The organism is Porphyromonas pasteri, from assembly GCF_014647755.1.
In the GTDB taxonomy this organism is placed as follows: domain Bacteria; phylum Bacteroidota; class Bacteroidia; order Bacteroidales; family Porphyromonadaceae; genus Porphyromonas; species Porphyromonas pasteri.
Genome location: NZ_BMPU01000004.1, coordinates 115,343 through 173,013, shown reverse-complemented (window position 1 = coordinate 173,013; position 57,671 = coordinate 115,343). Strand labels below are relative to the sequence as shown.

48 protein-coding genes and 2 pseudogenes (2 of these 50 running past the window's edge) are annotated in these 57,671 nt (G+C 53.4%); 21 read left to right on the top strand and 29 right to left on the bottom strand.

Annotated features, from left to right (window positions below):
• The 8 genes from IEX77_RS06985 to IEX77_RS06950 form a co-directional block, all read right to left on the bottom strand.
• Window positions 1–1,522 carry the 5' portion of a S41 family peptidase gene (locus tag IEX77_RS06985; RefSeq protein ID WP_188808297.1) on the bottom strand. Its footprint begins 128 nt before the window's first position, so only the first 1,522 of its 1,650 coding nucleotides appear in the window; the start codon lies at window positions 1,520–1,522; its stop codon lies beyond the left edge, outside the window.
• A 45-nt stretch (window positions 1,523–1,567) separates the two neighbouring features.
• Window positions 1,568–1,993, bottom strand: coding sequence for a deoxycytidylate deaminase (locus tag IEX77_RS06980; protein ID WP_009433799.1), 426 nt, complete (start codon window positions 1,991–1,993; stop codon window positions 1,568–1,570).
• A gap of 453 nt (window positions 1,994–2,446) precedes the next feature.
• Window positions 2,447–2,911, bottom strand: coding sequence for a hypothetical protein (locus tag IEX77_RS06975; protein ID WP_188808296.1), 465 nt, complete (start codon window positions 2,909–2,911; stop codon window positions 2,447–2,449).
• Between the two features lie 168 nt (window positions 2,912–3,079).
• Window positions 3,080–3,529 carry a hypothetical protein gene (locus tag IEX77_RS06970; RefSeq protein WP_188808295.1) on the bottom strand — a complete coding sequence of 150 codons (450 nt, stop codon included), beginning with the start codon at window positions 3,527–3,529 and terminating at the stop codon, window positions 3,080–3,082.
• Between the two features lie 175 nt (window positions 3,530–3,704).
• Entirely contained in the window at window positions 3,705–4,148 is a 444-nt protein-coding gene (locus IEX77_RS06965) for a hypothetical protein (RefSeq protein WP_188808294.1), read from the bottom strand.
• Between the two features lie 808 nt (window positions 4,149–4,956).
• Entirely contained in the window at window positions 4,957–5,409 is a 453-nt protein-coding gene (locus IEX77_RS06960) for a hypothetical protein (RefSeq protein ID WP_188808293.1), read from the bottom strand.
• Window positions 5,410–5,585: 176 nt separating this feature from the next.
• A complete protein-coding gene (locus IEX77_RS06955) occupies window positions 5,586–6,029 on the bottom strand; it encodes a hypothetical protein (RefSeq protein WP_188808292.1) in 444 nt (147 codons plus the stop codon).
• A gap of 175 nt (window positions 6,030–6,204) precedes the next feature.
• The gene (locus IEX77_RS06950; protein WP_188808291.1) at window positions 6,205–6,654 is read right to left on the bottom strand and encodes a hypothetical protein; all 450 of its coding nucleotides are present in this window, start codon (window positions 6,652–6,654) and stop codon (window positions 6,205–6,207) included.
• Between the two features lie 162 nt (window positions 6,655–6,816).
• On the opposite strand from IEX77_RS06950, the gene IEX77_RS06945 reads away from it, so the two are divergent.
• Window positions 6,817–7,461: an NAD(P)H-binding protein gene (locus IEX77_RS06945; RefSeq protein WP_188808290.1), complete on the top strand. Its 645-nt coding sequence runs from the start codon at window positions 6,817–6,819 to the stop codon at window positions 7,459–7,461.
• Window positions 7,462–7,906: 445 nt separating this feature from the next.
• Window positions 7,907–9,265 carry an alanine/glycine:cation symporter family protein gene (locus tag IEX77_RS06940; protein WP_188808289.1) on the top strand — a complete coding sequence of 453 codons (1,359 nt, stop codon included), beginning with the start codon at window positions 7,907–7,909 and terminating at the stop codon, window positions 9,263–9,265.
• Window positions 9,266–9,360: 95 nt separating this feature from the next.
• On the opposite strand, the gene lipA is transcribed toward IEX77_RS06940, so the two are convergent.
• From lipA to IEX77_RS06895, 9 genes are all read right to left on the bottom strand, one after another.
• Entirely contained in the window at window positions 9,361–10,254 is an 894-nt protein-coding gene (gene lipA / locus IEX77_RS06935) for a lipoyl synthase (RefSeq protein WP_188808288.1), read from the bottom strand.
• 70 nt (window positions 10,255–10,324) lie between these two features.
• Window positions 10,325–12,499 (bottom strand): S9 family peptidase, encoded by a 2,175-nt coding sequence (locus IEX77_RS06930; RefSeq protein ID WP_188808287.1) that lies wholly within the window; start codon window positions 12,497–12,499, stop codon window positions 10,325–10,327.
• Between the two features lie 202 nt (window positions 12,500–12,701).
• Window positions 12,702–13,898 carry an MFS transporter gene (locus IEX77_RS06925; protein WP_188808286.1) on the bottom strand — a complete coding sequence of 399 codons (1,197 nt, stop codon included), beginning with the start codon at window positions 13,896–13,898 and terminating at the stop codon, window positions 12,702–12,704.
• 610 nt (window positions 13,899–14,508) lie between these two features.
• Window positions 14,509–15,924, bottom strand: a complete 1,416-nt coding sequence (cobJ, locus tag IEX77_RS06920; RefSeq protein ID WP_009433740.1) for a precorrin-3B C(17)-methyltransferase — start codon at window positions 15,922–15,924, stop codon at window positions 14,509–14,511.
• Window positions 15,925–16,003: 79 nt separating this feature from the next.
• Window positions 16,004–17,365: an MATE family efflux transporter gene (locus tag IEX77_RS06915; RefSeq protein ID WP_188808285.1), complete on the bottom strand. Its 1,362-nt coding sequence runs from the start codon at window positions 17,363–17,365 to the stop codon at window positions 16,004–16,006.
• 1 nt (window position 17,366) lies between these two features.
• Entirely contained in the window at window positions 17,367–18,836 is a 1,470-nt protein-coding gene (locus IEX77_RS06910) for a potassium/proton antiporter (RefSeq protein WP_188808284.1), read from the bottom strand.
• A gap of 288 nt (window positions 18,837–19,124) precedes the next feature.
• Window positions 19,125–20,507 carry an alpha/beta hydrolase family protein gene (locus IEX77_RS06905; RefSeq protein WP_188808283.1) on the bottom strand — a complete coding sequence of 461 codons (1,383 nt, stop codon included), beginning with the start codon at window positions 20,505–20,507 and terminating at the stop codon, window positions 19,125–19,127.
• Window positions 20,508–20,522: 15 nt separating this feature from the next.
• Complete coding sequence (locus IEX77_RS06900) at window positions 20,523–21,500, bottom strand: leucine-rich repeat domain-containing protein (RefSeq protein WP_188808282.1); 978 nt, start codon at window positions 21,498–21,500, stop codon at window positions 20,523–20,525.
• Window positions 21,501–21,620: 120 nt separating this feature from the next.
• Entirely contained in the window at window positions 21,621–22,517 is an 897-nt protein-coding gene (locus IEX77_RS06895; RefSeq protein ID WP_188808281.1) for a leucine-rich repeat domain-containing protein, read from the bottom strand.
• A 1,118-nt stretch (window positions 22,518–23,635) separates the two neighbouring features.
• Between IEX77_RS06895 and IEX77_RS06890 the strand changes: the two genes are divergently transcribed.
• The 7 genes from IEX77_RS06890 (at window position 23,636) to IEX77_RS06860 (ending at window position 30,004) form a co-directional block, all read left to right on the top strand.
• Window positions 23,636–24,988, top strand: coding sequence for a Na(+)-translocating NADH-quinone reductase subunit A (locus tag IEX77_RS06890; RefSeq protein WP_188808280.1), 1,353 nt, complete (start codon window positions 23,636–23,638; stop codon window positions 24,986–24,988).
• A gap of 33 nt (window positions 24,989–25,021) precedes the next feature.
• Entirely contained in the window at window positions 25,022–26,233 is a 1,212-nt protein-coding gene (locus tag IEX77_RS06885) for an NADH:ubiquinone reductase (Na(+)-transporting) subunit B (protein ID WP_188808279.1), read from the top strand.
• Window positions 26,234–26,251: 18 nt separating this feature from the next.
• Window positions 26,252–26,986 carry an NADH:ubiquinone reductase (Na(+)-transporting) subunit C gene (nqrC, locus tag IEX77_RS06880; protein ID WP_009433759.1) on the top strand — a complete coding sequence of 245 codons (735 nt, stop codon included), beginning with the start codon at window positions 26,252–26,254 and terminating at the stop codon, window positions 26,984–26,986.
• Between the two features lie 2 nt (window positions 26,987–26,988).
• Entirely contained in the window at window positions 26,989–27,630 is a 642-nt protein-coding gene (nqrD, locus tag IEX77_RS06875; protein WP_009433758.1) for an NADH:ubiquinone reductase (Na(+)-transporting) subunit D, read from the top strand.
• Window positions 27,631–27,662: 32 nt separating this feature from the next.
• A complete protein-coding gene (nqrE, locus tag IEX77_RS06870) occupies window positions 27,663–28,280 on the top strand; it encodes an NADH:ubiquinone reductase (Na(+)-transporting) subunit E (RefSeq protein WP_044115525.1) in 618 nt (205 codons plus the stop codon).
• Between the two features lie 21 nt (window positions 28,281–28,301).
• Window positions 28,302–29,543 carry an NADH:ubiquinone reductase (Na(+)-transporting) subunit F gene (gene nqrF, locus IEX77_RS06865; protein ID WP_044124277.1) on the top strand — a complete coding sequence of 414 codons (1,242 nt, stop codon included), beginning with the start codon at window positions 28,302–28,304 and terminating at the stop codon, window positions 29,541–29,543.
• Window positions 29,544–29,755: 212 nt separating this feature from the next.
• Entirely contained in the window at window positions 29,756–30,004 is a 249-nt protein-coding gene (locus IEX77_RS06860; RefSeq protein WP_188808278.1) for a GlsB/YeaQ/YmgE family stress response membrane protein, read from the top strand.
• 251 nt (window positions 30,005–30,255) lie between these two features.
• On the opposite strand, the gene IEX77_RS06855 is transcribed toward IEX77_RS06860, so the two are convergent.
• On the bottom strand, window positions 30,256–32,496 hold the full coding sequence (locus tag IEX77_RS06855; RefSeq protein ID WP_229770833.1) for a glycyl radical enzyme family protein: 2,241 nt from the start codon (window positions 32,494–32,496) through the stop codon (window positions 30,256–30,258).
• Window positions 32,497–33,393: 897 nt separating this feature from the next.
• On the opposite strand from IEX77_RS06855, the gene IEX77_RS06850 reads away from it, so the two are divergent.
• From IEX77_RS06850 to IEX77_RS06840, 3 genes are all read left to right on the top strand, one after another.
• The gene (locus tag IEX77_RS06850; RefSeq protein ID WP_188808276.1) at window positions 33,394–34,647 is read left to right on the top strand and encodes a hypothetical protein; all 1,254 of its coding nucleotides are present in this window, start codon (window positions 33,394–33,396) and stop codon (window positions 34,645–34,647) included.
• A 279-nt stretch (window positions 34,648–34,926) separates the two neighbouring features.
• Window positions 34,927–36,498: a Na+/H+ antiporter gene (locus IEX77_RS06845; protein ID WP_229770832.1), complete on the top strand. Its 1,572-nt coding sequence runs from the start codon at window positions 34,927–34,929 to the stop codon at window positions 36,496–36,498.
• A gap of 378 nt (window positions 36,499–36,876) precedes the next feature.
• Window positions 36,877–37,554: a hypothetical protein gene (locus IEX77_RS06840; RefSeq protein WP_188808274.1), complete on the top strand. Its 678-nt coding sequence runs from the start codon at window positions 36,877–36,879 to the stop codon at window positions 37,552–37,554.
• Window positions 37,555–37,689: 135 nt separating this feature from the next.
• Here IEX77_RS06840 and ccsA read toward each other — a convergent pair.
• The 5 genes and pseudogenes from ccsA to IEX77_RS06815 all read right to left on the bottom strand — a co-directional run bounded on the left by ccsA (window position 37,690) and on the right by IEX77_RS06815 (window position 42,745).
• A pseudogene (gene ccsA / locus IEX77_RS06835) lies at window positions 37,690–38,478 on the bottom strand (cytochrome c biogenesis protein CcsA).
• 119 nt (window positions 38,479–38,597) lie between these two features.
• Entirely contained in the window at window positions 38,598–39,809 is a 1,212-nt protein-coding gene (locus IEX77_RS06830) for a cytochrome c biogenesis ResB family protein (RefSeq protein ID WP_229770831.1), read from the bottom strand.
• A 131-nt stretch (window positions 39,810–39,940) separates the two neighbouring features.
• Complete coding sequence (gene nrfA / locus IEX77_RS06825; protein WP_188808272.1) at window positions 39,941–41,428, bottom strand: ammonia-forming cytochrome c nitrite reductase; 1,488 nt, start codon at window positions 41,426–41,428, stop codon at window positions 39,941–39,943.
• A 56-nt stretch (window positions 41,429–41,484) separates the two neighbouring features.
• Complete coding sequence (nrfH, locus tag IEX77_RS06820; RefSeq protein ID WP_044115531.1) at window positions 41,485–42,075, bottom strand: cytochrome c nitrite reductase small subunit; 591 nt, start codon at window positions 42,073–42,075, stop codon at window positions 41,485–41,487.
• Between the two features lie 340 nt (window positions 42,076–42,415).
• Complete coding sequence (locus IEX77_RS06815) at window positions 42,416–42,745, bottom strand: hypothetical protein (RefSeq protein WP_188808271.1); 330 nt, start codon at window positions 42,743–42,745, stop codon at window positions 42,416–42,418.
• Between the two features lie 500 nt (window positions 42,746–43,245).
• Here IEX77_RS06815 and IEX77_RS06810 point away from each other — a divergent pair, with 500 nt between their 5' ends.
• Together IEX77_RS06810 and IEX77_RS06805 are read left to right on the top strand one after the other, a co-directional pair.
• Entirely contained in the window at window positions 43,246–43,743 is a 498-nt protein-coding gene (locus IEX77_RS06810; protein ID WP_188808270.1) for an HU family DNA-binding protein, read from the top strand.
• A 153-nt stretch (window positions 43,744–43,896) separates the two neighbouring features.
• Window positions 43,897–44,823 (top strand): hypothetical protein, encoded by a 927-nt coding sequence (locus tag IEX77_RS06805; protein ID WP_188808269.1) that lies wholly within the window; start codon window positions 43,897–43,899, stop codon window positions 44,821–44,823.
• Between the two features lie 242 nt (window positions 44,824–45,065).
• On the opposite strand, the gene IEX77_RS06800 is transcribed toward IEX77_RS06805, so the two are convergent.
• Window positions 45,066–45,950, bottom strand: coding sequence for a glycosyltransferase family 32 protein (locus tag IEX77_RS06800; RefSeq protein ID WP_188808268.1), 885 nt, complete (start codon window positions 45,948–45,950; stop codon window positions 45,066–45,068).
• 466 nt (window positions 45,951–46,416) lie between these two features.
• On the opposite strand from IEX77_RS06800, the gene IEX77_RS06795 reads away from it, so the two are divergent.
• The 4 genes from IEX77_RS06795 to IEX77_RS06780 all read left to right on the top strand — a co-directional run bounded on the left by IEX77_RS06795 (window position 46,417) and on the right by IEX77_RS06780 (window position 53,443).
• Window positions 46,417–47,715, top strand: a complete 1,299-nt coding sequence (locus IEX77_RS06795) for a site-specific integrase (protein ID WP_188808267.1) — start codon at window positions 46,417–46,419, stop codon at window positions 47,713–47,715.
• Window positions 47,716–48,344: 629 nt separating this feature from the next.
• Window positions 48,345–48,623, top strand: coding sequence for an Imm17 family immunity protein (locus IEX77_RS08505; RefSeq protein ID WP_188808266.1), 279 nt, complete (start codon window positions 48,345–48,347; stop codon window positions 48,621–48,623).
• Between the two features lie 821 nt (window positions 48,624–49,444).
• A complete protein-coding gene (locus IEX77_RS06785; protein WP_188808265.1) occupies window positions 49,445–50,935 on the top strand; it encodes an RNA/DNA-binding domain-containing protein in 1,491 nt (496 codons plus the stop codon).
• Window positions 50,936–51,433: 498 nt separating this feature from the next.
• Window positions 51,434–53,443, top strand: coding sequence for an ATP-binding protein (locus tag IEX77_RS06780; RefSeq protein ID WP_188808264.1), 2,010 nt, complete (start codon window positions 51,434–51,436; stop codon window positions 53,441–53,443).
• Between the two features lie 98 nt (window positions 53,444–53,541).
• Here the strand turns inward: IEX77_RS06780 and IEX77_RS08470 are convergent.
• Window positions 53,542–53,775: pseudogene (locus tag IEX77_RS08470) on the bottom strand (conjugal transfer protein TraG); the annotation flags it as partial.
• 298 nt (window positions 53,776–54,073) lie between these two features.
• On the opposite strand from IEX77_RS08470, the gene IEX77_RS06775 reads away from it, so the two are divergent.
• The 3 genes from IEX77_RS06775 to IEX77_RS06765 all read left to right on the top strand — a co-directional run bounded on the left by IEX77_RS06775 (window position 54,074) and on the right by IEX77_RS06765 (window position 55,405).
• The gene (locus IEX77_RS06775) at window positions 54,074–54,541 is read left to right on the top strand and encodes an RHS repeat domain-containing protein (protein WP_188808263.1); all 468 of its coding nucleotides are present in this window, start codon (window positions 54,074–54,076) and stop codon (window positions 54,539–54,541) included.
• 171 nt (window positions 54,542–54,712) lie between these two features.
• Window positions 54,713–54,967 (top strand): hypothetical protein, encoded by a 255-nt coding sequence (locus IEX77_RS06770; RefSeq protein WP_021667592.1) that lies wholly within the window; start codon window positions 54,713–54,715, stop codon window positions 54,965–54,967.
• A 189-nt stretch (window positions 54,968–55,156) separates the two neighbouring features.
• A complete protein-coding gene (locus tag IEX77_RS06765) occupies window positions 55,157–55,405 on the top strand; it encodes a hypothetical protein (protein WP_229770830.1) in 249 nt (82 codons plus the stop codon).
• Between the two features lie 228 nt (window positions 55,406–55,633).
• Here the strand turns inward: IEX77_RS06765 and IEX77_RS06760 are convergent, their stop codons facing one another.
• The 4 genes from IEX77_RS06760 to IEX77_RS06750 all read right to left on the bottom strand — a co-directional run.
• The gene (locus tag IEX77_RS06760) at window positions 55,634–56,038 is read right to left on the bottom strand and encodes a plasmid mobilization protein (RefSeq protein WP_188808260.1); all 405 of its coding nucleotides are present in this window, start codon (window positions 56,036–56,038) and stop codon (window positions 55,634–55,636) included.
• 268 nt (window positions 56,039–56,306) lie between these two features.
• Complete coding sequence (locus IEX77_RS08465) at window positions 56,307–56,606, bottom strand: toprim domain-containing protein (RefSeq protein WP_229770829.1); 300 nt, start codon at window positions 56,604–56,606, stop codon at window positions 56,307–56,309.
• A gap of 50 nt (window positions 56,607–56,656) precedes the next feature.
• On the bottom strand, window positions 56,657–57,214 hold the full coding sequence (locus IEX77_RS08460) for a DUF8464 domain-containing protein (protein ID WP_229770828.1): 558 nt from the start codon (window positions 57,212–57,214) through the stop codon (window positions 56,657–56,659).
• A 139-nt stretch (window positions 57,215–57,353) separates the two neighbouring features.
• Window positions 57,354–57,671, bottom strand: the 3' portion of a protein-coding gene (locus IEX77_RS06750; RefSeq protein WP_188808259.1) for an AAA family ATPase. It continues 747 nt past the right edge of the window; only the last 318 of its 1,065 coding nucleotides appear in the window; its start codon lies off the right edge, out of view; it ends in the stop codon at window positions 57,354–57,356.

The window sequence follows — 57,671 nt, the reverse complement described above, 5'->3', positions numbered from 1 at the left end:
TGAGGTCACGGCGTAGGATGGGCATCGACTCCTGCAGGTAGCCAGGACGCTGGGGGACGCCATTCTGCTGGGCATAGCGTGCATAGGCATAGACGATCTGCTCGCCCTGCGAATGCAGGTAGTCCTGGATCGCCTTCTCCGAGCCGAAGGACTGGAACTGCGCACGGTGCTGGTCCGCGTAGTTGAAGGCGAAGCGCTGGAAGGTCCCTGAGCGTAGGAGACGGATATAGTAGGGGTTGATCCCTGCGCTGTCGCGCGGGGTGAAGATGTCGGGGGTGATACCACCACCGCCATAGACGACACGACCCAGACGCGTGTAGTAGCGCGTGGTGTCGGGGCGACTGATGCTATCGGCCGAGTAGAACTCGCCATGGAGGTAGCGCTCCTCGATGTCCTCTGCGTAGGCTTCGTAGCCCTTGGCATAGCTCTTCTGGATGCTACGGCCCGAGGGGGTGTAGTAGCGAGCTACGGTGAGGCGTACGACGGAGTGGTCCTTCAGCTCGAAGGGGAGCTGCACGAGACCCTTACCGAAGGTACGGCGGCCGACGATGAGCGCGCGGTCGAGGTCCTGCATAGCACCGGCGAAGATCTCGCTGGCGCTGGCACTGCTCTCGTTCACCAGCACGATGAGGGGGAGCTGGCGCAGACGTCCGTCACGAGGGCTCTTGAAGTCCTCACGGGGATAGTGCGCACCCTTGTTGTAGACGAGGAGGTCGCCCTTGGAGAGGAACTCCGTGGCGAGTGCCGTAGCGGCCTGTAGATAGCCCCCGCCATTGTCGCGGAGGTCGATGAGGATGCGCTCGACGCCTTCGGAGGCATGCTCGGCATAGGCCTGCTGGAACTCTAAGGGCGTCTGCGTGCCCCACTTATTGAGTCGTACATACAGCACGTGGGGGCGGATCATATAGCTCGCGTCGATGGTAGGCACGGGGACGGCGCCACGGACGACCGAGGTGGTGAAGGTCTTCCCACCACGGCGGACGGTGAGCTTGACGACGGTGTCCTCAGGACCCTTCAGCGCCTTCATGATCTGCTCAGAGGTGATGGAGTCACGGACGAGATTCGTCGTGTCAGCACGCAGGATGCGGTCGCCAGGCTGCAGGCCTGCGCGCTCGCTGGGGCCACCCTCGACGACACGCACGACGACGACGGTGTCGAGGAGGGTATTGAACTGCACGCCGATACCCGCGAATGAGCCCTCGAGGCTCTCGGTTGACTCCTGATTCTCCTCTGCACTGAGGTAGACGGAGTGGGGGTCGAGCTGTGAGAGGATCAGCGGGAGGGACTGCTCGGTGAGGCTGTCCATATCCGTCGAGTCGACGTAGTACTGCTGGATGAGCGAATAGATTTCGCCGAGCTTACCCGCTGCTCCGCGTCGGCCTCCGATGCCGAAGTAGCTGGAGGTGAATATGCCCAAGAGGAAGACCAAGACGGTGACAAGCCCGTAGGTGATTCCACTCAGGAGGTGGGCCTTACGCTCGGGGCGCGGTGAGCCGGGCTGCTCGTTGGGTGCTGATTGCATGCTGTCTGCTATAGAGGATGATGAAGGGGTGGGGGAAAGAGTCGGTTAGTCCTCGAGGGGAAGGTAATCTACCTGGATGCCAGCGCGCTGGAGGAGCTCGATGCCGTCACGTAGACGGTACTCGGTGCTGTAGACGACGCGGCGCATATGGCTCTGGATGATGAGCTTGGCGCACTCGATGCAGGGAGCGTCGGTGACGTAGACCGTCGCGCCAGAGCTGTCGTTGGTGCTGCTGGCGAGCTTCGTGATGGCATTGGCCTCGGCATGGAGCACATACTGCTTCGTCTGACCGCTCTCGTCTTCGCAGATGTTCTCAAAGCCCACGGGGGTGCCGTTGTAGCCATCGGCGATGATACGCTTGTCCTTGACGATGAGGGCGCCTACCTTACGGCGCTCGCAGTAGGAGTTCTCAGCCCAGATGCGTGCCATACGGAGGTAGCGCATATCGAGGGCGAGTTGCTTGTCATCCATCATAACTCTTTGGATTGTCTTGACACGAGGATATAGATATACAAAGATAAGGCTTTGCGCCCGAATGTGTATGCTTTTTCGGGGGGCTATCTGCCGAGGATAAAGGGAGATCCTGTGGGAAGGGGTGATTAGGATCGCTATGAGGGAGGAAAAGTAACCACTACTGGTCGATGAGTTGACCAGTAGTGGTTCGCACTCCGACCAGTAGTGGTAACTATAGCTGACCAGTACTGCTTCGCTTCGTGACCAGTACTGGTTCGTTTTACGTGCGACGCTGCTACTTGCCTCCTATGACTGCGGGATGCTCCATTAACCTCTGTAAGTCAGCTCTCTATGTGTTGCTTGCTTCTCCCCACTCTACGTGCTTCGAGCTCATCGAAAAGCGGTCCGCCCAGCCTCATCACTCGGGATGGGGCTGGGCGGAGCTTATCGGAATATGTGGGCAGATGTGCCTTACTTCTTCGGGGTGAAGATGGTGATTTCTCCGGTTGAGTGCTTTTTGCAGGTGAGTCTCTGCTTGGATGCATCCAGGGTATAGGTGAATGTGTCAGGCTTAAATGGCTCGCGCTCGGGCCCTATTCCTCCCGGGGCTATCTCACGTGCCACGTGAACTGTCGCCACCATCCCCTTACGGGTGTAGGGAAGAGAAAGGACCTTAGTCGTGTGTCTTTTACCCTCACCCTCTTCCCGTATTAATTCCTCCTCTATCCTGAATGCGATATGCTTATCCTCTTTGAAGTATATCCAGGTCTGGAAGTGGTATTGTTCGCCATTTGGATATTTCCCAATATAGCTGGAGGACTCCCACATGGTTTTAACGAATGGATCCTCCTTAGGGTCATCTTCCTTGGACGAAGAGCAGGCGGTGAGGGTAAAGAGAATAGCTCCGAGGAGTATCAGGGTGTATTTGAACTTCATATCTATAATGGTATTGATAATTGAATTGTCGCAAAGGTAGGGGAAATAGTGCATAGTCGGAAAGGGCTGCTGTGCGACCTCTCACGCTCTCCTAAAAGCAGTCCGCCCAGCCTCATCACTCGGGATGGGGCTGGGCGGACTGTATGGAGAGTCGGGTAGGCGAGTGCCTTACTTCTTGCGGACGAAGATCAATGTATGGGATTCATCCTCATCAGTCACTGTTCCAGTGAATTTCATGTTGGATGCATCCATTGTTAGGGTAAGTACCTCAGTTTCGGTCTTGCCATTACGTATGGTTTGGGTAGTAAGTGTAGCCACCTTATTGATATAGGTGTAGGTGCCCTCGGATGCACTTGGTTCTTCTGTATTGACTACAATACCATTCTTGAGGGTCTTGTGAGTTCCCAGGACAGTAAACTTGGTGTTATCAATAAAGTGGAGGAGTAGCGTTTCAACTTCCTTTTCACCATTCTCCTGCTCGGTCCCTTGGATAACGCACTCCCACTCAGTGCCAGCGAGGGTTTTACTTAGGTCGGGGGTGTTAGGCGTGTCCTTGGAGCAGGCGGTGAGCCCAAGGAGGACTGCTCCGAGGAGCATGAAGATGTGCTTTAGCTTCATACGATCTTTTGTTATGGGGTTAATGATTTACTGAATCTTTGTAAAGGTAGGAGATTTATACAGAGTTGCAAGCCCCCCTTCTCCTCTTCGCGTGGAGGGCTGTAAATAGACTCGCCCCGCTCTTCTATGGAGAGAAGAGCGGGGCGAGTCTTATGGGGTATGTGCAGGTGTGACCTTACTTCTTGCGGACGAAGGTCAATATCGTACCTGACTCTGGGGCTTTACCTGTGAGCTGCTGCTTGGAGGAGTCCATTGTCAGAGGGAGTGCCAGCTTGATAGCATCATCTTCATCATCTCGGGTGTTGAAGAGGAGTGTAGCGACGCCACCTTGATAGGTGTAAGTGCCCTGCTCAGGATCGTCTACCTCAGTGTCGACTACCGCACCATTCTTTATCGTCTGTTGGGTGGATTGGGACGTGAACTTGGTGTCGTCGACGAACTTGAGGACTATCGTAGTGACTACCGATTTGTTACCTGCATCGGACTCCCGAACGGTGGCCTCCCACTCAGTGCCAGCGAGGGTTTTACTTAGGTCGGGGGTGTTAGGCGTGTCCTTGGAGCAGGCGGTGAGCCCAAGGAGGACTGCTCCGAGGAGCATGAAGATTTGCTTTAGCTTCATAATTTCTATGGGGTTATAAAGAGGGAATGAATACTACTTGCAAAGGTAGGTAAATACTGCATGCTAAGCCTATAGTCTCGGAAGAAAGCTGTCCGCCCAGCCTCATCTCTCAGCATCCAAGTACGAGGTATGTATGGAGGTCGTATCTCCTCCCTTGTCGCTGCACTTATTTATAGTGCTCCGTAGAAGACGATTTGCAAACAACTATTGGTCTCGGTACGGATCACTATTGGTTTGGGGGTCAAACCACTATAAGTTTGCACACGAAACCACTATTGGTTTGCCCATAGATGACTATTGGTTTGGGTGCAAACGACTATTGGTTTATCGGTCAAAGGACTATAGTGCCTCCTTGCCTTCCGTGGCTTCCTCCATTTCCACGGGCGGGATGTTTCTCCGTGCTGTATCTCATCGCGCGAGTCATAGGCTTGAGGGATAGGCCTCTACCTGCAGCTGGTGAAGGTGCTCCCCATAGGAGGAGGGTATGAAGCTTTAGTGCTCGCTACTTCGACCTATATTGGTCGCTGGGTGAACCTATATAGGTCGCGTCACGGACCAATATAGGTCGACATCGCGACCAATATAGGTCAGCCCACGGACCTATATAGGTTCGCATCACTCCCCGGCGGGAGGTGTCCCCGCACTCTCGCACTATAAGTGTGTCGTGTCGCGAGTAAGTCGCTTGGCTATAATGCCTAAGCTTAGTCGTGTGTGCCTACTCCTGCTCCTCTCCTAAAAGCAGCCCGCCCAGCCTCATCTCTCGGGATGGGCTGGGCGGACTGTATGGAGTGTCAGGTAGGCGAGTGCCTTACTTCTTGCGGGTGTAGATTTCAGGCTCTTCGCCCTCTTCCATCTTTGTTGACGTCACTGTGATCTTTTGCTTCGCAGCATCCATTGTGAGAGTGACTTTGTGTGTCACCTGCTTGTCATTTTTTATTTCATAGGAAATCACAGTAGCGACAAGACCTTCGTACGTGTAAGTCCCTTCCTCCTTAACCGTAGGAAGTTGCACTATGATACTACCATCCTTCGCTGTGTCCTTGTAGTCTGTAAGAATTACGAGTCGGCTGTCGTCAATGAACTGGAGTTCGGCCGAGATGATTTCACTACTGCCGTCCTCACCTGTAGCCTTGAGGACGCGTTCCCACTTCGTGCCTGCAAATGGGTTCTTGTTGCTGGACTCGGAGGTATCCTTCTTGCCACAAGCGGTGAGCCCCAGGAGGACTGCTCCGAGGAACATGAAGATGTACTTTAGCTTCATACGTTCTTTTGTTATGGGGGTAGTGATTTATTGAATCTTTGCAAAGGTAGGAGATTTATACAGAGTTGCAAGCCCCCCTTCTCCTCTTCGCGTGGGAGGGCTATAAATAGCCTCGCCCCGCTCTTCTATGGAGAGAAGAGCGGGGCGAGTCTTATGGGGTATGTGCAGGTGTGACCTTACTTCTTGCGAGTGAAGATTAGAGGGGTATCCTCGCCCTCCTCGAGTGCCGTGATCTTTTGCTTCGCAGCATCCATTGTGAGGGTGCCCTTGTGTTTGGTCAGTTCGCCATCTTCTACTACCTCTGTAATCACCGTAGCTACAAGACCCTCGTATGTGTAAGTCCCTTCACCCTTAGAAGTAGGATCTTGCCTTTTGATGCTACCATTCGGTGCCGTGACCTTGTAGCTTGCACTCATTACGAATCGGCTGTCATCAATGAAGTGGATCTCAGTTACGAAGGTTTCAGTGTCACCGTCGATTTGTGTGTGAGAGCGGATGCTTTCCCACTTCGTGCCTGCGAATGGGTTCTTGTTGCTGGGCTCGGGGGTATCCTTCTTGTCACAAGCGGTGAGTCCAAAGAGCATGACTCCGAGGAACATGAAGATGTACTTTAGCTTCATACGTTCTTTTGTTATGGGGTTAGTGATTTATTGAATCTTTGCAAAGATAGGAGATTTATACAGAGTTGCAAGCCTCCCTTCTCCTCTTCGCGTGGAGGGCTATTAATAGCCTCGCCCCGCTCTTCTATGGAGAGAAGAGCGGGGCGAGGCTTATGAGGTATGTGCGGGTGCGACCTTACTTCTTGCGGGTGTAGATGATTCCCTTGCGTACGCCGTCATCCGTCACCGTGCCCGCGAGCGTCTGATTGGTGTCGTCCATAATGAGGCGGACGATGCGCGTGACGGTCTTGCCATCGTCCTGGTGGGTTGTGGTGAGCGTGACCTCCTTGCCTTGGTAGGTGTAGGTACCCTGCTCAGGAGTGTCTGTCTCGCTCTTGAGGATGGTGCCCCCCTGTGTGGTTACCGAGGTGGACTCCGTGACGAACTTCGTGCCGTCAATGAAGCGAAGGACTGTCGTGGTGGTCTCTGTCTTGCCATCATCCTCCTGCTCCTGCTCGATGTACTCCCACTGAGAGCCAGCTAAGGAACCGCTCGAAGCGGGGGTGGTCTTGGGGGTGTCCTTGGAGCAAGCGCTGAGCCCAAGAAGTGCGACTCCGAGGAGTGCGAAGATTTGCTTTAGCTTCATATCTACTGTAGTATTCAAGTGTGATTTAGAGCGCGCCAGGGTAAACAAAAGCGGCCCTTCTGTACTTATAACGTTGTAGTACTCTGCGAGGTATCTCCGCTCCTCGGCGGGGGCGGAGGTCTTAGTGGAGTACAGCATCATCCTTTATATATATGTAGACCGATGAAGAAAGCATGGGTATTGGGCGCTACAGGCGCTACGGGGACGGCTCTGGTGGAGCAGCTCCTCGGGAATGACGAATACAGCGAGGTGCATGTCTTCGTGCGTCGGCCTCTTCCGCTCCAGCACACCAAGCTCCACGTCCACGTGGTAGATATGGAGCGGGCCGAGGACTGGCAGACGGGCCCCGCAGCAGATGTCGCCTTCTCCTGCCTCGGAACGACGCTGCGGGCAGCTGGGAGCAAGGCCGCCCAGCATCGTGTGGACGTGGACTACCAACTGCAGTTCGCCGAGATGGCTCGCCGTAGTGGGGTGGGGACCTTCGTCCTGCTTTCGGCAGCTGGGGCAAATGCTAAGTCCAGCCTCTTCTATATGCGTCTCAAGGGCGAAGCTGAGGAGGGCGTGCGTGCTCTCAGCTTTGAGCGGACGCTCTTCTTCCGCCCTGGGATGATCGATCGCGGGGTGAAGGCACGAGGCAATGAGCGCATCAGCATGGCCATCCTTCGTGCGCTGAATCGCATCGGCCTCCTGAAGCGTCAGGCGCCGATAGCCGTCGAGACACTCGCTCGTCAGATGATCCGTGGTGAGGCGACGCTGCGTGATGCCGGTGAATATGTACTTGCCGAAAGGGCGATCTTAGACCTCTAAGGGCGGGGTATCGGGCGGCTTGGTGAGCGCTGTCTGCCGAGCTTAGTGACCGCACTTAGGAGAGCGAGCAGGGCGAGGGACTACTCCCTCGCCCTGCTCGCTTTTGGTGTTTGTTCTTAGGAATGCGGTGGGTAATGGCACTTCTTTAATAAAATTATTAAATCACTCTGCTTGTGTTTTAAGGAAGTCTCGCTATTTTTGTCACAGAGACAACAAGATATGCTCTCCGCAAGCTGCCCTCTCGGGGGGCTCTTAGCGAGGAGCGCCACACACCCACTCAGACGCATAGGATGGACAAGCACCTCCTCTCCGCCCACCCTTCCCCCCACGCTCTACAGGACACGCCCAGCGGGTCCCCACCTCTCCTATGCGTCTGAAAGGCCCGTCTGCCTCTCAATGAGCGGCTCCCCCCACACTACTACTAACACTAACACGAACTACTACGATGGACCTACTTCAGATCGTAAAGGGATTCAATGAAATCCTATGGAACAACTTCCTCATGTACGTCCTCCTCGGCGTCGGCATCTTCTACACCATCTACCTCGGCGTGCCCCAGATACGGCACTTCGGTCTGGCAATGAAGTATAGCTTCGGCTCGATCTTCAAGAAGAAAGAGAAGGTAGAGGATGCCTGCGACCAGACGAACTCCTTCCAAGCGCTCGCCACTGCCGTCGCCGCCCAAGTCGGTACGGGCAATATCGCTGGCGTAGCCACCGCCATCGCTATGGGAGGTACGGGTGCCGTCTTCTGGATGTGGATCTCCGCAGTGCTCGGGATGAGCACGATCTTCTCCGAAGCCGTCCTCTCCCAGAAGTATCGCGAGATACGCGATGGCCAAGTCGTCGGGGGACCTGCCTACTACATCAGTCGCGGTCTGAAGAGCCGAGTGCTCGCCATCATCTTCTCCGTCATGGTCATCGTCGCCCTCGGCTTCATCGGCTGTATGGTGCAGGCGAACTCCATCTCCATCGGCCTGGCTAGCGCCTTCGGTATGAAGGGCTGGGTCAGCGGTATCCTCATCGCAGTGCTTGTCGCTGTCGTCATCGTCGGCGGGCAGAAGCGCGTCACGACCATCGCCGAGCTGGTGGTGCCCTTCATGGCACTGGCCTATATCGTCGGGGCGATCATCATCCTCTTCATGTACTCCGAGCAGATCCTCCCCGTCTTCGAGTCCATCTTCGGTGATGCCTTCTCCACGAAGGCGGCCGCTGGCGGTGCAGCGGGTAGCGTGATGAAGTACGCCATCCGCTATGGGGTCTCCCGCGGGCTCTTCTCCAACGAAGCTGGTATGGGCTCGACCCCACACGCCCATGCACTGGCTCATGTCAAGGATCCATCCATCCAGGGCTTCGTAGCGATGTCGGGTGTCTTCGTTGACCTCCTCATCTGCACCGCTACGGCACTCATCATCCTCTTGACGGGGGCTTATGCTGAGCCTGGGCTGATCTCAGTGCAGATCACACAGCGTGCCTTCGAGGAGACCTTCGGGCAGGCAGGCGTTGCCTTCCTCGCTATCAGCCTCCTCGTCTTTGCCTTTACCACCATCATCGGCTGGTATGTCTTCGGGGAGATGAATATACGCTACCTCTTCAAGTCCAAGGCGGTCTACGTCTTCCGCGTCATCGTCATCGCCTGCGTCTTCTCGGCGACGATCTTCCATGCGAACCTCATCTGGGAGCTGGCTGATACCTTCAATGGGCTGATGGTCATCCCGAACGTCATCGCCATCGTCATCCTCGCACCGCAGGTCAAGAAGCTCTACAAGCGCTTCCTCGCTCGTCGTAAGACGGAGAATATCTAAGCTGCCTCCTCGCTCCTTCCCCGTGGGTTTAAATTACTTCGCCCCCACAGCTCCATCGAGCTGTGGGGGCGAACTGATTTGTATAGGACGGCACGTTAGTCGAGGACGTGGCGCTCGGCGTGGTAGGAGGAGCGCACGAGGGGGCCGCTCTCGATGTGGCGCAGGCCCTTCTCCAGCCCGAGGGCACGCAGACGAGCGAACTGCTTCGGGTGGATGTACTCCACGACGGGCAGGTGGCGACGCGTAGGCTGCAGGTACTGCCCGATGGTCATGATAGACACGCCGACAGCGTGGGCATCGTCGATGAGCTCAAGGACTTCCTCCTCCGTCTCGCCGAGACCGAGCATGATACCCGTCTTAGCGGGGATACCGCTCTGGGCGATACGCTCCAGCACCGAGAGGCTCTGGTCGTAGGTAGCTATGTGGCGCACCGAGGGCGTGAGACGGCGGACGGTCTCGAGGTTGTGCGAGATGATCTTGGGCTGACAAGCGATGATCTGGTCGACGTAGTCCAGACGGCCGTTGAAGTCGGGGATGAGGACCTCGATAGTGACCTCAGGCGTCGTGCGGCGGATGGCTTCGATGGTACGTACCCAGTGACCTGCGCCGTAGTCCTCGAGGTCGTCGCGGTCGACGCTGGTGATGACGGCGTGCTTCAGGCCCATCTTCTTGATGCTCTGTGCCACCTTCATCGGCTCGAGGGGATCGAGTGGTGCGGGGGCTTTCCCCGAGAGGGTGTTACAGAAGCGGCAGGCACGCGTACAGATAGCGCCTCCGATCATGAAGGTCGCCGTGCCTGCACTCCAGCACTCCCCTTGGTTGGGGCATCGGCCGCTATGGCAGATGGTATTGAGCCCGTGGTGCTCGATCGTATGCTTCGTGTCGGTGAAGGTCGAGTTGTCGCCGAGGCGGATCTTCAGCCACTCGGGCTTGCGGACGCGTACGACGTTGCCGGTCTTCTTCTGGGTGATAGGTTCTTCTTGCATCATATAAGTGATAGCCCTTAGGCTGAGGGGCGATGCCTTCAGCCTAAGGGTGTGGGGAATAAAATAGCCGAGGCTAAAGGTTCTGCTCGAGGAAGGTAATGATACGCTTGTAGAGGTGGTTGCGGGCATTACCTCCGTGGATGCCGTGGTTGCGGTCCTTGTAGATCGCCATGTCGAAGGGGATGCCTTCGGCGACCAAGAGGTCGGTGAAGTTCATAGCGTTCTGCACATGCACGTTGTCATCGGCGCTACCATGGATGAGGAGGAGCTTACCCTTGAGCTTCTTCGCTACCTCGAGGGCGGAGGAAGACTTGTAGCCCGTGGGGTTCTCCTGTGGGGTACGCATGAAGCGCTCCGTGTAGATCGTGTCGTAGTAGCTCCAGTCAGCGACGGGGGCGACAGCGACACCAGTCTTGAAGACGCCCTCGCCGTGGCACAGGCCCATCAGCGTCATGTAGCCACCGAAGCTCCAGCCGTAGAGGCCGATGCGGTCGGCGTCGACGTAGGACTGCTTGCCGAGCCACTTCGCTGCAGCGATCTGGTCTTCGATCTCCTTCACACCGAGGTTGAGGTAGGTGCACTTACGCCACTCCTCACCGCGAGCGCCCGTACCGCGTGGGTCGACGCAGACGACGATGTAGCCCTTACCGGGGAGTATCTGCTCCCAGCCGAGACCGAAGGCATCGAGTACCTGCTGTGAGTCGGGCCCGCTGTACTGAGTCATCAGCACGGGGTACTTCTTGTTGGGGTCGAAGTCGTAGGGCTTGAGGATCCAAGCATTCAGCTCTTGGCCACGGCCGTTGGGGATCTTGATGAATTCCTCACGGCGCAGGCGGTAGTCCTTGAGGCGCTCTGTGATCTCCTTGTTGTCCTTCAGCACGCGTAGGGGACGCAGGCTCCCCGTGGCATAGACGGCTGTAGTCGTCGGCGTGGTAGAGTTGCTGAAGATGCTGATGTAGTGGGAGAAGTCATCGCTGAAGATAGCGCTATTGGCACCTGCTCCAGGGTGAAGAGCGGTCTTGCGACCCTTGGGATCTACCTTGTAGATCGAGCGGCGCAGGGGCGACTCATCGGCAGCCTGATAGTAGGCATTGCCCTGAGCGTCCATGCCGTAGAAGTCAGTGTCGTCATAGCTGCCCGTGGTGATCTTGCGGATCAAAGCCCCCTTGTCGGAGTAGAGGTAGATATGGCGGTAGCCGTCCTGCTCGCCGAGGTAGGCGAAGCCCGAGGGTACGAACTTACACTTCGGGAGGTTGCGGCTATCTACATAGGCCTTGTTGCGCTCCTCGAAGATGACCTTCGGTAGGAGCGTCTTGTTGTTGACGTAGTAGAGCGTGAGGTGGTTCTGCTGGCGGTTCAGCGAGAAGACGGCGAGGTTGCCATCACGGCCGATGAACTCGATGCGGGGGATGTAGTAGGGTGCGCTCTTGAAGTCAATGGGCTTCTTCGCGCGGTCTGTGACATTATAGATGTGTACGGAGACCTTCGAGTTAGGCGTACCGGCCTTAGGGTACTTATAGGTATAGGCGCCAGGGTACTGCCCCGTGCCGTAGATAGGCATGCTGTACTCGTCGACTTCACTCTCATCGGTGCGGACGAAGGCCAGGTAGTTATTGTCTTCGCTCCAGGTCATCAGCTGCGTGGTCTCCAGCTCTTCTTCGTAGACCCAGTCGGTGATACCGTTCATGACCTTGTTGTGCACGGCATCGCTCGTCACCTGGACCTCGGTGTCGAACTCAAACTTCTTGATGAAGATATTCCCCTCGCGCACGAAGGCTACCATACGGCCGTCGGGGCTGAAAGTGGGGATCATGACCTTGCCGGTGGTCGTGCTCAGTGGCTCGACGCGGTTGCGGCGTACGTCGTAGTGGAAGACATTACCCTTGCTGGAGCGGCGGTAGATGGCTTCTTGGTCGGTGATGAGGAGGATGTGATGCCCCTTGGGCTCAAGGATGTAGTCGTCGAATTTCTTGAATTCGCATTCGCGTGCCTTGTTGACGCTGAAGAGTGTGTCGACGAGTTCGCCCGTCTGGAAGCTATAGCGCAGGACGGCGGTGTGTCCGTCGTCCATCATCGTGTAGTACTTCCCGTCGCTGGTGGAGCGCATACCGCGCCCTGCGGTGTAGGCGTAGAACTTACCCGAGGTGACGTCCTCGACTTGGAGGTCCTTGGTGGGGTGCTGTGCCAGGGCCTCGGTACTTGCACCTAAGCCAAGGAGCAGCAGTGTGAGTGATAGTAGTGTCCGCATAACTCGTATGTATTAGTTTGCTTTTCGACAAAGATACAAAAAGCAAGGGTGGCAAACGAGGGACTATTGTATCCGCTTCGAGGGGAGTGGAAGGCATAGCTATACTGATATACGTATGCAGCTGCACCGAGTGCTCGGTGCAGCTGCTTGAGTATGTAGAGGGTGTCTTATAGAGATTTCGCGGATGAGGGAAGGCTGGTCGCTATCTCAGCTTATGCCCCTTAAAGGCGTAGAAGAGAATATAGATGAAGCTGATGAAGCAGATGCTATACGCATATCGGATATCTGAGATATCCTTGATAAGGCCGAATAGGACGGTGATGACAGCACCCCCGATAAGCCCCATCGTCAATAGTGATGAGCCCTGCTTGGTGTACTTACCCAGATCCATAAGTGCCAAAGGCCAAAACGCAGGCCACATCAGTGAGCAGCCTAATGCCATGATACCCACAGAGTAGATGCTATAAATCCCGGGCAGCACGACTACGAGAGTAGTCCCAAGCAGTGCCACGAAAGAGCATATCTGCAGGGCTTTGGTTTGCGAGAGGTACTTGGGGATCAGGATAATACCCAGTATATACCCGATGCTAATGCTAATAGGAGTAATCCATGAGTAAGACTCTGGATGAGTAAGACTTAATTCCTGTGCATAGTCTATGAGTGTCCCCAAGACGATGGTCTCCGAGCCTACGTAGAAGAATATGGCGATCGCTCCGAGTACAAGATGAGGGAATTGGAAGACCGAGCTCTTACTATTGGCATAGCTCGATACTTCTGAGTCAGCAGCGTCATTGTCTTCTCCAGCAGCCTTCACTTCGGGCAGTGGCGAAATGAGTGCGACGATACCTAAGATCACGAAGAGGCCGATGATCACAAGGAAGGGTTTGCTGAGGTCTTCCAGACCGACACTGCCGCCATTGCTGGCAAAGAGAGCGATAAATAATGGTGAGACAGGCCAAGCTAACTTGTTGATCATCCCCATGATTGAGATTCGCTTTGCCGCACTCTCTGTAGGCCCCAGGATGGTGACATAAGGATTTATCGCAGCCTGTAAGAACGTGTTAGCCGCCCCGCAAATAAAGGAGGCTAATAGGAATATTACGAAGCTCTTGGCTTCTGCCGACAAGATGAATACGCCGAAGGCTATCGCAAACATAGCGAAAGCTGATGCCATCGTGCGCTTATAGCCGATCTTACTAATCAGCAGTCCTGCTGGATAACCAAAGATCAGGAAGGGTAAGAACGTCGCCCCGATGAGCATATAGGCTTCCATTGACGAGACGCTTAGCGATACCTTCAATACGGGTACGAGTAGGGAGTTGATCCCTAAGGCAAACCCACATGTAAAGAACATGAAGGCAAGAAATACCATCGGTACGATGAACTTATTTTCTTTCATATGAGGGGGATATTTTGGCTTTCGTGTTGTCAAGTCACACAAATAAAAAGCAGTAGTTTGACTTGTAGCTACCGCAAATATAACTAAAAATATTTTAAAACTTGATCTGTATTCCTGAGATTTGTGGTGTTTTCAGGATGCTTTATTAGAATAAACTTACGGGCTAACGGCTATATATTCGTATGTCTTGAGGCTGCTTGCGGTGGCATTTCCCCTTGGTCGGATCACTGGGAGGGAAGTGATCCCAAAGCATAAGTGCAAGCACTTGAGGTACTCGTGCGTGCTGTACTTTGATAGGGGAGAGGTTGTGAGGGGGCGCGGGAAAAGGTGTGAGGCTGTACAGGAAAAGGCGCGGAGGAGTATGGGGAAACCTTCGGCTATGTGCGTGGTCTTAAAATCTACGTGCGTGGATATTAGGGACGACGTGCATGGATGATAAATCTACGTACGTGGACGGAGGAAAAGTACTATGAGGCGCGAACTATTTCTCGTGAAGGGGAGCGCTTGTCTTCGTATTGGATGGGAGGCAAAGCAATACGGATATAAAGCATGCGGCTGCACCGAGCGCTCGGTGCAGCCGCATACGTGTATGGGGATTGTGCGGGACGACTTAGACGTCACGGCCAGGGCGCAAGGCCTCGGCGTCGTCCAGCGTGAGGATGGAGTTGACCAGCGTGGCAGCGAGGTTGCTACCGCCCTTACGGCCTTCGACGATGATCTTGGGGATGTCCTTGAAGACCTTCGCCATATACTTCGACTCGCGTACCTGCACGAAGCCGACGGGCGCGACGACCATACCCGTAGGCTGGGCCTTGCCACGACGGATGAGGTCGCAGAGCTCGATGATAGCGGTGGGGGCATTACCCACGGCGAAGAGCGCATTGGGATGCTCCTCGACGGCGAGACGAATACCTGCCTGCGAGCGCGTGATACCCTTCAGGTCGGCAAGCTCCTTCGTGCGAGGATCGTTGAGGTAGCACTTGACCTGCAGGCCAAGACGCTCCAGCATGCCCTTGCGGATACCCGAAGCCACCATGGTGACGTCGGTGATGATGGTGTCGAACTTCCCGTCGAGCATCGCCTGATAGATGCTGGATACCGCACCAGGGTCGGAGTAGAGGATCTTCTCCATCTCGAAGTCCGCCGTGGTGTGGATCGAGTGGATGAGCGCCCACTTGTGGTCGAGGGGGATGTTGGGGTTCGCCAGCTCGCTATTGATCGTGCGGAAGCTCTCGATCATGATCGCCTGACCGATCTTCGCATCCTTGTCGAGTGTACCTTCGTCATAGTAGCCACGAGGAGTGATGAAGTGCCCTTCGAAGTTGTAGCTCTGCGTATTGCCGATGATCACGACGGTGAACATATCGAGCTCCTCGGGATCAAACTCTGCGAGCGTGGTGAGCTTGACGACCTGCTCTTCACGACCTGCCTGGCGGACGTAGCCGATGGGCGTGTCGGGACTGCGGTGCTGGGCGAAGATCTCCAGCAGGCGGTAGATCTGCCAGTAGCGACCTTGGCTCTTGGGGTTGTAGATGGCGGTGATGAAGTCGCCTGCTGCGGCAGCCTCGATGCGCTTCTCGATACGAAGCCAAGGCGTCATCAGGTCGGAGAGCGAGATGATACACAGGTCATGGCCGATGGGGCAGCCGAGCAGAGCGGCGGCCTTCTGGAAGGCGCTGATGCCAGGGAGTACCTCTACCTCGACTTGATCCGTGATGCCCTTCTCGCGCATCATCTCATAGATCAGGGGCGACATGCCGTAGATGCCTGCATCGCCTGAGGAGATGACGCAGACGGTCTTGCCCTCGAGGGCGTAGCGGAAGGCCTCCTCGGCGCGCTGACGCTCAGCCTTCATCCCGCTGTCGATACACAGGGCATCGGGGCGGACATAGTCCTTGATAAAGCGGAAGTAATACTTGTATCCGACGATCACATCAGAGGCCTGCACGGCTTGGAGTACGGCCGGGGTGATATCCTCGGGGCTACCAGGGCCGATGCCGGCGACGATGATCTTATTCTTTTTCATCTAAAATAGGGGTACTTGAATAGTGGAGAGGTAAGATACCTGCAGTTGAATAGTTTTGGATTTCTATCACAAAGATAGTCTATTTCAGCCTATAAGTATAGGAGGAATGGCGAGTATCATGCACTTCTTGGCTGAGCGCTCGGATGCGACGCATGCCGAGGTAGTACTCGATGAAGCTGCGGACGAGGAGGTAGTTGAGGAAGGCGAACCAGAGCATGGTGCCACTACCTATAGTGGCGATGCTCTCCGCAACGATGAAGTACGACATCGCGCCACCAGCTACCCCGATGCTCATGCTCTTGCTGTCCGTCGCACCGACTAAGATGCCGTCCCAGAGGAAGGCCAGGTAGGAGAATATCGGCACGGCGGCCATCAGGAAGCTATCGCTGAGAGCGAGCTTAAGTACCTCTTGCTTGTCGGTGAGGAGCTCGAGGAGGGGGCGGGGGAAGAGGGCGTAGAGGATACTCGTGATGAGGGCGACGACGAAGCCTACCTGCAGTGTGATGCGGATGATCAGTCGTAGGTGTCCGAACTTACGCCCGCCAATAGCTTCGCCTACGAGGGCTTCGGCGGCATAGGCCAGCCCATCCATAAAGTAGGAGAAGAGCGTGAAGAGCTGCATCAGCAGGCTGTTGGCAGCTAGCCTCGTCACGCCGATAGCTCCCCCATAGCGGATGAAGGAGAGCATCACCGCCTGCAAGAGAAGCGTGCGGATGAGGAGGTACTTCCCGACATGGAAGTAGCGAACGAGCGTCTCGGGGTGCCAGAGGTACTCCCTGGAGAGGTGGCGGAGGATGCGCCCTTCGTAGCGCAGGCCGCCGAGCGCGAGGAGTAGGACGGCCGTGTACTGCGCGAGCACCGTGCCCAGTGCCAAGCCCCCGACACCCATCCCTGCGGGGAAGGCAAGGAGGTAGCTGAAGAGGATGTTCAGCAGGTTGCAGGCGATGCTCACGCTCATGACGAGCTTCATCCGCTGTACGCCGATGAGCCAGCCATTATACACGTAGAGCAAGAGGGCGGCAGGTGCGCCGAGGAAGGAGTAATGGAGGTAGGTCTGCGCCTCGGGTAGGTGCATGTCGGCACCTGCCTGTAGGAGTTCGGCTGCGGGAGCGACATAGAGCGGGCGCAGGAGGATGAGGAGCAGGCCAACGACGAGCGCGATGATCGAGCCTGAGGTGAGCTGACGTAGGAGGGCGCGCACGTCACATGCGCCCCACGCCTGAGCTGTAAAGCCCGTCGTGCCCATACGTAGTAGGCTCCAGATGCCGATGACGAACTGGGTGATAGCGGCGCCGATGGCTACCGCTGCGATGCTGTCGGCTGTGGCCATACGCCCCGCCATCGCCGTGTCGGCGAGCATGAGGAGCGGTACGGTGACGTTGGAGAGGATGTTGGGCAGCGCGAGGCCCCAGATACGGCGCAGGATGTCGGAGGACTTCACTTTAGGCGCTCTGTTCGGTATTTTGCTCGAAGACAATCAGAAGGATGTCACCGACTTCGAGCTCGAGCTTGCCCTTGGGGACCATATAGTTCTCACCACGGCGCACGAGGATCACGAGCTCTTCCTCCTTGAGGTCCAGCTCCATAAGCTTATTGCCCTCACGGAGCATCTTGCCCGTGACGGTACGCTCGACCATCTTTGCCCCCGTGTATTGAGGGATCTCGACGCCGAAGTGGCTGACCTTGACCTTGACCTCTTCGTCGAGACCGAGGAAGCGCGCCACGGCAGGCAGGGTGCTCCCCTGGATGAGCAGCGAGAGGAGGGTGATGACGTAGACGATGTTGAAGAGCGTCTCAGCGCCCTCGACCTGACTCATCATCGGGTAGGTGGCGAAGATGATCGGCACGGCGCCACGCAGGCCCACCCACGAGAGGAAGCAGCGCCCGCGCATGCTGATGCGTGGGAAGAAGATGAGGCTGAGCTGTACCGCCAGCGGACGTGCCACGAAGATCATAAAGAGACCCGCCAGCACGGCAAAGCCTGTGATGGGGAGCAGGCTTTTAGCATCGACGAAGAGCCCGAGGATGATGAAGAGCGAGATCTGTAGGAGCCACGTCAGCCCATCGACGAAGGTCTCGATACTCTTCTTGTGTACGAGCTTCTTATTCCCCACGAGTACGCCCATGATATAGACGGCGAGGTAGCCATTGCCATGCAGGAGCGAGGTAGCGGAGAAGGTGAGGAAGACGAAGCACAGGAGGAGGATGGGGTAGAGTGCTCCGTTGCCGATGTTGGCCTTATTAATCAGGAGGGGAGTGATGTAGCCAGAGAGATACCCCATCAGACCACCGACGGAGAACTGCAGTACGAAGGTCACGAGGATGCTTGTCCATGAGCCGTCCGTGCCCCCTGTGATGAACTGGATGAGGGCGATGGTGAGCATGTAGGCCATCGGGTCATTACTACCACTCTCGAGCTCGAGGATGGGGCGCAGGCCTTCCTTGAGGTGCATATTCTTCGAGCGCAGGAGGGCGAAGACCGAGGCGGAGTCGGTACTTGACATCGTCGCTGCCAGCAGAAGGGCGATGGGGAAGGTGAAGTGTACGGGCGCCCAGCCTATGAGGTCCATGCCATAGAAGAAGCCCCCGAGACAGAGCGTCGTCAAGATGACACCTACCGTAGAGAGCATGATCCCCGGGCCGAGGACGGTGCGCATCTCCTTGAGCTTCGTCTCGAAGCCCCCGAAGAAGAGGATGACCGTCAGGGCGATCATCCCGACGAACTGCGTCTTGTTCGTGTCGTTGTATTGGATCCCGAGGCCCGCACTGCCGAAGAGCATCCCTGTGATGAGGAAGAGGAGCAGGGCAGGCACCCCAAAGCGCGTGCCCACCTTACCGGCGATGATACCGGCGAGCATCAGGAAAGATCCTACGAGGATATATGGTTCGAAGGCTACGAGAGCATGATCCATAGGCATATATAGTTGTGAGAGGGCGGGAGTGAGTAGAGCTGTGGGCCATCGGCCTAAACAAAGATACAGAAATCTCGGCAGTCTTTGGCCGTGCTCCCTGCATAGAAGTCGCTGTACATCAGCCCTCGCCCGAGCCTTGGTAACTGATAAAAGCCCCGATCTCAGCGCCTCTACTGCCGTCCTCATCGTGTATGAAGCAAAGAAGAGCCCCCCGATGGCATCCGTAGGACGCTGTCGGGGGGCTCTCTTGTCGGTAGCTTGCTCCGTGGACTGCTTGACTGATCGACCTTAGAGCGGTATCATGACCTTGGCGGGGAAGATGCGCTTGGGATCACCGAAGCGTGCGATAGCCTCGGCCATCACCCCCTTGTTGGGGCGTAGCACCTCCGAGAAGATGACCCGCCCATTGTGCTTGACGACGATGGGCTTAGTGAAGTCCACATGATCGACATATAGGGTCAGCGTGCCTTGGGCTGTACCACGCAGGAGCTTGGTCTCCACGTCGAAGCTATTGCCCTCATGCCGTACATCGAGATGCAGACGGGCGTCGCTGCTGTGCTTGATCCCGCCGAAGCCGAGGTAATAGACCCCGTCGGAGAATCCGTCGTCGATATTGTAGTAGGTGTAGCTTAGGTGCTTGGGGTACACGCGTCGCTTGTGCTCCGAGAGCCATGGAGGCATCGTCAGATAGGGGATGGTGTGCCCGTGACCAGCGATGATATTTGCCTCGTGGACGAAGTCTTCTGTATTGGCCTTGGCGAGTTCGCTGAGCTTATCGCGCCAGTCCATCGCGTTGAGGATGCGGTCGTATTCATAGTCGCGCTCCCCGACGTCGAAGCGGAAGGCTACGTTGCGCAGGTTCTCTGCGAGCTCGAGACTCTCGATAGCTGCAGCCAGAGGGCCGACAGCTGCGAAGTAGTCGGGCATGAAGAGTCCGAGGCGGAAGGAGCCGTAGCCCCCCTCCGATATGCCCGTGAGGTAGACTCGGTCGGGGTCTGCATCGCCTCGGAGTACGGCGAGCTGGTAGGCACGGCGGAAGGCAGTGCGCTGTGGTGCGTAGTGCCATCTGCCCTTGCGGTCGTCCGCCATGCGGGGGACGAAGTAGAGGGCGGGGCTATTGGCATAGCGATCAGTGAAGGACATGAGGGTGTACCACTCCTGCTCGTTGATCTCCGAAGTCCATGGCCCAGGCTCTGCGGGGTAGCGCCCGCCACCATGGAGGTTGATGAAGAGCGGATAGCCACTGGCCGGCTTAGCTCCCTTAGCTCCCTTAGCGAAGAGGCGGAGCTGCATCTCTTCACCTTGGGGGATCTTCCAGACGAGAGCGTTGGGGGAGTTCAGTGACCACGGCTGTGTGGCGAGGCGGTCGGCATTGGCCTTGCGCCAGAGCTCCCATAGCTGCTCCTGCATCGCTCCGTAGCCCTCGGCTGTGCTGTATTCCTTGTAGCAGGCCTCGGGGGCTTCTTGTGGGGTGGCGACATCGATCTGCTGGCGCAGGTAGTCTACGATAGCTGCGTCACTCGTCGTGGTGGACGTCCCGCGCTGGGTACCATCGTTCGGCTCGCTCTTCGACTTCTCCCCGCTACATCCCCATAGTAGTCCGAGGGCTACGATGGGGAGTAGGAGGGTGGAGAGCTTGGGGCGGAGGGGTGAGGTGTGTGCTGTGCGCATGGGCGGGGTGGTCGCTTAGTATTCCTCGAAGCGGCTGGCCTTGTCAGCGGACCATTGCCACTTCTCGAGGAAGCTCTCAGTCTTCCCCTTGGGGACGCGGATGACGCACTTACGCTGTCCGCTCGCTTCCCATACGACGGAGGCAAAGGGACTCAGCGTCTGGCCGTTCTTACCCTTCGGCAGGGCGGGAGCTTCACCGAGGAAGGTAATGCGCTCGAGCTGTATACATTCGGCGAAGGCATCTTCCTGGATCTCGGTCACAGCTGCGGGGATGTCGATGCTCTTGAGGCTCTTGCAGAAGTAGAAGCAACGCGCGGGGATGACCTTGATCTTGCTGGGTAGGGTGATGGACTCCATCTTGTTGTTGTTCCAGAAGGCATTGGCGAGGATGACCTCTACCGACTCGGGGAGCGTGATCTTCTTGGCTCGCTCGTTGAAGAGAGCGCCACCGAAGATGCGCAGCTTGTCCCCAGGGAAGATGATCTCCTCGGCACGGGTGTAGCTGAACCATCCATCGGCTGTGCGGCGTAGCGTCGCGGGAGCGATGATTTTCTTCAGGCTCTTGTTGTCCTTGAGCCCGTACTCATCATCACCGATGCCGAAGGCTACACGGCTGATGTCCAGCTCCTCGAGATCCTTCATTTGGTAGCGGATGAAGTCGCAGTCGGCTTGGTTGATAGCGCCCGAGGTGAGGAGAAGGATGCGCACCTTCGAGAGGTCTTTCCCCTTGAGAGCTGCCTCCAGACCGCCAGCCTGTGGCACGGCGATGCGGACCTCGCCCTCGCGTAGAGCAGGGAGATTCTCTTTGGGATCGGCAGGCGTAGGCGTCACGGGCGTGCCTGGCTTCGTGGTGGCTCCCGTAGAGCCGTCGGTATGTGGGTCTTTCTTCCCGTCCGTCTTCTCCGTCTTGGGGGTGTCGGTGCTGCAGGCAGTGAATGCCGCAGAGGTGAGGAGGGCTATTGCGAAGAGGGGAAGGAGCTTCTTGTAGTTCATGTCCGAGTCGTTGTATGGTGGTAGGTACGCCCTTCTCACAGTGCTCCCTCATCCCCTCGCTTAGCTTGGGGGTGTGGATGCAGGCTGTGAGAAGGGCGCTTGCTGATAGAGGATACTTGCTTATTCAGCCTCGACGAAGTACTTAGCTACGCGGCTTTTGGGCGACCAGTTGAGGGCCTTGAGGTAGGCGTCCTTCGTACCCTTCGGTACGGTGAACGTGGGCTCGATCGAGTAGTCGAATTCCTCAAAGGCGTTTTCGTCAAGGTCGTTGGTGGTGAAGGTAGGAGCGGGGCAGAGGAAGGTGATCTCCTTGAGCTTTGCGCAGCCCGTGAAGACGTTGTCCTTGATCTCCGTTACGCTCGTGGGGATGGTGAGCTTCGTCAGACGACGGCAGCCCTTGAAGGCTTCGGTGGGGATGCTCTTGAGGCTGGTGGAGAGTGTGATGCTCTCGAAGTTGCTATTGGCGAAGGCTGCTGCACCGATCTCCTCTACGGAGTTGGGCAGGGTGATGCTCTTGAGCTTCTCGTTGTACACGGCACCACCGAAGCTCTTGAGCTTATTGCCTGGGAAGATGATCTCTGTGGCTAAGGTATTGGAGAACCAGTCCTTCTGCGTCTTCTCGATATCTGCAGGGGCGGTAATTTTCTTGAGTGTGCTATTGCCGTAGAAGCCCTTATCCTCGTCTCCGAGACGGAGGGTGGCAGCGCTCAGGTCGATCGCTTCGATCTTGAGGCTCTTGGTCACGTAGTCTAAGTCGGCTTGGTTTAGGGCGCCAGAGCGGACGGTGAGCTTAGTGAGCTGCTCCAGATCTTGACCCTTCAGAGCCGCCTCCAGGCCCCCTGGCTGAGCGACAGCTACGCGGGCCTCGCCTGGGGCTGCTGGCTCTTCGGGTTGTACTACGGGTGTCGTGGGCTGAGCAGGCTTCTGCTCTTGTCGTGGGGTCTCCTTGTCGCAGGAGCTAATCAATATCCCTGCTGCTACGAAGCAGGTGAGGGCTGCTAATCTCTGAAATTTCATCACGTCAGTGGTTAGGATGGGTGAATTATGATTGGAGGTTGACAGGGGCTTTTGCCCTGAAAAACGCCGCAAATATATGCCCTTTCATAGGATTAAATTTGGGCGGTAGGTAGCCTCGCATATCGTCGGTGTGAGCTGGAAATCATCTGTATTATAGTGCGTTGTGTGATAATCTGCGCTGAGCTGTGCTTCGCTGAGAGGTGAAATCACGGAGAAAAAATACATAATTGTAGGTAGGTTTGCAGTGCAAAATACCGACTTTATCGCCCGCTCTTATGGTGCTGGGGACGTGCTTTGGAGTAGAGGTGTGTGCTTCGGACTCGTGGAGGTAGGATGAGCGAACCTATATTGGTCGGCGGGTGAACATATAGGAGCCTGTTGCCGAAAGTCCTGCCCCCTACTTATTCTGCTAAGGCATCGCACGCCCAGCTCCCCGATGTACCTCTTCGAAGTGATACACAAGCCCTTCGCCTTATCGCGCGTATTCCTCTTATCCAGCGGAGGAAAAAGCATCGTTCTCGTGAAGAAAAAAGCGCCTTCCCGTAGTGGTATTCTTCTATCTATGCACGTAGTCTTAAAGACCAGGCACGCAAATCCAAATATCCACGTACGTAGATATTAGAGCCACGTACGTAGTCCAAACTTATCTGCCACTCGTCCGTAACTTTTATCCCTATGCGGAGCAACAACCCAATATAGGTCACTTCACAAAGCTATATAGGAATTAGTCCAAAGCTATATAGCTTCCTTCGTCATCCTATATAGCTCGACCCACGCACCTATATAGGTCAGCCCGCCGACCAATATAGGTTCATTTATCTACCTCGGGTGAGGTTTGCGAAGTCCCTTCGGTAAGAGGGCGGGTAGCGGGCTGTAGGAGGGGGTATCCGACGTCAGGAGAGCTTCTCTTGAAAAGGAGGTCTGTGGGTGAGTGCCTATAATAATGTACGCGCGCGAGGCTGGGAGGAATGCCGAGAATAGGAGATTAAGTGTACTCTCTTCGCTTGTTGTGGGGATGTGGTGGGGCGCTGCCTCCCTTATTATAGGTAGAGTATGGCAAAGAATGTGTACTTTTGTACCCAAATAATTTAACTAAACAAATCATCAAATCACGTGTTATGCCGAACATTATCACGATAAAGAAGGGCCTCACGCTGAATCTGAAGGGAAAGGCCGCTGAGACGCAACTCGCAGCAGCCCAGCGCACGGAGAGCTATGCCGTCGTCCCCGATGATTACATCGGCTTCGTCCCTAAAGTGATCGTTCACCCAGGCGACAAGGTGCTGGCAGGCGATGCTCTGCTGTGCCACAAGGGTGCGCCTGAGCTGTGCTTGACCTCGCCTGTCAGTGGCGAAGTCATCGCTGTCAATCGCGGTGCCAAGCGCAAGGTCCTGAGCGTCGAAGTACGCCCCGATGCGACGACGGAGTACAAGTCCTTCGCCACGGCTGGGGTCGAAAAGATGCAGCGCTCTGAGGTACTTGCTCTCCTCCTGGAGAGTGGTATGTTCAGCTTCTTCAAGCAGCGTCCCTATGACCGTCTGGCTAATCCTCTGACTGAGCCCCGTGACATCTTCGTCACGGCGAACTTCACCGCTCCCCTTGCTCCCCGCTTCGGCTATCTGGCTCAGGGTCGCGAGGACGAGCTACAGCTGGCTCTCACCGCTCTCACCAAGCTTACCACGGGTAAGGTCTACCTCGGTGTCGCTCCTGGCGAACTGACGGGTGTGACGGGTGTCGAGCGCGTCGAAGTCCGCGGGCCACACCCCGCAGGTCTGGTCGGTACGCTGATCAACCACACGGCGCCTATCAACAAGGAAGAGACCGTCTGGACGCTCAAGGCCAGCGATCTTCTTGTGATCGGCCGCTTCCTCAAGACCGGTAAGGTCGACTTCTCCCGCACCATCGCTCTCACGGGCTCCGAAGCTAAGGAGACGGGCTATCTGACCGTCCTGCCTGGTGCCCGCTTCACCGAAGCCCTCGCAGGCCGTCTCGGTAAGAAGGGTGAGCATGAGCGCATCATCGAGGGGGATGTCTTCTCCGGTGTCAAGGTCGATGAAGAGCACGACCGCATGAGCTACTCTATTGACCAGATCACGATCATCCCCGAGGGGGACGACGTGCACGAGGTCTTTGGCTGGGCTATGCCTCGTCTCAACCAGTACAGCCACAGCCGCTCTTACTTCTCTTGGCTCATGCCTAAGAAGGAGTATGTGCTCGATGCCCGTGTCAAGGGTGGTCGCCGCGCTATGATCATGAGTGGCGAGTACGACCGTGTCTTCCCTATGGATATCTATCCTGAGTTCCTCCTGAAGAGCATCATCGCCTTCAACATCAACGATATGGAGGCTCGCGGTATCTATGAGGTGGCTCCCGAAGACTTCTCTGTCTGCGAATTCGTCGACACGTCCAAGATACCTCTCCAGCAGATCGTACGTCAGGGTCTGGATGAGCTGTACAAGGAAATGAACTAATAGAAGGTTTCACTCATTAAAAGGACAACGACCTTGAACGCATTAAGAAAACAAATCGATAAGATTAAGCCCGCCTTCACGAAGGGGGGGCGCTTCTCGGCCCTGGAGTCAGTCTTCGACGGCTTTGAGACGTTCCTCTTCGTACCCAATACGACCTCGAAGCGTCGTGGCGCTCACGTCCACGATGCCATCGATAGCAAGCGCACGATGAGCGTAGTCATCTTCGCTCTCCTGCCTGCGCTGCTCTTCGGGATGTACAACGTCGGGCTGCAGCACAATATCGCTGTAGGTGTAGAGGCTTCCTTCTGGAGCACCTTCTTCTATGGCTTCCTCTCCGTGCTGCCTCAGATCATCGTCTCCTACGCTGTAGGTCTGGGTATTGAATTCATCATCGCCCAGATGAAGCATGAGGAGATTCAGGAAGGGTTCCTCGTCACGGGGATTCTCATCCCGATGATTATCCCTGTGGAGACCCCACTGTGGATGATCGCTGTAGCTACTGCCTTCGCTGTGGTCTTCGCTAAGGAAGTCTTCGGTGGTACGGGCTACAACGTCTTCAACGTAGCGCTGATCACGCGTGCCTTCCTCTTCTTCTCTTACCCCGCCGCTATGTCTGGTGACAGCGTGTGGGTACGCCTCGGCTCGACCTTCGGGCTCGGTGGTGCTGAGAAGGCTGTCGATGGCTTCTCTGGTGCTACGCCCCTCGGGCAGATCGCTGCTGCTAAGGGTATGCTCCCCGACATCCACAATACGCTCGGTGGTCCTCTCACCGACTGGGATGCCTTCCTCGGCTTCCTCCCTGGCTCGGTAGGTGAAGTCTCCACGCTCGCTATCCTCATCGGGGCTTGCATCCTCATCTATACGGGTATCGCCAGCTACAAGATCATGGTATCTGGTGTCGTCGGTGTCTTCGCTATGGCTGCCGTCTTCAACGCCATCGGTGCTACGCCCGCTATGCAGGTATCAGCACTTCACCACCTCATCTATGGTGGCTTCGCCTTCGGTATCGTCTTTATGGCTACGGACCCCGTGACCGCTGCACGCACCGAAGCTGGGAAGTGGGTCTATGGTTTCCTCATCGGGGTAATGGTCGTCTTCATCCGTGTGCTCAATGCTGGGTACGCTGAAGGTATGATGCTCGCTATCCTCCTGATGAATACCTTCGCACCTCTCATCGACTACATCGTGGTAGAGCGCAATACGCAGAAGCGTCTCAAGCGTCTCTCCGCTAAGGCTCAGAACTAATCCAACACCGCTACAACGATGAATAGAGATAAGAATTCTTATGTACTGATCTATGCTGCGGTGATGGTCATCCTCGCTGCAGTCCTCCTGGCAGGTGCAGCGATCGTCCTGCGTCCCGCACAGCAGGAGAATGCGAACATCGACAAGATGCAGCAGATCCTCCGCGCACTTGGTCAGAGCCCTGATAAGTCCGCCGTCATCTCCACCTACAAGGACCTCATCAAGAAGGAACTCCTCGTCAACGAAGAGGGCCAGGTCGTCAAGACCTTCGAAGGGGAAGAAGTCGGTAAGAGCGACGCTTTCAATGCCAACACCGAGCTCTCCTATAAGCTCATCGCTAAGGGTGAGAAGCAAGACCTCCCCGTCTACGTCGCTGAGGTCAACGGGAAGACCCTCTACGTCCTCCCCCTCAATGGTGCAGGTCTGTGGAACAAGATCTGGGGATACATCGCTATCGATGCTGCTGATCACTCTACGGTCGATGGGGCTGACTTCGGCAACGCTGGGGAAACCCCAGGTCTCGGTGCTGAAATCTCCACGCCACACTTCTCTGCCCAGTTCAAGGGTAAGCACATCTTCCGTGAAGGCGCCTTCACCGGTATCGCTGTCGTCAAGAATGGCCAGAAGGTCGAGGATAAGGACTACGTCGATGGTATCTCGGGCGGTACGCTCACCAGCAATGGTGTGAACGATATGCTCGCTGCCTCGCTCAAGCCCTTCCAAAAATTTCTTGAAACCTATAACGCTCAGTAGCCATGTCTCTCTGGAATAAAAAGAATAAAGAAACGCTCCTCGGGCCACTCAGCAAGAACAACCCCATCATGGTGCAGATGCTCGGTATCTGCTCCGCGCTGGCTGTAACCTCTAAGCTCGAGCCCGCTATCGTCATGGCACTCTCTGTGACGGTCGTCGTCGCCTTCTCCAACGTCGTCATCTCGCTCCTGCGTAAGACGATCCCTAACCGTATCCGCATCATCGTGCAGCTCGTCGTAGCAGCTACCCTGGTGACCATCGTCAGCGAAGTCCTCAAGGCTTATGCTTACGACGTCAGCAAGCAGCTCTCCGTCTTCGTCGGGCTGATCATCACGAACTGTATCCTCATGGGTCGTCTCGAAGCCTTCGCTCTGGGTAACGGCCCTTGGGAATCCTTCCTTGATGGTATCGGGAACGGTCTTGGCTATGGTGCTGTCCTCGTCGCTGTAGGTTTCTTCCGTGAGCTCCTCGGCTCCGGTACGCTCCTCGGCTTCCAGATCATCCCTCAGAGCTTCTACGCTACCGATGGTATCCACGGCTATGTCAACAACGGTCTGATGATCCTGCCTCCTATGGCCCTTATCTCCGTGGCTGTGCTCATCTGGATCCACCGCTCGTACAACAAGGAGCTTCAGGAAAACTAACCTTTACCCACGCAAATAAGAACTAACAAAGAATGGATTCATTAGCCTTATTCTTTAGGTCGATCTTCATCGATAACATGATCTTCGCCTACTACCTGGGGATGTGCTCCTTCCTGGCAGTATCGAAGAACGTAAAGACCTCCTTTGGCCTGGGTATCGCTGTCACGTTTATCCTGACCTGCACGCTGCCTATCAACTACCTCCTCGAGACCAAAGTCTTCAAGCAGGGGGCGCTTGACTGGCTCATCGGTGCTGATGCCGCAGGTGTAGATCTCTCCTTCCTCTCCTTCATCATCTTCATCGCCGTCATCGCCGCTTTCACGCAGCTTGTGGAGATGCTTGTCGAGCGCTTCAGCCCCTCGCTCTACGCTTCGCTCGGGATCTTCCTCCCGCTGATCGCTGTGAACTGTGCTATCCTCGGTGGATCACTCTTCATGCAGCAGCGTGAATTCCCTACCATCGGTGAAGCTACCATCTATGGCTTCGGCTCCGGTATCGGCTGGATGCTCGCTATCGTCGGGATGGCTGCTATCCGTGAGAAGCTCCAGTACTCTGATGTGCCCAAGCCCCTGCGTGGCCTCGGGATCACCTTCATCGTCACGGCGCTCATGGGGATTGCCTTCCTCAGCTTCTCTGGTGTCAAGATGTAACGAAAGCGAAGACTCAACGAAATGAATACAACCATTATACTCGTCAGTGTGGGCATCTTCCTCGTGGTCACACTGCTCCTGGTGATCGTCCTGCTTGTCGCTAAGAGCAAGCTCGTCCCATCAGGCAACGTCAAGCTCACCATCAATGGGGAGAAGGAAGCTGAAGTACCCATCGGTGGTACGCTGCTGAGCACTCTGCAGGGTGAGAATATCTACCTCTCCTCCGCTTGCGGTGGTAGCGGTTCGTGCGGTCAGTGCCGCTGCCGTGTCGTCGAAGGTGGTGGGGAAATCCTGCCTACTGAGACGGGCTTCTTCTCTCGCAAGGAGCAGAAGGAACACTGGCGTCTGGCTTGCCAGACCAAGGTCAAGGAAGACATGCAGGTCATCGTGCCTGAGTCGGTCTTCGGCGTCAAGGAATGGGAGTGCGAAGTCGTCTCGAACCGCAACGTCTCGACCTTCATCAAGGAATTCGTCGTGAAGCTCCCCGAGGGTGAAGTGATGAACTTCCAGAGCGGTAGCTACGCGCAGATCACCATCCCTCCCTACGACATCAAGTATGCCGACTACGACATCGATGAGAAGTTCCGTGGCGACTGGGATCACTTCGATATGTGGAGCCTGACCTGTAAGAATGATACGGAGACCATCCGTGCTTACTCGATGGCTAACTACCCTGCCGAGGGGAACATCATCACGCTCAACGTCCGTATCGCTACGCCTCCTATGGACCGCGCTACGCACAAGTGGCTCCCCGTATCTCCTGGTATCTCCTCGTCCTACATCTTCTCGCTGAAGCCTGGTGACAAGGTCCGTATGAGCGGTCCTTACGGGGACTTCCACATCCAGGACACGGATGCTGAGATGCTCTACATCGGTGGTGGTGCTGGTATGGCTCCTCTGCGTGCTCAGATCCTCCACCTCTTCCGCACGCTCCACACGGGCCGTAAGGTCTCTTACTGGTACGGTGCACGAAGCAAGAAGGAGATCTTCTACGAAGAGGACTTCCGCGAGATCGAGAAGCAGTTCCCCAACTTCAGCTTCCACATCGCGCTCTCTGACCCCCAGCCCGAAGACAACTGGACCGGCTACGTCGGCTTCATCCATCAGGTCATCTACGACAACTATCTGAAGGATCACGATGCGCCCGAAGATATCGAGTACTATATGTGCGGCCCTGGTCCTATGGCCAACGCCGTGAAGAAGATGCTCGAAGACCTCGGCGTAGAGCGTAGCCAGCTCTTCTTCGACGACTTCGGCGGATAGTACACCGCTGGGCCTGCCTCCTTCGGGGGGGCTGGCGAAGTCCAATACAAAGCCTCCCCACCGTTAGCTCCGTGCTGACGGTGGGGAGGCTCTTTTTGTGGGAAGTCCGAGGAGGTCTGAGCGTAAGGGGGAAGGCGCCGATCCTTGACGTCTTGCCTTCCAGCTAATAAACCTTACCTTCGTAGCTGAATTTAATAGTAAAGCTTGTAAGTATGATCGCAACACTGATTACAGGAGCCCTGGCCGGATGGCTGGGCGGGATTATCTATCGAGGTAGTGGCCTTGGTCTTCTCGGGAATATCATCGTCGGTATTCTGGGGAGTGGCGTAGGTTCGTGGCTTTTGGAGAAGGTCTTCAATACCTCTCTAGGCGAAGGCTGGATCGGCTCTTTCCTGACGGGAGCCATTGGCGCTATCGTCATCCTATTCGTAATGAATCTGCTAGTCAAGCAGAAGAAATAGGGACGGACGACCGTATATAAGGCGCTGAATTTTCGCATATACAGAAATAAAATTCTGCATATACGAAAATATATTTCCGTATATACGGAGATTTCCCTGCGTATATACGCTGCTTCCTCTCCCTCTATTTGGGCCTCTTGTAGCCCAGCTACGAGGCCCTTCCCCCAATAGATAAGCCCCCGAGTAAGCTCACTTGCTTACTCGGGGGCTTGTGCTTTATTCGAGTGCCTCACAGGGAGGCGGGGGAGTCGTTACTTGATCTCGCAGGCACCACCAGCGCAGGAGGCTGCACCGAGCTCATCGGCATTGGTGAACTGCTTGCCAGAGAAGTCGACGCTCTTCCAGTCTACTGGCTTGTACGTCTTCTTCAGGAGCTCAAAGAGGTGGAGGTTATTCACGCTCTTCAGCACGTTCACCGCCTTGTAGATATCGCCACGGTAGTAGTTGTGGGCGAACTTCTCGATACGGCGGACGATATCGCGCTTAGCAGCGAGGTTCTCGACCTTGTCCTGCAGGCGTGCTGCGAGGATACCACGCACGTGCTCGCGGTCCAGGCAGGGGGCTTCGCCCTCGACGCTGTGACGCTGGATGTAGTCATCGATAGCGTAGTCCGAGACGAAGAGCTGCTCGCCACGGCCCTGAGCCGATTCGCAAGCCTTCCACAGGTCGCCGAAGACCTCGATCGTGTCCACGACGAGACCCGAAGCGAACATACTACCGACGCCGTATTCGCGGAGGATCTCCTCAGCCGTCGAGACCTTGCACATAGGAGCCTGAGGCAGGTCCATATCGCCGTAGGTGGAGAGGAAGGTCACACCAGCGATGTAGTCTTGGTTCTCCCAGACCCAGTCGCAGACGGCATCCCACTGGTCGTTGGGCACGTCGACGGTGTTCGATACATTATTCTTGATGGGAGACTCCATGTCGCTCATGCCGGGGATGACCCAGCTCTGCTGGACGAGCTTGACGTACTCGAGGAGCTTGATGCCACTGAGTTCGCTGCGCAGAAGAGTGTCTTCGCTTTCTTCGATGGGGAAGAAGATCTTCTTGTCCGTAGCGGGCTTGAAGATGTTGGGCTGTACAGCCTTGGGGTTAGCCTCTTCGTAAGCCTTGAGGTTGGGCTCTTCGATGTTGGCCTCGACGCTGCGCAGGTAGCGCTTAGCGTAAGCGCCGTGGATACCCGAGGTCATACCGAGCAGGAGGCTCACCGTACCATCAGGCTTGACGCAGGTCGTACGGCTGGCGGGGTTGATGCCGAGGATGCGAGCGCACTGAGAGTTCTGCTGGCGCACCTGCATAGCCCCGACGGCGAGGATATCCTTGTTCGTGAGGATCTGAGGGTTGTTCATGATCCCGCCGATGGATACACCGATGAGGGGATCGGACTGGATGATGTTCGTCGTAGCCTGTCCGAGGTAGGGGAAGTCCATATAGGTAGCCTGCACGGTTGCGAGCGTGGACGCGCAGCGGCAGATCTTGTAGAACTCCTCTTCGCTAGTACATTCCATCCCATTGATGGAGGCAAGGTTACATACCTGCCAGCCCGTATCGCCATTCTTGTCCGTGGGGAAGAAGCCGATTTCGCAGCAGGGGTTACAGCCTACGCCGAACTTATCTCTCCAGTAGAGACCGGGGTCACCGCTCGTACGCATAGCTTCGAAGAGCGACTCATAGAGTGAGCGATCGACTTCGCCACGGTTGAGAGCGGCCGACATGTTGAAGCGAGCACGCTGGGGATTGGTGGTGAACCAGTCGCCGTGCTTACAGTTCACCATCTCCGTGTCTTCGGGAGAGAAGAGGATCATCAGCGCCGAGCGACGGACACCACCCGAGAGGACGGAGTCAGCCAAGTGCGCGATGATGTCGGTGCACTGCAGGGCAGAGAGGCGCTTCTGACCAGCTGCGACGGCAGCCTTCATCAGGGCACGGATTCTATCAAGTGCCATACGCAGACCGTCAGGTCCGGGAGCGATGAAGCGCCCAGCGATCTTGGCACCCTTGGGGCGGATCTCAGAGTAGTCGAAGACGGGCTTCTTTACCCCGGGGATGAAGTAGTATTCGAGGAGGCGGTGGATGGAGTCAGCCCAGCCCTCGATGCTGTCACCGATGACATAGGCTTCGCTTTCCTGAGACAGCTCGCTGGCGGGGAGGAGTGCAGGGAGCTTGTCTACGTGGGCTTGCTCTACGGAGAGACCGCAGCCGCAGCCACTGAGCAGGAGCCACTCGATCTCACGGAAGACCTCAAGGCGGTCACAGTGCGAGTAGCTACAGTTGTACGACTTCGCTGAGGACTTCAGGACGGGCTCGCCGCCGAACTGGAGGTTGCGCTGGGACCCAACGAACTTCTTCAGCTTGTAGTAGTCGATGGCCTCATTGAACTGGGTCATGAACCACTCGTCTTGTAGCGCCTGGGGGGCGAAGCGCTCCAGGTGCGTCAGGTGCATCTGGCGGATACGTTCGACGCTCTCGTCCCAGGTCTCTTTACGACCCAAGTCTTCGCGGAACAAGGAATACTTACTTTGGTAAACGTATTCAGATAAAGCGCGTTTGCTCTCTGTCATGATGGTTGTTGAAAATGTAATATTTACGAGGGGACATCCGTGGGATTTCCCCCAATTGTTGTGCAAAGCTACAAAAACAAAACCGCACTTTCCCCTAAAAGTTCAGCCCAAAATCGCACCGCTTTATGCCTCAATGAGATACATTTTTTTTGCCCCTTTGCCCCCTCTTTTTCCCCTCTTGACCACCCCCGAGAAGGGACGAAATTGCCCCTTTCCCTACCCCCGAAATCTCACCCTCACCTGCTCCGATGCACCCCTTTCCCGCCTCCCTCATCTATACATTATATATAGGGGTTGTTACTCCACGTAGGGATAAAAGTTGCGGACGAGTGGCAGATAAGTTTGGGCTACGTACGTGGATCTAACATCTACGTACGTGGATATTGGGATTTACGCGCCTGGTCTTTAAGACTACGTACATAGACAGAGGAAAACTACTACGTGATGGCGCTTTTTTCTTCACGAGAACGATGCTTTTCCCTCCGCTGGATAAGAGGAATACGCGCGATAAGGCGAAGGGCTTGCGTATCACTTCGGAGGGGCATATTGGGGAGTGGGGTGTGCGAACCTATATAGGTCGCTGCTCCGACCAATATAGGTTGACGTGACGACCAGTATAGCTCCGCGTCGTGACCTATATAGGTTCACCCGCTAACCTATATAGGTCGGTAGCACCCCCTCCCGAGAAGGGGGTGTTAGAAGCCTATGGTCATGCTGCCGATTATTCTCATCTTTACGCTGCCAAATGACGCCGAGGACATCCGTCCCTGCAGGCTAATAAATAGTGAATAGACAATGATGAATAGCATACTATATAGAGTGCGACTGATGGCTCTCTTCCTGCTTGCGGTGGGTGGAAGCTACGGCACATCGCAGGCGCAAGAGGATTATCGCATGTTCGAGGCCAGGACGCCTCAGTTAGACCCCGCCTATGCCAAGGGGGTGTCGGGACATATAGCGGGAGAGCTAGATCTGGGACAACTTGTGATGGCTGGTGGGTGTAACTTCCCCGACCGCCCAGCTCGAGAGGGTGGAGCGAAGCGCTACTATTCTGAGATCTATATTGCCGACTATCTTGGCGCATTTAATCTTGCTTGTGAGACAAAGGCTTCGGAGCTGGATATGGGGTGGAAGCTCGTAGGGCATTTGCCCCACCCAACGGCCTATGCGGCCTTCCAGCTGTATGGTGATAAGCTCATCGTCGTAGGTGGGCAGTCTGCTGCGGGAGACCTAAGTGACGCCTATATGATTCAGCTGAGCGATAGCCTTGGCGTGGAGATCACTCCGCTACCCAGCTTGCCAGAGCCTCGTAGTGGGATGGCTTCAGCTCGCATAGAGGATGTGCTCTACCTCATAGGGGGCCGTGTGAATGGGAAGCTCTCCAATACCGTCCTGTCTCTCGACCTCAGCCGTCCGCAAAAGGAGTGGCGTGAGGAGACGCCTTATCCGCATAGCCCTTTCCTCAAGCTCGTAGCTATGAGGAATCTGGATGAAAGCAACACTTCTTCCGGCGGCCCGTACTTAGGTGTTATGGGATCATTCACAGGTGTAGATGAGCCCGATCAACGAGTCCAGGCCGATGTCGCCTATATGACTTATACACCTCAGACGAAGCAGTGGCAGACTTACAAGATCGCACCCGATGACCCCATCGCTGCCCATGGCTTTGGAGGAGGCTATATCTCGGAGTTCAGCGATATCTTCTCTGGTGGGGTGCGGGCTGATCTCTTTGTGACGGCACTTCAGCGAGAGAAGGATCTGAAGGCAGCGAAAGCTAAGGGCAATCGTCGACTGGTGAAGAAGCTACAGGCAGAGCAGCGTGCTTATCTCAGCCATGACCCTGCATGGTATGGTTTCTGCAGCGACTGGTACTCCTTCGATAGGTCGAGAGGGAGGGGGGAAGCGAAAAGCGGATTTCGCTTCGATGGCCGAGCAGATGCGGTCTATCTGGATAGGTGTTCTTCTATGATGGATGGTATGCTAATTGGAGGGGAGACGATGCCTGGTGTGCGTACTCCCAGTATCGTCATCTTTACGACAGCCTGCAATCCACGGAAATCTTATGTGACGATCGGCCCGTAGTAACAGCTGGGTGACTCGGCTCTCCCCAATAATTACCGATAGCCTGTAAGAGAAAGTCGCGAGACGATAAATACACGCCCCCACCCGTAGCCGAGGCTGCGGGTGGGGACGTGTCGCTTCCATCGGTGAGGCCTATTCTTCGTATCTTTGCACGCCCTGAAGGGGCACGAGAATGATGTGCTCACAGGGATTTCCATAGAGTTTATTTCGCCGGTAGTCCGTGGTATATGTGCGCGACAGGATTAACCCTCATAAGAATTCGAATAGATGATATTTGAAATGCTCTTTATCATCTCGCTGGTGGTCATCATCTGTATGCTGACCATGCTGGCGAATAAGATCAAGATCGCTTACCCTATCTTGCTCGTCTTGGCAGGCTTGGCGCTGAGCTTGATACCCGGAATGCCACAAATAAAGGTGGAGCCCGAATGGATCTTTATTATCTTCCTCCCGCCGCTGCTCTTTGAGGCTGCTTCGGGGGCTTCATGGAAAGAGCTATGGAAGTGGCGACGTATCATCTTGAGCTTTGCATTCCTTGTCGTCTTTATCACAGCTTGTGTGGTGGCCCTTGTGGCAAACGCTATCTTACCCGGCTTCTCGATTGCCTTAGGCTTCTTGCTCGGGGGGATCATCTCGCCTCCTGATGCCGTAAGCGCTCAGGCGATCATGCGCTTTGTGAAGGTGCCGAAGCGCTTTTCCTCCATATTGGAGGGGGAGAGCCTCTTCAATGATGCCAGCTCCTTGATCATCATGCGCGTGGCCCTCGTTGCCGTTGGTACGGGGCAGTTTGTCTGGTATCAAGCAGCAGGTAGCTTCGTGTGGATGCTTGTAGGAGGATTATTGGTCGGGCTCTTGGTAGCCTGGGTGATGATCAAGCTACATCACTACCTGCCTACTGATGATAAGGTCGATGTGGTCTTCTCGCTGATATCGCCGTATATCATGTATATCGCTGCCGAAGAGGTGGGGGCATCAGGGGTCATCGCTGTCGTATCCGGTGGTTTGCTCTTGAATACTCGGAATGTCCTCTTCATGGATAGCACCTCGCGTCTAAGCGGTGTGAGCGTCTGGCATAACTTTGGCTTCCTGCTGAATGGTCTGGTCTTCCTGCTTATCGGGCTGGACCTGCCAGAGGTGGTGGCTGGCATACGTGAGGATGGTACCAGCTTGGTCACGGCGACATGGTATGGGCTATTAATCTCAGCGGTGCTGATCTTCATCCGTATGGTATGTAGCTACGGGGCGATTATGATCACGCTCTTTATGCGGAGATTTATCAAGGTGGCCGACCCGAACTACTATGGCTTGCATGTCCCCTTCATCTTGGGCTGGTCGGGCATGCGCGGTGTCGTGTCCTTGGCAGCCGCTCTCTCCATCCCGATGGTGACTGAGGCGGGGGTGCCTTTCCCAGAGCGCTCGATGATCATCTATATCACCTTCGTCGTGATCCTGGTTACCCTGCTTCTACAGGGGCTCACCCTGCCTATCTTGATCGAGCGGATGAAGCTCCCTGCCTTCAATGATTACCTCCCCGAGCAAGAGACCGAGTCAATCATACGCAAAGGCCTTGCTGATGTCAGCTTGCGCTATCTCCGAGAGAACGAGATGTGTGAGCTCATCAGCGATAGCCAGCACTTGCAGTCGATGGTCTCCCACTGGATGACGCAGCTGGAGGAGGAGGGGCAGACCCCGCTCTATGACGCGTCGAATGAGCTTTATTCGAATATCTTGGATCAGCAGCGCCTGTACCTCTATCACTTGAATAAGGAGCATGCTAATATCAATGAGGATATCGTGAATCGCTTTATTCAAAGGATCGACCTGGAGCAGGAGCGCCTGAAGTACGAATAAGCTCTGAAAGCAATCGTCCCCACCCGCAGCCGAGGCTGCGGGTGGGGACGTATCGTTTCTTAGGGCTGCCGCATCTATGTGCAAGCCGTCCTTCCCCGAGGAAGTGGCGTGAAGCCGTTGGAGGCGAGAGTGAAAGTAATAGTCGTTCGCACTCAAACCAGTAGTTGTTCCGAGTGCGGACGAGTAGTGGTTTGCATACGGACGAGTAGTGGTTTGCCCCGAAACCAATAGTCGTCCGTATGCAGAGCAGTAGTCGTTTGCGAATCGACCTGTCAATCATCACTCACTGGGCGCTATAGCTATGGAGCTACGTCTCGCAAGGGGGGGATTATTCTTCGTAGCTTTGCATATCATCAAACCCTATAAACAACAAGTCGCATGAAAATCGAAATCGGAGAGTCCCTAGCCGTGAGCTACCTCAAGCACGTGAAGAGATGCGTGATCTATCAGACGAACTGGAAAAGCTCGAGTCAGTGGGATTTTCTTGGTGAAGTAAAAGACGCAAGTGAAGCTTTTGAGAGGCTTGTAAAGGATGGTCTATTATCATTTCAAGGAAAGACTAAGCCCAGCTTCTCACAGTTTTTAAAACAGGCTGAAATAGATATTCTTGGAATTAACCTCTTCGAAAAGAAGATGTATGTGATGGACATCGCCTATCATGAGGACGGGCTGAATTACAAGAACGAGGATAGGACAATAAAGAGCTTTAAGAAGAAGCTTCTGCGTTCCTATCTGCTTCTACGCAGTTACTTCCCCGAAGACTATAAGTATGAAATTATTTTTGCCTCCCCTAAAGTTAGACCCAAGCTAAATAAAGAGCTTGAGGATGCAACTGAAGCGCTTAATGATCTCAGAGATGATGTGCTATCAAAGGGGGCTGTGGTGTTTAAGTATATTGCCAATGATAAGTTTAAGGATAAGATCTTGGACCCGACTCTTGAGGCAAGTAAAGATGATGCAGATACAAATGAATTGTTCTTGAGGTCATACAAGCTACTCAGTATGCCTTATACCAAACCTCAGCCTGGAAAAAGGAAGGCTGATGCCACTGACTAAGGAAGGCTGATGCCACTGACTTTGTTCCTGTAGAGTAAGAGTTCTAGGATTAGGTAGAGCAATAGTAATCGTCCCCACCTGTAGAGGCTGCGGGTGGGGACGATTGCTTTTAGAGAGGCTTATGGGCGGAGCGCCTTAGCCCAAGCTGTAGGTGTGGACGCTGACGCCTTGGGCAGAGGGTAGGTAGTTGATGCCCCACCAGCACATCTGCAGGAGGATGAACGAGATGAAGAGCCCCCAGAGCGCTGCACGGCGGTAGCGGTCCGAACGGATGCGCACGTGGATATAAGCCAGATAGGCGAACCATGTCGCAGCAGCCCAAGTCTCCTTGGGGTCCCACGCCCAGTAGTGCCCCCAGGCTTCCTTCGCCCAGAGCGCCCCGAAGAGAATACCGACGGTCATGAACGCCCAGCCGACCTGCACGAGGTTGTCGCAGATATCCATCTCGTGATCGTTGATGGGTGACTTCTTGAACCACAGTAGGTAGGCCGACATCAGTGCAGCGGCACCCAGCACGGCGTAGGCGAACATATAGACGATGACGTGCGGAGCGAACCATGGGCTCTGTAGCGCTGGCATGAGCGTCTTGTTGTGGATGTCGGGGTTGACGATATTGATCGTGGTGAAGACGCCTGCCAGGATGGTGCTGAAAGCAAGGATCCAAGGGTAGCGCCAGCGCGAATAGACGATCAGCCCCGCCGTGGGGAGGAAGAAGGCGTATCACAGACGGGTCTCACCCATCGTGCGAAGGGGCGGGCGCTCCAGCGACATCCACAGCCCGAGGATGAAGGCGAAGTAAACGAGCAGCCCTGCAGCAGTGAGGAGATAGGTCGGTAGTGGACGCTTTTTCCAAGCCGTCCAAGCACCACCCGCCCACAGAAGGAGGGCAGGGATAGCGAAGAATATGAAGGAATCCCAAGTCATGAGGATAGAGTTGATAGGGTTGGGGTGAAGAAGCAGAAGGGGTAGGGTAGCTTGTCCGTCAGCCATTGGAGCGGTGCGTGCTCGGGGTAGGGACTTCCCCTACACTCAGGTCGCCTTACTTAGCGGCGGCGCTTCTGTGCTGTGATGAAGGTGAGGATAGCGCCAGCCAGGAGAAGGTAGATGCCCACATAGACAGCGGGGAGCCAAGGATCCTTGACGAGCTCAAAGGTACTGGTCTCGCTCCAGCGACCCATCGCTTCATCATAGCTGAGCTGGTAGATCTTCCACCCGTCGACCGTCACGGGCTTATTGACCTCGACGGTGGCGACGATGTTCTTCTGCGTCTGCGTATAGATATGGATGCGTGAGGCGTAGCGCTCGGGTTCACGGCGTGCCATCACGAGGCTTAGGTCCTTCGTGAGCTTCAGCTCTTGGAAGGGGAAGAGGTAGCTACCGCAGGTGACCCATCCGATGATGGGCTTACCCACTTCCTTGCCATTCTTCATTGGCTGGGCCTCGACGAGGAGTGCCGTCACAGCGCCCGATGAGCCCCACTCCACGTACTTCGTCGTGTCGGCAGTGATGACGGGGGCAGCGAGGGGATAGTTCTTGTGTACACGGATGCGCCACTGCGATAGCATGCCTTCATGGAAGTGCTTATCGATAAGGACGATCTGTGGGTTCTTCTCTGGTATGGACTTCCCTGTCTTACTATTGATGAGGAGGAGCTTGGGAGGGTATTCGTCGATGGTGAACTTCTCCAGCTGGATGGCCAGCGGGAGCTCCATGAAGCCCAGATCGTGGGTGGCGCGCCACTCGGGCATGTCGGTGGTGGCCTTGAGCTTCACACGCTCCATATCGGCGCTGCCAAGCGTCGCAGCGACGATGGCGATGAAGAGCCCGATGTGGGAGAGCAGCGAAGGCACCTCTCTCAGGCGGAAGTGTAAGATCTGTCGTATCGCGATGAGCCCCACGATGCCGGTAAGGCGGGCGTAGATAAGCACGAAGGGCCAGAAGGACAGCATTCGTGTGAGACCAATGGGGTCGATGGCTCGCTCGTGGGGGGCTACCTGACGGGTGAGCCCCATAGCTACGGTGAGTATAGCTGCGTAGATGAGTGTGGGGACAGCCGCCTCGACAGTGAAGAGGTAGGAGAAGAGGCGGACCCGATGACGTAGCGCGTAGATGATGACGAGCAGGAGGAGGTAGAGAGCAAGGACGATGGCATTCACCGGGAAGGCGAAGGCTGACCAGTCGATCGGGCCTGCCGTGTACTGCAGCAGTAGCCCAACGAGGATCAGGCCTGCGCCAGTGACGAAGCCTTCTCTCATTTTCCAGAGTGCGTTGAACATAGACGGGGAAGCGGTTGGGATTTATATCGAAAGCGCGGCGGCAGACGATGAGGTCTGTCGCCGCGCTGAAGTAGGGATACTTAGATGTGTGTCAGGGCAACAGGCTCGGCTTAGAGCTCGATGAGCTTGCCTTGTGCCTTAGCCGACTGCACCCACTTAGGTACGACGGTCTTCATGAACTCTGCCTTATCAGCCTGGAGCTTCTTGCCGTCAAGGCCGATGTAAGCCCAAGCCTTTTCCTTCGTAGAGATGTCAGGCATGGGGACGTCACCAGAGAAGCCGTGGCGTGCCAGTACCTTGGCGATGGCAAGGCGAGCTTCCTCAGCATAGCCGAGGCTCTGACCGAGGATACGCGTCACTTCCTGTGGAGCGTGGAAGGAAGCACCGTGGCTGGCGACAGCGAAGTCCCAGCGCCACTGGCTCTTGCGGATAGCTTGCAGAGCGTCCTTCATCTCGGCTTCGGTAGCGCCGCTATCCCAAGCGTACTTAGCTTCGATGTGGGCCTTAGCAAGCTCCTTCTCTACGCGGTTGCGCACGTCATTAGCCATGCGCTGACGTTCGTAGACGTTCTGACGGAGCGTCTCAGCATCCTCGCGGTGGCAGGTCTGACAGGTCTTATCGATCTTCGCCAGTGGGCTGGTGATCTGGTGATCAGAGTACTTCACACCGCCTTCGCTCACGTAGGGCATGTGGCAGTCTGCGCACGATACGCCGCGCTGGCCGTGGATACCCATACGCCACAGCTCGTAGTCGGGGTGCTGAGCCTTGAGGATAGGAGCGCGAGAGATCTTGTGCGTATAGTCGGAGTAGTTCATCTCGTCGTAGTAAGCCTCTATGTCCTCGACCGTGAAGCCCTTGTCGTGGGGGAAGGTGAGGTAATTGCCATCACCCTTGAAGTAGTACTCGGTGTGGCACTGGGCACAGACGAGTGAGCGCATGTGCTGGTGGGACTGCTTGGAGACATCTTCGCCACGACGCTCGAAGGCTTCGTAGAGGGCGGGGCGTGCGGGCTTGAGCTTCATGGTGCGGGCATCGTGACAGTCGGAGCAGCCGATGGTGTTCACGATCTCGGATCCCCACTGGCTCCAGGGTGCCTTGTAGAACTCAGCGATACCCTTCTCCTTCATGATGCGGGGCACGTCGGGGCCCTTACATGTCCAGCAGGTACCGGGCTGGATATCCTTGTTGCCGTTCACGCCAGGGGAGCCGGTACGAAGGATCTCGTTCAAATCTTCGATAGCGTGCTTGTGACCACGAGGCGTGTTGTACTCCATAGAGAAGGAGTAGCCAGCCCATAGCACGACCATCTCGGGGCGGGCAGCGAGCACGTCGACACGCTGCGAGCTATTGAACTCACCCTGATAGGTGGTGTCGGCAGTCTTGAGCCACGTCTGATATTCACGGGGGAAGTCTTCGGCGAACAGCTCGTTCTGTGCCACGATAGCGTCCTTGAAGATGTGCTTGCGGTTGTTGTAGATGCTCACCACCTCGGCGCGGCGCTCCAGGAGTGAGGAGACGATGAGTCCGAGGACGAAGACTACGACCATAGAGCCTCCGAATAGGAGCCATCCCTGCCAACGTTTCAATTGTTGTGCCATGATTTTGAGTCTCTTTTATTTGTTATTCTGATATTATGCTTGCGTGGTGAGGATGCTTAGTTCAGCATCTTCTGCAGCCAGTCGGGCACTGGCGAGTCGGGCAGGGGTACTTCGGCCCCTGGGGTCGAGGAGAGGGAGTTCATCCTGCCGTGGGCCACGTCGCGGTGGCAATCCCAGCAGGCTTTCCCTTCGTCGCACTTGGCGTCCATGTAGGTGATACGCCCCGTGTTGACAAGCTCGGTATTGAGGGTGGCGTGGCAGCGCACGCAGTTTTCCATGATTACCTCAGCACTCTCGTCGATGGCTTGGATGGCCTGACGCTCTTGGCGCGTGACGAACTTGTAGACGTGGTTCATACCGTCCTTCCCCTTGAAGAAGTATTTGCGGAAGACGTTGTCGTGCGGTACGTGGCAGTCGTTGCACGTGGTGTTGCGGGCGTGGGCGCCGTGCATCCACGTGGCGTAGTAAGGAGTCATGATGTGGCAGTTGACACAGGCCGAGGGGTCATCTCCTAAGTAGGTGTGGAACCTAAGCAGATAGAGGAAGAGCCCACCTAAACCCACCACAACGCCACACACGAGCAGCATGGCCACCTTGGCACGGTAGCTCAAGCGCGGTAGTCGTTGGAGGAATCGGTTCATTATCATGAGGTCTAAGTGATGAATACGTCACAAATATAATCAACTTTTCTTTGCTCCTACAGCCAATTTCTTTAGCTTTTTAAGGGAGCTACTGCGCTGGTATTCTGCGGCGTTAAGGTGTTTGAAAGGCATGCTCTTTTATTGGTGATAAATGGGGGGGATCGGAGGACTCCCTTTCGCTGTGGAATAACTCCAGCAACAATGTTTTGCCTATACAAACTCTCCGTTTTTAGGTGGTTTGGGGATGTAGGCGCTTCCCATATGTTCAATGGCTATTGAGAAAAAGAATGATCCCAAGCAAACCGATAGAGTGCTTGGGATCATTGTTCCTTTTTAGGGTGTGACTCTACTCTCCACTATGGTAATAGGAGCCGAGAATTTTATTTGCAGGCAGTTCCACAATGCGACAGCCTTTCAATCCCTTTATGCCTATGCCAGTAGCATGTTCATACCATAATTTAGCGACCTCATCTGGGTCAGCAACAATCTGGCCTTTGTAGGCACCGAAAAGGAGGATGCTATGATCATCGATATGGGCGTCTGCAGCACCCCATGAGCGCAGAGAATCACAAAATGCCTTGTCTGCTTCTTTGTACTCTTTTGGGCGAGTTTCGCTCTCACCGCAGGAAAATAGTCCTAGTAGTAGGACTGACGTAAGGAGGATAGATTTCATCATATTGCATTAGCTTTAGTATTACAGAGGCAAAGGTAGTTATAGCGGTTGACAAATCAATAAGGGTTGTAGACGAAAATATGTTCTTTGATCGTTTATTATAGCATTCTTTTTTTGACTGCAGACTGGTGGTATATCTCATCTTAGGGATTCGTTCTTTTGCTTGTCTATGAAGCCTGCAGGTTGATAGCGTGTTTTCAGGTGAGGAGCGTATAATTCGTTCGAAAGGTCTACCTTTGAGGGTAGAGAAGTGAGACGTATAGCTTTCCCAGACGAGACGTATACCTATCCCAAACAAAACGTATACGTCTTGCGATGAAAACGTATACGTTTCGAGCGTGAAACGTATACGTTTTGCCCGCCAAACGTATACGTCTTCTCACCATAGGCTTCGACGGTAGCGACCGAACGGCCTTTTGACGGATGAAAAACACATTCTCCTGCCCTTGTATAACGTCTCCGACAGGGGCTGGGCAAACAATCTGGAGACACCTTAAATAATTATGAGTAAGAAAAACAAACCCATTGGTTACACCCTCGGCGAACGCAAGGTAGGCGTTGGCCCAAACAAAGGCAAGGTAGTCATCCAAGCCACCCCTTCGGGTCGTCATCGCATGAGCTTCGAGCGCTTCTGCGAGTTGGTGGCCAAGGACACAACCCTCAATTACATGGAAGTGCAGAGCGTGCTCAACCTCGCTGCTGATATGGCACGCGAAGTCGTGGCTAACGGCGACATCGTGGACTTCGGTCGTCTCGGGACGCTTTCACCTTCGTTTAAGAGCAAGGTTGTGCCCGTCGGGAGCGAGTTCAATGCGAACGTGCACATCACTGAGCCCCGCGTGAACCTTCGCCCGAATACCATGTACTTCCGCCTTCGTCCCGAAGAGGTCAGCTACGAACGTATGGAGGCTAAGCCCAAGGCTAAGAAGAAGGAAAAGAAGCCTGAAGGTGGCGGCTCTACGTCCGAACCAGGTAACGGCAGCGGCCACGTAGGTATCTAAGCCTCCCGCGAAGCGCTAACAAACAGAGCCACCCGACGTGATGCCGAGAAGCATTACGTCGGGTGGCTCTCAGTAACTTAATTGCTGGTTTCAGAAAATGTTGGATATAGAGATGAGAGATGACTGGGAATAGTTGTTCCAAGAATTATCTGTATGTTTATCCAAGTAAAACATATATCTATGACTATGATTGTAGTATTTGATACAAATGTATATCGCTCTATGTTTGGCCGTATTCAGACGCCTGTAGAGGTAGAAGCGAGGATAAAAGAGTTGGTCGATAAGGAAGCTCGGAAAGGAGTGGAAGCTAGTATGTCTTCTGTAGTGGCAATGGAGCTTTTAAATCATCTCCGAGATCCTTCAGATGCGACTGATTTTAAATCATGCCTAAATGCCGCTCAAGCGCTGTATCTTCATACGGGTGATAAGGCATCCTTTAGGCTTCTTCCTTTGCCTGAGGTTCAGATTGCTAAGGAGTATTTTGATCAGCCTTTTACAAGCGTAGAGTATTCTCAAGAGGTGTTAGGTCGACTGCTCTATGAAATATCGCAAGATCCTCAAGAAAGGACCTTGGATAAGATGAGAGGTGATTTGGAGCAAGTTTCAACCTATTTATCAGATGTCAGAAGCGCTGTTGCTGATGCAGCGAAAAGAGTGGTAGAGGATAAGATTAGCAAAGAATATAAAGCCTCTATCCTATCGGACGAATTTAAGCGAGAAACAGCACGTGCTATGCTTTGTGCTGTTTATATGAGGCTAAAGGGTGTTCCAGAGGAAGAGGCTTTTAATGTTATTTCGGAGGAAATGATAAACACTTATGTTAAGAGCCACGCAGTATCACTTTGTTTCCGTGCTCATTTCTGGTCTTGCTTTATTGATGAGGGATTTGATCTCTCGGGAAAGAGATCGAATTCAATATTTGACGAAATGATCTTAAGTCATGTAGGACGCACTATAAATAATGAGGAGATCCTTCTAGTAACGGGAGATGCAAAGATGCATGAGGCGGCGGAGGCCCTAGGATACCAAGATCGAATAATGAATGTAAAGGAATACAAAGCATTTCTTGATGAATCTTAGGAGTAAGTGTTATGTGGCTAACGTTGGGCTCTATTGAATCTAGTGCAACAAAGGTATAGTAATGGTACTCCTTACTTAGATGTGTCTATTTAGGGTGGCTTTATTTCACGAGAGCCTTGAAGGCTCTGCTCAAATAGCTCAGCTGTAATAAGGCCTTCGGGCCTCTTGGCCTAATAAAAAAGCGAATCGCTGCAGGAGCATCTCCTGCAGCGATTCGCTTTTTGTGGGATGGGGCATCGTGGCTACTTGAGGCGGGCAGCGATCTTGTCGCCGAGGACGTGGATGGCTAAGCGTGCGAAGAGATAGTACTTGGCGCACTTGGCGTAGAGCGGGCGGTCGGGCGTCACGATGATCGGGGTGTAGGCCTTGTTGTAGTTGGCCTTGAGCGCCTTCTTGTGGCCGTAGACACCTGCCGTATCAAAGATGGAGTAGCGCAGGCCGATCTCTTGGGGCTTGTCGAGCATGCGGTAGTCTTTCCCCTCGACGAGCGTGGGGCGCATGGCTTCGATGACCTTGGTGTACATGACGGGGCCGGTCGTGCGTAGGACGCCCCACAGACCCGCTCCGTGGCGGAAGGGCGTATATTCGTCGATGTTGCGAAGCATCTGCAGGATGACGGCACGCAGGAAGGGGTGACCCGCTACGGAGGCAATGCACCACTGGATGTATTCGCCACGAGGGAGGGTGCCCAGCTCGGGGTAGATACCGATGCCTTCGTACTGCTCGCCAGGGCGGTTGTCCCAATGCGTCAGGATGAATTGATCTTCAGCGCGCAGGACCTCCTTGAGGGGCTTATCTAAGGAGGACTTGATGTCAATGTACACGCCACCCAGCTGGTAGACGAGGAGGTAGCGGAAGAAGTCGGCACGGGCGGCACCATAGATCGGTGCGATGCGCTGATAATAGCCCCAGATGACTTCGCCGTAATGCTCGAGGATGAAGGCCTTGATGTCTTCGTCGTCGAAGAGGTGATATTCGTATTCGGGGTTCAAGCGCTTGATGTGCTCGATGTTCTGCTCGATCTCGTGAGGCAGCCCGGTCTTCGCCCGATAGGTCTGGAAGATGTGTCGGCTGATCTCCTTGCCCAATGCCTTCTCCGGCACTAATTCCTGATAATTGATGCTCATCGCTCCTGTTTAACTTTATCGCCGCCAGCCAAATCGCAGCTCATCGGCGCCTCTGCAAAGGTAGTGAAAAGGCCAGGGAATACGGGGCTGGGAAAGAGCCCTAAGCCAAAGGCTTAGTTGCGGTAGGGCTTTCCGTCTCTCGTGATACTCCCTCATGAGGGTATGCCGACCCAGCGGATGTCTGACTGATCTGATACAGAGACCTTAACCTTATCGCTGGTGAAGGGCTCTTTGGTAATGTGGTGTAGCCATAAAAGAAAAGTGCCGTAACCTCATTAGTTACGACACTCACTGCGGAGAGAGAGGCTCTTTCTCTTGAACTATCATAGATGCTTGTTTGATCTCAATGTACTGTATATCAGTGTGTGTATGGGTGTGTGCCTTAAAGTAGAGTATCATAGGATCTCCCTTGCTATATCCTTATTTGGGTGTATCTTTGGGTGTATAAACTATACACCCGAGAGTTATGAATATCAAGCGCAATATCATCTTTGCTCTGGAGAGCCGGAAGAAGGGCGGTGTCCTGATCGTTGAGAACGTCCCTATTCGTATGCGAGTGAACTTTGCTTCCCAGCGGATAGAGTTCACTACGGGCTATCGTATCGATGCCGCCAAATGGGATGCAGACAAGCAACGAGTAAAGAACGGATGCACGAACAAGCTTAAGCAATCAGCCTCAGAGATCAACGCTGCGCTCTTGGGGTACTACACCGAGATACAAGAGATCTTCAAGCGCTTTGAAGTGGCCGAGGTTATGCCAAGCCCTGCTGATGTTAAGAGCGCCTTCAATGCCCGCCATAGATCTGACGATGTACAGGTGGAACGGACCTCCGATAAGCCAGATCCTTCAAACGACTTCTATAAGGCCTTTGATGACTTCGTACGTGTCTGTGGTCGGCAGAACGACTGGACGCACGCCACCTATGAGAAGTTCGCTGCGGTGAAGAATCACCTTAGAGCCTTCCGAGCAGACCTTAGCTTCTCCTTCTTCAACGAGGCTGGTCTGACGGAGTATGTGCGCTACCTCCGAGAAGTACGCGAGATGCGCAATAGCACAATCGGGAAGCAGCTCAGCTTCTTGAAGTGGTTTCTACGTTGGAGCTTCAGCCAGGGAATGCATAGGAACAATGCTTACGATACCTTCAGACCTAAGCTCAAGGATACGCAGAAGAAGATCATCTTCTTGACTTGGGAGGAGCTGACTAAGCTTCGAGAGTTCGAGATCCCTCCAGCGAAGCAGTCGCTTGATCGTGTGCGTGATGTCTTCCTCTTCCAGTGCTTTACCGGACTGCGATACTCAGATGTCTACAATCTCAGAAGAAGCGACATCAAGGAAGATCATATAGAAGTCACTACGATCAAGACTTCTGACAGCTTGGTCATCGAGCTCAACAAGCACAGTAAGGCTATCTTGGAGAAGTACCAGGATGTGGTATTTGAGCACGACAAGGCGCTGCCCGTGATCACCAACCAGAAGATGAATGAGTACCTCAAGGAGCTTGCCGAACTTGCGGGTATCAACGAGCCTATCCGCCAAACCTACTACAAAGGGAACGAGCGCATCGATGAGGTGACGCCTAAATATGCTCTGCTTGGTACGCATGCTGGTCGTCGCACCTTTATCTGTAACGCCCTTGCCTTGGGTATTCCTCCTCAAGTCGTGATGAAATGGACGGGGCACAGTGACTACAAGGCGATGAAGCCCTACATCGATATTGCAGACGACATTAAGGCGAATGCTATGAGTAAGTTCAATCAGCTATGAGCTAGGTCATACTGCATCCAAGCCTAGCTCTCGGTGTTGATATTCATGACAATTAGCTTTTCTGTTCAGCCAATCAGATTTTTGTCTATAACTAGACCTCCTAGCCTATGCGAACAAGCCTATTATATGCCAGCATCCTTCTAGCACTAGGGCTATCGTGCTCCTCACAGACTGGCTCAGGACAGAAGGGAACTCTTAGCCCCAAGTCCCCAAGCACCTATTCTATTGACGAACTAGATCAGCTCTACATCCCCTTGAGGCGGGACAGCTTCATCCTCTCCGAAGGGCACGATGAGTTTAGGGCGCCGATAGAAGATCTGTTTTCGGATGAGGAGCGCAGGGCACATCAGACGAAGATTCTAGAGTACACCTGGAGCTTGAATAAAGACAGCCTCCTGACGGTTTGGTACTTGCCCTTCCGAGATTCGCTGACGGTTCTCGGGAAGTTCAGCTATCCTCGTGACGCCGTGTTTTGAATGCTGACATCTTACATGGTTGGCCAAGCTTAGGGGCTTACTTCCCTCCATTTCGTTTCCGCCAGGACGACAGAGCTCCAGCTTCTTGATCTAATGTGCTACATTGGTTTAAGAAGATAATGGCACAGTATCCACCTCAAATACTACAAACTGATGGAAAGTCTTCAACAGCATATTGAGCACTTAGGGCTGGCCCTTAAGGCTCAGTTTTTTGCTCATCCTAGTTGGGCATACCTCATCATTATCCTTGTCTTCATCATATACCTCGTTGGGATCATCTGCAACAAGGATTGGGCTGTACGCCCTGCTGGGCACGATAGTGGATGGCATATGATCGAAGACTTCCTAGGTCGCACAAGCTTGTGTATCGTCAGTGCCCTCCTTATCCTCTTAGCTGTCGTATTTTTCTATCTCTTCTTACGGAGCTACTAGCTCTGCAGTCTAGTGAATTTGTACAGGGCTCATTCCTTCAGTGCTCCAGGATCCGGCTGCAATGCTTCCAGCAACATCAGGGTTGAGCTTGAGATCATATCGGAAGATCATTCTCGAGTAGCTGGCCCAATGTGGAGAGTCCTGTCGTCTCGAGGGAAGATCAGGCAGGTCGTCAAGAAAACTAACCAAGGGTAGTCTCGATAGCCCATCATTGGTAGCCAAGGTACCCCATTCATGGCTCCCTCCAGCGACCCATGAATGGGTGACTAGTTTACCCGAACTATTGGGGCGCATACGCGAGGCAATGAATGAGCACGCCCGGGTAAGCTCCCGCGACAACAACTTCGGCTTGCCTGTCGAGGAGCGTTGTGATGCACATCTCATCGAGCGAAGCTATGACAAACACGGACTTATCGTATCTTTACGGAGCAGTCTCGGAGCCTAGCTTAACTATGAGCGTAATGCTTATGGCGAGCTAGTTTACTTCAGAGCTGGTGAAGCGGAGACGAGTGGAGTATGGACGGGGATCTCCCCCTATTTAAGATTCGATGGCATGCAGATGGAAAAGGGAAGAATGATGGTGCATTAATTTAGATGGAACCATACGTTACAGGATTCCTAACTTTAGCCGAAAGAATGCTTAAAACAGCACGGATGGAATTTATAACAACAGAAGTTCATAGCTAGATTATTAATCAAGAGTTATTTGATAAGATTTCTAAGGTGGATTTTCTTAATCATCAGTTTGAACAACTACGACATCGGGTGTCGTATGGGCGATGAGTTGCACGAGGAGTAATTAGGATAAGAAACATTGAGCTATGGCAATAGAAGAAATACAAAGCTTACTCCATAGTACAGAGACCTCACGCATAGAGCGTACGGAGAGTACAACGAATATGGATAAGTTTCAAGAGGCTATTTGTGCTTTTAGTAATGATATGAGCAATTCTCGCCAGAATGGCTACCTCATCATTGGCGCAAAGGATAACGGTGAGCTGTCGGGCTTGAAAGTAGACGATGAGCTTTATCAGAAGATAGCAGGCATTCGAAGCGATGGCAACATCTTGCCGATCCCCATGATGACCTGCGAACGCTATGAGCTGGAGGGAGGCGACCTGCTTATTGTTGAGGTGCAGCCCGCCTTCTCTCCGCCTGTTCGTTATCGTGGTCGCACTTTTATCCGTATTGGTCCGCGTAGAGATATTGCTACCCTCGACGAGGAGCGCATCCTCACAGAGAAGCGTATGAGCAATATGGCATCCTATGATGCTTTGCCTTGTGACAGAGCTACACTTGAAGATGTGGATATTGACTTCATCCGCAAGGAATACATTCCTAAGGCTGTAGATGCAGAAGAGCTCCTGAATGACTCTCGACCTATCGAAGAGCAAATGGCGTCATTGGGGCTTTATGATTTGCAACGCCATTGTCCCACGAATGCCTGCATCATATTGTTTGGGAAGAAGCCTAAGCAGTTTCTGCCTGGGATGTATCTACAATATGTTCGCTTTGCTGGCTTAGACAAAGGGGGAGAAATTCTAGACGACAAGCCCTTCAATAGTAGCCTAAGCAGAATGATGCCACAGCTCGAAGTGTTTATAGACTATGGCGTGGTTAACACACGCCCTATCGCAGTGAGTAGTCTCAGAGAGAAGAATCAGTCCAACTATCCCAAGGAGGCTTTGCGTGAGCTAATACTGAATGCGTGTATGCATCGCGACTACCAGTCTCATGCCCCCACGCGCTTCTATCAGTTTGACGATCGTATCGAGATTATGAATCCTGGAGGACTCTATGGCAAAGCTCGCCCAGAAAACTTCCCTAATGTCAATGATTATCGCAATCCGATTATCGCTCAAGCTCTCAAGATACTAGGCTATGTCAATATGTTTAACAGAGGTATTAGTCGTGTCAAACGCTTGATGTTGGAAAATGGAGGAGCTGAGCCTCACTTCGATATTACCAAGATCACAGCCTTTGAGGTGACAAGCTACTCGGCGCTCGAAATGACGGATAATCAGAGCAAAACGATGACGTCTGAGGACGATTTTACCAAGTTGTTTACCAAGTTGTTTACCAAGTTAGTACCCAAGTACTTTCCAAGCAAAGAGGAGAAAAACTTGTATGTACTTATCCGCCACTTGATAGAGCCTCATAAGGCGTCCGAGTTGTCTGTGATACTGGGGATAACAGACCGAACAGTCCGTAATAGATACCTAACGAAGATGCTTCAGGCTGGCATCATAGAGCTAACCATTCCAGACAAACCAACTAGCCGCAATCAATGCTATCGTCTAAAACAAGCGTAAGCCTATGCATAAATATCTCGACAACCAAAAACACCTCAACGCTTATAAGCTCGGCTTCCTCTGCTCTAGCAGGGTGAGCAACCGAGCTATATTCCCCTGCTGCGATTGGGCAACGACCTTGCCCAGTGGACGAGTCTTGATGAGTGGCTTTCACTCGCCCATCGAACGTGATGTTTTACAGTTGCTTTTGGGCAAAGGGGGGCATAGCGTCATTGTGGTCTTAGCATGCAAGCCGTACGCTACGATCCCAGCCGAATGGCAGTCTGCTTATGATGAAGGACGTATGCTTATTGTGAGCACATCCCCTGAGGCAAGCCGAGTAAGCAAGCCTACTGCAGATCTTCGCAATGATTACATTTCCCAACAGGCTGGGCATCTTCTCTTTGGATATATTCATGAGGATAGTTCGCTGTGGGAGTATTATCGGAAGTATCAGAATAAGGTAGAGCTATTGCAACATAGTAACAAATAAATAGTTGCTTAATTAAGTATACCATTATGAGTAAAATCAATATCCTAGGTATAGTTCGCGACATCAGGAGTAAAACAACTTATCTTACTCCCATTATCGAGGCGGTTTGCAACTCAGTTGATGCTATTGGGGACTCACCCAAGGGACATGTTGAGGTTATTGTCAAGCGAGAACCTATAAACTCTGACCTTGAAGGAAATCAAGTTAAGGGAAGCATCATATCAATAGATGTCGTAGACAATGGAGTCGGGTTCAATCGAGAAAATAGAGAGTCTTTTGATACCTTTCGCAGCAGTTTCAAGTATGAGAAAGGAGGAAAGGGATTTGGTCGTTTTATGTACTTGAAATACTTTGATAGGGTGCAAGTAGAAAGCTACTTCCGTAATGATAAGGGGGAAATGAGAAAACGTTCCTTTGCCTTTGGTAAGAAGAATGACATCATTGTAGATGAGGTTGAAGAGGAGGTGTCGGGACATAACCAAACTGGGACAACATTACATCTAATGTCCATTTTGAAAAACAGTAATATCGATAAGGGACTTGAAGTTATTGCTAGAAAATTAGTGGAACGTCTTCTTGTTTTTTTTGTCGATAATACCAAAAGTATGCCACAGATTATACTGAGAGAAGAGGATGGTAGTGAAGAGATCTGTCTCAACGATTATATTGGAGAAGATAGGGATATTAATTTAGTAAAAGAAGCCCCATTGCCTCTTAAGAGTAAGAATAACCTAAGTATCCAGCTCAAAGTACAAGTATATAAGATATTTTTCTCTACTATGAGTAGCAAAATTAGCCTTACTGCTAATAAAAGAGAGGTTACAGATACTCCTATGCATAAATACATTCCAGAGTTCAAGTCCCCTTTGATAATGGTCGACTCTAAAGGATCAACAAAGAACTATGTTGTAAAGGCTTATGTCATTGGAGATTTTCTTGATGAGAATGTGACAGTTGAGCGAGATGCTTTTACCATATCCAAAACGGGAGATGATTTGTTTGCTGAAATATCAGAGTCTGACATTGAAAAAGCTGCAGCAGATGTAGTCAAAGAATGTTTCAAGGATGAGGTTCATGAACGATTAGAGGAAAAAAAGAAGAAGGTTAGCCAGTATGTGGCACAAAAAGCACCTTGGCATAAATTTCTAGAGAACGACATAGACGTAGATAGTATGCCAATGTCTATATCTGAGCAGGAAATAGAAATGAAATTTCAGGAATGTAAATTCCAAAAGGAACAAGCTGCACGTAATGCCATAAACGTGCTAAATCAGAATCAAGATATAGACTCTCCTCTTGACGTACTAGGAAAGCAGATTGATATGATATTACAAGCTGTTACAGAGGCTGGAAAAAATGATCTTATTCATTATGTGTGCAATAGGAAAAGGGTGCTTGACTTGTTTGATGCTCTTAGAGCTAGAAAAGAAGATGGGAAAGCTCATCTAGAATCTGATATCCACAATATCATTTATCCTATGAGAAAGACAAGCCTTGATACAAGGTATGATGAACATAACTTGTGGCTACTTGATGAGAGACTTGTTTTTTCAAAGTATATAGCTTCGGATAAGGTTATATCATCAAAGGACCATGATGAACCTGATCTAGTTGCGTTCTTTGATGAGAAAGTCTTTATGAGAAATGGAGATAACGTGATTACCTCTCCAATCTCTATATATGAGTTTAAGAGACCTCGTAGAAAAGAGTATAGTGACTCAGAGAACCCTATAACACAAGCTTGCCGATATGCTCGCAAGATACTAGAGGGGAAATATGAAGTGCCAGATGGGTCTGAGAATATCAAGGTAGATGCACAGTATACTCCTATTTACTTATATATTGTGGCTGATATAGTTCCTCGAATTCAACAGTTTGCAGATGAAGCTAGCCTCACTCAGACTCCAGATGGCGAAGGATATATGGGATATATGAAAGCCTATAATGCCTATGTTCAAATAATGAGTTTTAAGAAGGTCGTAGAAGATGCGAAAATGAGGAACGCCATTTTCTTCCACAAATTGGGATTACAGTAGATTGATTACTTCTTAATCAGCAGCTTCGAATTTGGCTTATTCTAAATCCGCTCAATCTTGCTGGTGACAAGGGATAGGATGTCCTGCTTCACCATTCAATAGTTGGTTTCGATAGTCTCATGGAGATTGTCGGAGCCTTCTTCGTTTTGGAAGTTAGCGATGATGGGAATGGGCTGCTACTCCTTCTCCTCGGCAAAATTCACAACAATCTCGGCATGGAGAATCTTCTGTTCTGTGTGCTCGTCAAAGTTATCAGAGGCTACACCCACAAACATGCCTTGTGTATTGTCAGTGGCTTCCTTATCCTCTTGGCTATCGTATTGCTTTTCTATCTATGCTTGAGGAGCTACTAGCTTTACATTCCCGCAAACTTATACAGGTCTCATTCCTTTAGTGTACCATGATTCGACCTCAATTATCTTCACAGTCTCAGTTGCCAGCTCGGGTGCGTATCGGAAGATCATACACGAGTCGCTAGCCCAACGCGGAGAGTCCTCTCGCCTCAAGGGTAGACCTGATAGGTCGTCAACAAAGCTAACTAGGGATAGTCTCGAGGACCCACCATAGGTCGCTAAGGTGACCCATGAAGGAGGTACTAGTTCACTCAAACTATCAGGGTACCTACGAGAGGTGCTGAATGAACACGCCCGGGTAAGCTTCCGCTGCAATAATCTCAGCTTGCCTGTTGAGGAGCGTTGTGATGCACATCTCATCGAGCGAAGCTATGACAAACACGGACTTATCGTATCTTTACGGAGCAGTCTCGGCGCTCAGCTGAGCTATGAGCGCAATGCTTATGGCGAGCTAGTTTGCTTCAGAGCCGGTGAAGCGGAAACAGATGCGAGCTTTACCAGCGAGCATCAGTACGATAGTCTAGGCTTTGAGCTGGAGCGTCTCTTACCAGGAGGCGTTAGTCAGAGCTTTGCCTATGACAACATCGGCCGTTTGGTTGATCGTAAGACCCGCCGCTCTGCGGAGCAGCGCCGCTCCCGCCACTACAACTGGGGCAGTGCCGATCGGCTCCTCTCGATCGAGGATGACCGCTACGGCCTCACTCAGTATAGCTACAGCCCCTCGGGTGAGCTGACGATGATATGAAGGAGTATCTCTTAGATAGTAATTTCAAGATTGATAAAGTAATAGATGGCCTGGTATCTGGACAGAACCAATTCTCTCTTTTGGGGAGTGCGTCTTTTAGTATGTCTTGTCGTTTGTTCTTGTCGAGGGAAAGAGCAACGAGAAGTTCATAGCGTATGTCCTACGACTTATATGCCCCAGGAATTGGATCAGCTCTATCAGCCTCTTTGCCGGGATAGCTTCATCTTGCAGGAGCTACACGATGAGTTTAGAAATCCGACAGAGAGGCTCTTCCCTATGGAGCAACGGATGGCTCATAAGACCTGGATCCTGGAGTTTACTTGGCGGGAGAAGGCTGATAGCCTCATCACCGTTTGGTATGTAAGAGAAGCTGACACGCTGAGGAAACTGAGACACTTCAGATTCTCAGAGCATGATGAGTTCTAGCCATTGATCTTTCCTTCCCCTTGGTCGCTATTCTGATTCAGTGAAGTAATAGAAGTGTAGTTTATGAGTGTGTTCACGAAGATTCTTCAGGTTTCTTGCTTTATTTCTAGTCTCCTCGCCTGCACAGGTCCTAGTAGGGAGCAATCGCAATACATACCGCCTCAGAAGCTCCCGATCAGTTACACACCCATGGAACTGGATAGCCTCTATGAGCCACTTTATCGGGATAGCTTTATCTTGCAGGAGAAGCATGATGAATTTCGGCATCCCGTGGAGCAACAGTTCCCCATGGAGCAGCGCTTAGCACACAATACATGGATCCTGGAGTTTACTTGGAGAATTAAAGCTGATAGCCTCATCACGGTTTGGTACATCCGCGAAGCCGACACACTAAGAATCTTGGATCGGTTCAGATACTCTGAGTATGATGAGTTCTAAGCACCTTCCTACTCCTTGATTATGCGGCTGAGATTAGCATTATTCTTAATTCGCTCTATCTCGCTCACAATAAGCCTTAGGGTCTCTTGCTTCACGCACTCACAGTTGGTATCGATGGTCTCGCTGGGACTATCGGAGTCATCTTCGTTAAGGAACTCTGGACTGACAGAGATAGATTGGTAGCTCCTAGGCAATATCAAAGTTTCATCATGCCCGAATGCTTAGCGTTTATCGCTTTTGATAATCTAAGGTTAGCTCAATAGCCTGTTGCTCAAGGATGATTATTTGCTGGGAGTACTGCTCTAAGCGTTGAAGCATTACCTGTGCAGCCTTGACCGAGTGGTAGCTGTTGATAGCCCTCACTGTTTGGTTGTAGAGGATGGCGATCTTCTGAATCCGTGCTGTGATGCTGGAGAGTTTACGATAGTACTCCTCTGCAGATTCATCCTCGATGATGACCTTAAAGCTCTCGTCTAGGAGTCGAGCTCGTAGGAAGTCTGATTTTGTCTTTGCCCCCGACCTTCGGTATAGCTCGATGAGCTTCTGCTGGTCTTCAATCTTCGGTATCCTGATGTGCCATCTGTGCCATCGTGGACAGGTGGCACATCTTCCGTCAGGCTTGTGCTGTTTCATCTTTTATCTGGATTCATTATCACGACTTCGGAGTGATTGATCCCCCTTTTGGGGCAAGGGTCTTTGTGGTACAAATGGCAATTTGTGGGACAAAGACACACCTTGCCAGTATCAAGAAGGAATGCTTCATAGCCTCTACCGATCACTCTGTTTCTTTAGCGCTCGAGCAAACTTAAGCTCAAGACATCGATATCTCGATTAATTAATTTCTCGAGATCTCGAGGTCTCGACATTGACCTCTTCTAATTGCGGAGCTGAGAGCATTGCTTTATCGACGAAGTCCTCTCTTGCGCGGAGTGAGGATCTGCTTCTTTTGATCGGCTAGAATAAGATACTCGTTGATATCTTTATAGGGAGCGTAGCACGCTCGCATATCCTTGACGGGTAGGCCAGCGTCGAAGAGTTGTTTCGTTGCTCGATCCCCTGCTTCATCATTATCAAGAAGGCTCTCAATTATAGGGTAGGGATGAAGTGTGGGTATGAGTTTCGGAAGTAGGGTGAGCGAATTGAGAATGATGCTGTCATCTTGCACCTCGGGGTGAAGTTTCCGCCAAGAGAGAAAGTCCATGAAGCCCTCGAAGAGCTGTAGCTTGTGACTACCAGTCCCTTTGATTGTACTTATGGCCTTGTACTTATGGCCTTGGGTGCAAAACAGCCCTTAAAGTAGGGATTGCGTAGCTCCCAGCCACCAGCGTCATTTGGGAATCCCAGAGCAAAGAAACACTTCTCGGAGACCCTATAATAGACCTCAGATAAGAAGGGGGAGACATCAGAGGGCTGTAGCCCTCGCTCCGAGAGATACAGTAAGAGCTTGGGATGCTTCACCGCTTGTACGCTGATGAGTTCCATTGAGGGAGATTGTGATCTTACGGGAGTTATTCCTCCAAAAGAAAAAGACGGTGCTAGCCGTACTCCCTTCAGTGCAGCTAGCCGTCTCATAGCTTCTGCTGTGGTGCAGTGCTGGAGAGCGCAAACGAGGTCAATGATGTCTCCGTGGTCTCCTGTGGCGAAGTCATACCATTGGTTGCGCTCTGCATTGACTTTAAACGAAGGCGTGAGCTCTGAGCGTAGCGGGGAGCAGTACCAATAGTTCACGCCCTTGATGAGCTTTGCTTCAAAGCCTGCTTGTGCTAAGTAGTCCACAATGGAGACTTGCTTGATGTCGTGTAGCTGCATGCTGTTTTTTCTTTGGCGGTTCTTCTTTGGTCGGTCGGACGTTTACTATAGGCACTCCTTCCGTCCGACCATTCTATATTTATGGTTGGTCGGATGGTCAGGTATATATAGCCTGCGTCCGACCGACCAATCCAGGGACTTAGTGGTGCTGGTCTGAGTTGCAGCGATAGCGTCCTCGCCCCTCTTTGATGATCATTCCTTTGCGGAGGAGGAAGCGAAGGAGCTCTTTGAGCTTTGTCTGTCGATATGGATGACCAGTCGTAGCAGCGTAGGCACTGCTAAGTCTGACAAGTAGATCGCCATATCCTAATTCTGTATCCTGACCGAATACCTCTCGTAAGGCTTTGCTGTGCTCCTCATAGGTGAGTTCTTGGTAAGCGACTACTTGCGTATGTAGGACGGTATAGTCGCTGTCCAGCTTTGGTAAGCAGATGCCTTCGTCTTCTGATAGCCTGAA

Coding starts and splice junctions, on each gene's coding strand:
- IEX77_RS06980 (WP_009433799.1), bottom strand. CDS start 1,993: ATGGATGACAAGCAACTCGCCCTCGATATGCGCTACCTCCGTATGGCA.
- IEX77_RS06975 (WP_188808296.1), bottom strand. CDS start 2,911: ATGAAGTTCAAATACACCCTGATACTCCTCGGAGCTATTCTCTTTACC.
- IEX77_RS06970 (WP_188808295.1), bottom strand. CDS start 3,529: ATGAAGCTAAAGCACATCTTCATGCTCCTCGGAGCAGTCCTCCTTGGG.
- IEX77_RS06965 (WP_188808294.1), bottom strand. CDS start 4,148: ATGAAGCTAAAGCAAATCTTCATGCTCCTCGGAGCAGTCCTCCTTGGG.
- IEX77_RS06960 (WP_188808293.1), bottom strand. CDS start 5,409: ATGAAGCTAAAGTACATCTTCATGTTCCTCGGAGCAGTCCTCCTGGGG.
- IEX77_RS06955 (WP_188808292.1), bottom strand. CDS start 6,029: ATGAAGCTAAAGTACATCTTCATGTTCCTCGGAGTCATGCTCTTTGGA.
- IEX77_RS06950 (WP_188808291.1), bottom strand. CDS start 6,654: ATGAAGCTAAAGCAAATCTTCGCACTCCTCGGAGTCGCACTTCTTGGG.
- IEX77_RS06945 (WP_188808290.1), top strand. CDS start 6,817: ATGAAGAAAGCATGGGTATTGGGCGCTACAGGCGCTACGGGGACGGCT.
- IEX77_RS06940 (WP_188808289.1), top strand. CDS start 7,907: ATGGACCTACTTCAGATCGTAAAGGGATTCAATGAAATCCTATGGAAC.
- lipA (WP_188808288.1), bottom strand. CDS start 10,254: ATGATGCAAGAAGAACCTATCACCCAGAAGAAGACCGGCAACGTCGTA.
- IEX77_RS06930 (WP_188808287.1), bottom strand. CDS start 12,499: ATGCGGACACTACTATCACTCACACTGCTGCTCCTTGGCTTAGGTGCA.
- IEX77_RS06925 (WP_188808286.1), bottom strand. CDS start 13,898: ATGAAAGAAAATAAGTTCATCGTACCGATGGTATTTCTTGCCTTCATG.
- cobJ (WP_009433740.1), bottom strand. CDS start 15,924: ATGAAAAAGAATAAGATCATCGTCGCCGGCATCGGCCCTGGTAGCCCC.
- IEX77_RS06910 (WP_188808284.1), bottom strand. CDS start 18,836: ATGGATCATGCTCTCGTAGCCTTCGAACCATATATCCTCGTAGGATCT.
- IEX77_RS06905 (WP_188808283.1), bottom strand. CDS start 20,507: ATGCGCACAGCACACACCTCACCCCTCCGCCCCAAGCTCTCCACCCTC.
- IEX77_RS06900 (WP_188808282.1), bottom strand. CDS start 21,500: ATGAACTACAAGAAGCTCCTTCCCCTCTTCGCAATAGCCCTCCTCACC.
- IEX77_RS06895 (WP_188808281.1), bottom strand. CDS start 22,517: ATGAAATTTCAGAGATTAGCAGCCCTCACCTGCTTCGTAGCAGCAGGG.
- IEX77_RS06890 (WP_188808280.1), top strand. CDS start 23,636: ATGCCGAACATTATCACGATAAAGAAGGGCCTCACGCTGAATCTGAAG.
- nqrC (WP_009433759.1), top strand. CDS start 26,252: ATGAATAGAGATAAGAATTCTTATGTACTGATCTATGCTGCGGTGATG.
- nqrD (WP_009433758.1), top strand. CDS start 26,989: ATGTCTCTCTGGAATAAAAAGAATAAAGAAACGCTCCTCGGGCCACTC.
- nqrE (WP_044115525.1), top strand. CDS start 27,663: ATGGATTCATTAGCCTTATTCTTTAGGTCGATCTTCATCGATAACATG.
- nqrF (WP_044124277.1), top strand. CDS start 28,302: ATGAATACAACCATTATACTCGTCAGTGTGGGCATCTTCCTCGTGGTC.
- IEX77_RS06860 (WP_188808278.1), top strand. CDS start 29,756: ATGATCGCAACACTGATTACAGGAGCCCTGGCCGGATGGCTGGGCGGG.
- IEX77_RS06850 (WP_188808276.1), top strand. CDS start 33,394: ATGGCTCTCTTCCTGCTTGCGGTGGGTGGAAGCTACGGCACATCGCAG.
- IEX77_RS06845 (WP_229770832.1), top strand. CDS start 34,927: ATGCTCTTTATCATCTCGCTGGTGGTCATCATCTGTATGCTGACCATG.
- IEX77_RS06840 (WP_188808274.1), top strand. CDS start 36,877: ATGAAAATCGAAATCGGAGAGTCCCTAGCCGTGAGCTACCTCAAGCAC.
- IEX77_RS06830 (WP_229770831.1), bottom strand. CDS start 39,809: ATGAGAGAAGGCTTCGTCACTGGCGCAGGCCTGATCCTCGTTGGGCTA.
- nrfA (WP_188808272.1), bottom strand. CDS start 41,428: ATGGCACAACAATTGAAACGTTGGCAGGGATGGCTCCTATTCGGAGGC.
- nrfH (WP_044115531.1), bottom strand. CDS start 42,075: ATGATAATGAACCGATTCCTCCAACGACTACCGCGCTTGAGCTACCGT.
- IEX77_RS06815 (WP_188808271.1), bottom strand. CDS start 42,745: ATGATGAAATCTATCCTCCTTACGTCAGTCCTACTACTAGGACTATTT.
- IEX77_RS06810 (WP_188808270.1), top strand. CDS start 43,246: ATGAGTAAGAAAAACAAACCCATTGGTTACACCCTCGGCGAACGCAAG.
- IEX77_RS06805 (WP_188808269.1), top strand. CDS start 43,897: ATGTTTATCCAAGTAAAACATATATCTATGACTATGATTGTAGTATTT.
- IEX77_RS06800 (WP_188808268.1), bottom strand. CDS start 45,950: ATGAGCATCAATTATCAGGAATTAGTGCCGGAGAAGGCATTGGGCAAG.
- IEX77_RS06795 (WP_188808267.1), top strand. CDS start 46,417: ATGAATATCAAGCGCAATATCATCTTTGCTCTGGAGAGCCGGAAGAAG.
- IEX77_RS08505 (WP_188808266.1), top strand. CDS start 48,345: ATGGAAAGTCTTCAACAGCATATTGAGCACTTAGGGCTGGCCCTTAAG.
- IEX77_RS06785 (WP_188808265.1), top strand. CDS start 49,445: ATGGCAATAGAAGAAATACAAAGCTTACTCCATAGTACAGAGACCTCA.
- IEX77_RS06780 (WP_188808264.1), top strand. CDS start 51,434: ATGAGTAAAATCAATATCCTAGGTATAGTTCGCGACATCAGGAGTAAA.
- IEX77_RS06770 (WP_021667592.1), top strand. CDS start 54,713: ATGCCCCAGGAATTGGATCAGCTCTATCAGCCTCTTTGCCGGGATAGC.
- IEX77_RS06765 (WP_229770830.1), top strand. CDS start 55,157: ATGGAACTGGATAGCCTCTATGAGCCACTTTATCGGGATAGCTTTATC.
- IEX77_RS06760 (WP_188808260.1), bottom strand. CDS start 56,038: ATGAAACAGCACAAGCCTGACGGAAGATGTGCCACCTGTCCACGATGG.
- IEX77_RS08465 (WP_229770829.1), bottom strand. CDS start 56,606: ATGGACTTTCTCTCTTGGCGGAAACTTCACCCCGAGGTGCAAGATGAC.
- IEX77_RS08460 (WP_229770828.1), bottom strand. CDS start 57,214: ATGCAGCTACACGACATCAAGCAAGTCTCCATTGTGGACTACTTAGCA.